Origin of the sequence: Actinomadura sp. KC06, assembly GCF_004348735.1 — a bacterium.
Taxonomy (GTDB): Bacteria; Actinomycetota; Actinomycetes; order Streptosporangiales; family Streptosporangiaceae; genus Spirillospora.
In genome coordinates this window covers 1-54,500 of sequence record NZ_SMKT01000047.1, presented here as the reverse complement: position 1 = coordinate 54,500, position 54,500 = coordinate 1, and the positions used below count along the sequence as shown (strand labels likewise).

Genomic DNA, 54,500 nt, shown 5'->3' with positions numbered 1-54,500 from the left:
CCAGAAACGCTGGGTCCAGCGCTGGAAGCCCGCCCTGAACGCCTTCCAGATCGCCTTCGAAGGCCGCCTCACCCCAACCACCCACTGACCACCCAAACCCCAAATCAGCCGTTAACTTGACACTCCCCTGCTGGCGTATCGCGCTCGGGCTAGGGCCTGTTCTGTAAAGATCGTGTGGTTTGGCGTGTTGGTGCCCGTGACGCAGTGAGGTCTCCGGTAGGTGGTTCTTCGACCAAGAAGACCAGTGTCCCGGAGACCTCGTGGCCACGTTAGCGGTGACCAGGCGGTTCGACCTGACCGATGTGCAGTGGGCGGTGCTGGAGCCGTTGCTGCCGGCCCACGGGCAGACAGGCGGGTGAGACCGAGAAGCCGGCGGCCTCGTACGAGTCGTGGCGCGGGCTGATCGAAGCCGAGACCGCCAGGGGCTGGACGTTTCGCCGGGTGCGGGCGGTGTCGGAACCGTTGTCGGACTATCAGCGGATGGCGGTGGAGTGGAGCGGCTCGGCAGTGGACGCGGGAGAAGAGCTGCGCTGGCTTCCGCGCCGGCTGGTGTCGGCGGTGGCGCTGCCGGACAACGACTGTTTCGTCATCGAGGGCCAAGGGGTGATCTTGAACGTCCTGGACGCTGAGGGCGGTGGGCATGGAGTCGGTGGGGAGGAAGCCGCTGCCCAGGAAGGGCAGCAGGATCGGGGGCATGGGTGCGTTGCTGGCGGACTCGGGGGTCTGCGCCTTCAGGTCGAGGGCGACCGGCAGCCAGGTGATGGCCACGACGAACAGGTGAGCAGTCCGGCGGCGGCGATCCATTCGGCGGCGGTGGCGTTCGGGCGGAAGCCCATGGCCAGGGCGACGCCGATGAGGACGGCCATGCCGAGGAACTGCTGGATGACGGCGCCGACGACGTGGGCGGTCAGGACCGACGGCCGCCAGATCCGCATGGTTCGGAAGCGGGCGATGATGCCTTCGGTTTGCGGTTTCGGTCGCTGTGGTGGGTTGGTCGAGCGATGGCCACGAGCAGGACGGCTGTCACGGTCAGAGCACCGGCGATCCATACGGCGGATGGCAGGGGGCCCCGGACCACTCATGATCCAGGTCTCGAGGTGTCCGCGATCAAGGGGGAGGCCCGAGGTAAAGACCAAGCTAGGTTGGGATTGACCACCAGCGGACAACGCGAAGCGGGGGACACCATGCCGGAGGCCATCGAGATACGTGCTCTGCAGCCGGACGAGATCCCTTTGGCCGTCGGGGTGCTCGCCCGGGGGATGCGGGACAACCCGCTGCATGTGGCCGTGTACGGCGCCGATCCCGACCGCCGGCTGCGCTGCCACGCGCGGCTGATTCGCGCGCTCTTTCGTACTTCCAGCGCCCAACGGCCGATCGCGGCGGTACGGGGAGGGACGCTCGTGGGCGTGACCGGCGTCGCCCCCGCCGGAACCTGCCAGCCGGGCCCCGCCCGGAAGCTGCGGATGCTTCCCGCCGTGGCGGCATTGGGCCCCCGGACGGCGCGGCGGGTGCTCGGGTGGACCTCGACCTGGGCGAAGTTCGATCCGGACGAGCCGCACGTCCACCTTGGGCCGCTGGCGGTGGACGCGCACCTGCAGGGCCAGGGCGTCGGATCGAAGATCATGCGAGAGCACTGCGCGCGGCTCGACGACGCACACGAGGTCGGCTACCTCGAGACCGACAAGGTCGAGAACGTCGGGTTCTACGAGCGCTTCGGCTACTGGGTGACCGGCGAACAGCCGGTGCTCGGCGTACCCAACTGGTTCATGCGCCGCGAGTCGGCCGCCAGGTGATCGGCCAGCGGCAGACAGCCCCGTACGCCAGCCGTGCCCACCGTGATCGCCAGATCCGTCGGGCCCGCGCGGTCGCAAGCCCCTCGGCGATCCACCCAGCGGCTGGGCAAGTCCGGCGGTCCCGCTGTCGTGCCGTTGCCGACCACCGTGCGCAGTTGGCCGCGATCCTGGATCCGGTAACCCACGAACCCCGCCGGTGGCGACCCCCCTGCGAAACGCACCCGGTACGAGCACCTGGAGCTGACCTACACAATGGCGTCACCATCGGCCACTGCCGCTATGCCCGAGCATCCCGCCCGCGCAGGAGGATTGCCCACGGTATGGCCTGGCCATCGTCTCCCAGACGATGGCGACGCTGGCCAAAGCTCTAACCCTGGGGTCCTGGCCGGCTAGAGGCGGAGGTCGAAGGCCATGGTTAGGTTCTTGTCCTGGATCACGAGGGTGCCGTCGCCGACGGCCACATCCCGGCTGTAGATGTCGCCGATCACGTTGACGAGCGACTTGTGATGCCGCCGCGGCGCAGGTCGATCACGGCAAGCGCGGGTTCCTCCTGGACATGGGCGTACAGGAATCCGCCGGAGGCCGCGGAGGCCGCGGAGGCCGCCAGGTCGGGCAGCTTAGGCGCAGGCGCGGTCCAGTCCACCGTTCCCTCGCCCATTCGGTAGGCGGTGACCCGGCTCTGATCGGCGACCAGGAGGCGGTCGTCCACCACGGTGAACGTCGCGTCTTGGTGCCAGCGGATCGGCCGGGTCCACAGCACCTTCCCGTCGGCCGTGCGGTGGCCGAGGAGACGGCGTCCATTGGTGATCACCACCCGCCGGTCGGCGAATCGCTGGACTACTGCGCCCAGGTCCTCGCCAACGCCACAACCAACCAGGGTCGGGTCATCATCGCTACGCCGCTGTGGATCTGTGAACCCGCACAACCGACCGCTGGGTTCTGACCCATTCTGGCCGCCAGCCATGAACTACACCGCAATGGTGCGACGACTATATCTCTGCAGCATCAAACCCGAACCCCCGAAACGCCCGGCGCCGATTCCTCTTGATCGAGCTGTGGACCAGCGCCGCAGCAAAGCCTAAAGATCGGCGTTTCGACCTGCCAGATTACGCCGAAGATTCCCGGCTACTTATCAGCGAAGATCCCACCAGAGCCGGATTCTCGGAAGTCACTCGGAGAGTTTACTTCCGGGAACCAATCGTTCTCGGAAGTTCGCCGGGTCCGGTCACGGAAGCGTGAACGACAGGCCCGGCTCGGTCGGGTGACCGATGGTCTGCCGTCCGTCGGCGATGCGCATGCGGAACGCTTCGGGGCCAGGCCGGTCCGCCTGATCCCACGCGTCCCACGCGGCCTCGATGGCGTCCCACAGGCGCAGCGGTCCGGCCTGGCGGACGGTACCGCCGTCGGCGGCGCGGGTGAGGGTCGCGGCCGACCCGGTGATGACGTCGATCAGGTGCACTGTGTCACCGTCGGTCGCCTGCTGGATGCCCGGGGCGGCGAGCTGGGCCAGGAACCGGGCGAAGAACCCCTCGCCGGTTGCCGCCTCCATGCGGCTGGGGCTGTGCCGGACCGGGCGCGGCGCCGTGTCGCGGGTGAGGGTGGCCCAGTGGGTGGGGTTGCCCGGCTAGGGGCGGTTCTGGGTGCGGGCGGCCATGAACGAGATGGTGCCGGGCAGCAGCGGCCCGGCGGCGGTGCCGTCACCTGACACGGTGAGCAGGACGCGGGCGGAGCCGTACAGCCAGCCGGACAGGCGCGCAGGCCAGGCGCGTCGGTGGCGTGAGGCGGAGGGCCAGATCATGAACGATGACGAGACGATCGGGCAGGCGATCGCGTGAGCCCGCAAGCTGCGCGCCTTCACCCAGCAGGCTCTGGCCGAGCGGGTGCCGTGCTCGTCGTCGATGATCCGCAAGATCGAGCAGGGCGACCGTCCTGCCACCCCGTCCCTGCTCGCCGCGGTGGCCCGCGTGGTGCACGTGGCCATCACCGACCTGACCGGGCAGCCCTACCGCAGCCAGACCGAGGGCGATGACCGGGTGCGCGATCTGATCCCGCCGCGGCGCCGCGAGGTCTCCGCCTACAACATGGCGCCCGCCGACTCCGGAGGGCCGCTGCCCGAACTCTCCCAGGTGCGCGAGCGTGTGGAGGCGGCCAACAAACTCGCCCACAACATGGTCATCTTCAAACTCGGCCAGGCTCTCCCGAGCGTGCTGTACGACCTGCGCGCCCTGGTCCACGCACTGCCCGACGGCGGCCGCCGCGAGCAGGCGATGCCCACAACCGGCATAGATCCGCGCTGGAAGCCCTGGTCCAGGCACTACAGGGCTGGAGAGAAGCCTGGGAACCCAGGGGTTGATTCTTAGGAGGCGTCGATCCGTCCGACCGAACGTGGTAGTAGCAGTGGCTGTCAACCACCGCGACCAGACGCCCGCCGTTACGGGCACGGTTACCGTTCGGCGTGTAGGCCTTCTCAGGTTTGGTTCCATGTCCGGGGTCGGCGGGCGGTGGGAGGTCGGTCCTGCCGCTGGTTGAGTTCCTGGGCCTGGTCGCGTAGCCAGGCGACCAGCGTGGTGATCCGGGGGTCGTCGGGTGTGCGGGTGAGGAGGAAGTAGGCGCTGCCGTCGGGCTGGAATCCGAAGGGAGCGGCGAGCCGTCCGGTGGTCAGGTCGTCAGAGACGAAGGCGTGTGATCCGATGGCGACGCCGAGGCCGGCGGCCGCGGCCTGGAGGCTCAGGTAGAAGTGCTCGAAGGTCTGTTCGGAGGCAGGGGGGAAGGCGGTGCTCTGGCCGGAGGCCCAGTCGTCCCACGCGCTCGGGCGGGTCCGGGTGTGCAAGCGGGACACTTCGGCGAGGTCGGCTGGCTTGGTGATGCGCCGGGCCAGTTCGGGGGTGCAGATCGGGCCGGTCAGCTCGTCGAACAGCCACAGCGCGTGTACGCCGGGCGGCAGTTCGAAGTCGTTGCGGCGGATGGCCAGATCGATCCCCTTGCGGTCGAAGGGGACCGGGCCGCCGGCGGCGGACAGGTGCAGATCCAGTCCTGGGGCGGCCTGCGAGAGCGCGGGCAGCCGCGGGATCAGCCATCGCATCAGGAGCGTGGGCTCGCAGGAGAGCACCAGGGGGGTCTGCCGGGCGGCGTGCCGTACTCGGCGGGCGGCGGAGCTGAGGAGAGTGAGGGCGTCGGTCACGGCCGCGGCGAGGGCAGTGGCCGCCGGGGTCGGTGTCATCGCGCGGTTGCGGCGTTCGAACAGGGTGGTGCCCAGGGTGCGTTCGAGCTGTTGTATCTGGCGGCTGACCGCCCCGTGGGTGAGGTGCAGTTCGGCGGCGGCCTTGCTGACGCCGCGGTGCCGGACGGTGGCCTCGAATGCCACGAGGGTGCCGAGCGGTGGTAGGTCCGTCCACGTCATGTGTGAGATTTTCGCACATGTGGGTGACTATTTATCGATTGCCCTTGCCGAATATTCCGGGCGATAGTGAGTGTTGCTCACAGCAACCCGGAGGGATCATGTCACAGCAGCAGGACTACGCCATTCACTACGCGCCGCTGTTCACCACGTTGCAGACGATGGACGTGCAGGCCCTGATCGATCGGGTCGACGATCCCTGGTACAACCAGACCCTGATCCAGGTCGGGGACGTGCTGGTGCGGCTGGGCGTCATGCAGGGCGAGTTCCACTGGCACAAGCACGATGAGCAGGACGAGTTCTTCTTCGTCCTGGACGGGCTGTTCCGTATCGAGCTCGAGGGGCGGGAGGCGGTCGAACTCGGTACCCGGCAGGCGTACTCGGTTCCGGCCGGGATGCTGCACCGGCCCGTCGTACCGGTCCGTAGCGCCGTGTTGATGATCGAGAAGGCGGGTGTCGTCGCCACCGGTGACTGACCGGCCACCGTCCCGGAACGAGAGTCCGGAAGGAGAAGTTGTGCGGCCCTCACTACGAGCGGGATTGACCGCGCGGCTGGACTACCTTGTGCCAGCCTTGCGTACGGTGCCGCATCCGATGCCCGAGTCCGGCCACTTCACCGCGCTGCCTGCCGTATCGGCCACCGGCTGCCTGGTCGGCATCGTCGAATGGGCATGCATGCGCGCCCTCGACGGGCACCTGGACGACGGCGAGCAGACCCTGGGCGTGCACGTCGACTTCAGCCACGAGGTGCCCACGCCGCTGGGCAGCCCGCTCACCGTCGGGGCCGAGTTGACCGGTGTCGAGGGCCGCCACCTCACCTTCACCGTGAAGGCCTTCGACGACGCCGCGCGGGTCCGTGCCCGGCTGGACGGGCGGGACGGCCCGTGACTCTGATCGCGATCGTCGCCGACGACCTGACCAGCGCCGGTGACGGCGCGGCACCGTTCCGGGATGCCGGTTTCCCGGCCGTCATCACGTTCGCGGACGAGCCGCGGCGGCCCGGTGTGACGGCCGTCGACATCGACACCCGTACTCGCCCCGTGGCCGAGGCGGTACGGCTGAGCGCTCGCGCGACGGCCACGTACGCGGACGCGGACGTGCTGGTCAAGACCGTTGATTCCACGTTGCGTGGTCACCTGGTGGCGGAGGTCGAGGCGGCGTTGTCCGCGAGCGGAAGGCGTACGGCCGTAGTGGCGCCCGCCTTCCCCGGCCAGGGCCGTACGACAGTGGGCGGAGTGCAGCACCTCAAGGGCCGGCCGGTGGATCGGACCTGGTTCGCTCGCGACCCCGTCCATCCGGTACACCGCGCCGACCTATGCGAACTGTTCCCGGGCGCCGTGCTGAGCGCGCAGGTGGCAAACCTGATCGGTTCGGTCCGCTACGTCGTCGCTGATGCCGTCACTGATCGGGACCTCGACGCGCTGGTCGCCGCGATACCTGGGGTCGAGGAGGTGTTGTGGGTAGGGTCCCCGGGGCTGGCGGCGGCGCTGGCCCGCCGCCACGCTCCCCAGGCACCAGCGGCGAGTCCGGAGGTGGTCCCCGCGGCCGCGTCGCGGCTGCTGGTCGTGGCGGGCAGCCTGAACCCGGCCACCGACCGGCAGCTCACCCGGCTCGGCGCGGCCACCGGTGCCGAGCCGGTGCGGGTCGCCGACACCGGAGCGGTCGAGCGTACCCAGCGGCGGCTGGCGCGCCACGGCACGGCGATCCTGTGCCGGCCGCGGCGCCGCGTCACCGGCGCGCCGGTTCCGGCGGCGCTGGCGCGGGCGACCGCCCGGCTCGCGCAGGACAACGCCTTCGACGCGCTCGTGCTCACCGGCGGTGAGACCGCTCGCACGGTCCTGCTCGCCCTCGGCGCCCGGTCCATCGCGCTGGCCGGTGAGCTCGAGCCCGGCGTCCCGCTCGGCCTCATCGAAGGCGCTCCAGGCTCTGGGCGGCTGCCCGTCGTCATCAAGGCGGGCGGCTTCGGGGACCTCGACACGCTCGTGCGCCTGCACGACCTGCTGACCGCGACACCGGAGAGGCTGCCATGGTCCCCATAGCGATCACGATGGGCGACCCGGCCGGGATCGGCCCGGAGATCGTCGTCAAGCTCATCGCCGACGAACGCTGCGACCTACCCCTGGTCGTCATCGGCGATGGCGACGTGCTCACGCGCGCCGCCGCCATCACGGGTCTGGACGTGCCCATCCGGACGCTGACCTCACCCGAGGACCTGACGCCGGGCTCCGGCGTCGCGTATGTGCTCCCGGTGACGGCGCTGCCGGAGAACCTGCCCTGGGGACGGGTCGACGCCCGCGCCGGGCGGGCCGCGTACGAATACGTCGCCAAGGGCGTCGAGCTGGCGCTGGCCGGGCGGGTGGCCGCCCTGGTCACCGCGCCTATCAACAAGGAGGCGCTGAGGCTGGCCGGGCTGGCATACCCCGGGCACACCGAGATCCTTGCCAAGCTCGGCGGAAGTGACGCCTACGCCATGATGATGATCAACAACGAGATCCGCGTCGTGCTGGTCACCATCCACGAACCGCTGCGCGCCGCGCTGGACCGCATCACCGTCGAAACCGAGCGCACCGCGATCCGGCTCGCGTACGACGCGCTGCGCCGGGCCGGCATCGCCGCACCGCGGGTCGCGGTCGCCGGGCTGAACCCGCACGCGGGCGAGAACGGCCTCATGGGCCACGAAGACCGGGACGTCATCGCGCCCGCAGTACGAGCCGCCCGCGCCGACGGCATCGACGCCAGTGGCCCGTGGCCCCCCGACACCGTTTTCATGCGCGCCCGCAACGGCGAGTTCGACGTGGTCGTCGCGCAGTACCACGACCAGGGCCTCATACCCGTCAAGTACCTCGGCCTCGAACACGGCACGAACGTCACGATCGGCCTGCCCTTCGTACGGACCAGCGTGGACCACGGCACCGCGTTCGACATCGCGGGCAAAGGCGTCGCCGACCACACCAGCCTGCTGACCGCGCTGCGCCACGCGCGTACGTTGGCGGGTGCGCGATGACGCCGCTCGCAGCACTCGACGTCCTGCGGGCCGGGCGCTGGGTCGACCTCACCCACGCCTTCCACCCTGGCATCCCGCATTGCCCGAGCTTCGAACCCGAACAGCGCACCGTCGTCTACGACCACGCGCCGCGTTCGGGCACCCGCGGGTCCGGGTTCCTGGCCCACGAGTACCGGCACGTCGGCCAGTGGGGCACCCACGTCGACCCGCCTGCGCACTTCGTCCCGGGCCTGCGGTTCCAGGACCAGATACCGGTCACCGAGATGATCCTTCCGCTGATCGTCCTCGACATCCACGAGCAGGCCGCGGCCGACCCGGACTACTGTGTCACCGCCGCCGACCTGGCCGGCTGGGAGGCGCGGCACGGCCAGGTGCCGTGCGGCTCGTTCGTCGCACTGCGCACCGACTGGTCCCACCGCTGGTCCAGCCAGGAACGCATGATCAATGCCGATGGCGACGGCACCTGGCACTACCCCGGCTGGAGCCGTGAGGTGCTCGTCACACTGGTCGAAGACCGCGACATCACCGCCTGTGGACACGAGACCACCGACACCGACCCCGGAATCGTTGTCAGCCAGCGACAGGCACCCCTCGAGCACTACGTCCTGGCCCGGGACCGCTACCAGATCGAGCTGCTCACCGCGCTCGACCAGGTCCCCGAGCACGGCGCCGTCATCGTCGCCACCTGGCCCAAGGCCCACAACGGCTCCGGCTTCCCCGCCCGCGCCTTCGCCATCTGCCCTTGAGGAACCCCTCGTGGACTTCATCTTCATGCTCACCCGCGACGACCGGACCGTACGCGACTGCCTGGCACTCCTCGACGGTCTCGGTGACCTTCGCCTCCCGCACCTGGGCTTCAAGGACGTCGGCGTCGACCCCTCGACCCTCACCCGGCTGCACCGCCGCATCAAAGACACCGGTGCGACCAGCTACCTCGAAGTGGTCAGCACCAGCCGCGAGCGCGCCCTCGACTCGGCCCGGATGGCCGTCGATCTGGGCGTCGACTGGCTCATGGGCGGCACCTGGGTCCACGAAACGCTCGAACTGCTCGACGGCACCGGCATCGGCTACCTGCCCTTCCCCGGAACCCCGACCGGCCACCCCACCCGGCTCGGCGGCACTCCACAGCACGTGGCCGAACACTGCCGCCGCTTCGAGGAGGCTGGCTGTGCCGGCGTCGACCTACTCGCCTACCGCGCCACCGACGTCCCCCCGCTCGACCTCGTACGCGCCGCCCGCCGAGCCACCTCCGGCCGCCTCGTCGTGGCCGGCAGCATCACCACCCCAGAACAGATCCACGACCTGGCCGCAGCCGGAGCCGATGCCTTCACCATCGGCTCCGCCGCGATGATCGGCGCCCTCGACCTCCGTTCGGGAACTCTCCGTGCGCAACTTACCGCCATCCTCAACGCCACCCGAACCGCCCCAAGCGTCACAGCCCCGAGCCCGTAGATGGCAACGCAGTACAGGGGGGTATCTCCCTAGGGTGAAATGATCTTGATGGGTGGAGATGGACCACGAAGATCATCCTTTGAATTCGGGGGGATTCGAAGTCATGACCGTGATCAAGGGAAATGAGCGTGTCGGCGCCGATGTGCCGATCTGTGAGCTGCTCAGCGATGAGGTGCTGGACGTGCTGCTGGAGCGGTGCTCACGCCCGGGGCTCCTGCGGCGGCCAGCGCCGCCTGGCAGTGGTCGACGGTGGCGCGCATCACGGTCCGCACGGCCTCATCGTCGTCCTCGAACCGGGGGAACACCTCCAGCATCATCGGTACGTCGATCAGGCCCGCCCGCTGCAGATCGGCCAGGAGCTCAGGGACCTCGACGGTGCCGTACTCGTGCGGCCAGCCCCAGTGGGGGTCGCTGCGCCGGTCGGTGTTTGTCCAGGCGCACTGCTTTGATCGCCGGTCCAAGCGCCGATGTCCAATCACCGAACGACGCCTGCGCCCCGTAGAGCGGCTCGTAGACGTGTCCAGGAGGATCCCGGCGCCGGCGGCGCCGCGCGCGGCCATGTCGGCGAGCAGTCGCTGGCACTCGGCGATGGTGGAGGGGACCTCCCGGTGGATCGGAGTCGGCTCGATGAGGAAGGTGCCGATGCCGGACTGGACGGCGTAGTCAGCGATCGAGGTGGTCGCGGCGACCAGGTCCTCCCACCGCTCGGCTGTGCGCTGCGGATCGGTGGCTTGTCTGGCGGTCATGCTGCCTAGCGGCCCGCCGCCCGCCCTCACGCCGAGGTCGGCCGCCACATCGACGGCGCGCCGCCACCAGGTGGCTGCGGCCCTCCGGACGTCGGGGTCGGGATCCAGCAGCCCACCGGGCACGTAGTGGGCAAGGCCCACTACGGCGTTGTGCAGGGTCAGGCCGTTGCCGTCAGCGGCGGCGCGGACCCTGTGGGCCACGCGGGTGCGCTCGGAAGACGGCGCCCACGGGTCAAGCAGATCAAAGGTGAACTGGACGTCGGTCAGTCCGAGGTCGTCAGCGACGAACGCCGCCCACTCCAGCGGGTCGTGCATCCGTTTGACGGCGAAGCACAGGTTCACGCCCAGGCGCGCGTCCCAGAACTCGCTCGCGCGGTGCGGGGGGATAGCGGCCCTCGCGCATCGCGGCCCGGTAGTAGCCATCGATGCGATCCCACTCCCACTGCGAAGGCGGCACCGGCTCGACCGGTGTCCCGGCGGTCGGCCCGGTCGCGCCAGCGGAGGATTGGGTGCGAGCTGCGGCCGGGGCTGAGCCGGGGGCGACGTCCAGCGTCAGGTGCACATCACCGACGGCGAGCCGCTGCTCGGCGGCGACCGGGGAGACGGTCGTGGGGGTGGCGGCTGGGTCGAGGACCGCCTGAACGAGCGGGACGAGCAGGCCGCCGCCGAGCGGATGTGGCAAACCTAACGGCAGCTCAACCGAGCGGGTCTCAAGGCGCCCAGGAGCAAGTCCAGGACCGCTACGAGCGCGTCAAGCCTATGCGGGTCCACTGCACGCACGTGATCCCCGGCCTGCTGCAAACCCGCGCCTACACCGACGCTGCGCTGGAGTCGATCCGGGTTGAGAAGCGGGTCGAGATCGCCGATGTCGCCGAGGCCGTCGCTGAGCGCATGGACCGCCAACGCGTGCTGCGGCGGCCGGACGCACAGTTCGTGTTCGTCCTGGAGGAGCAGTTCCTGCACCACCGCGTCGTTCCTGATGTCCAAGCCGAGCAGCTACAGCAAACTGCTGACCGTGGGACGGTGGCCATCGGTGTCGCTGGCGATCATTCCGCAGGCCGCCGCCCGTGTCGTTAACGGGCATCGGGTATGGCCCGAGCACACCTTCTTCATCAGCGATACCGAACTGGTCACCGTGGAACTGGTGTCGGGTTTCTGTCGGTGTCGCAGCCAGCAGAGATTGCGGACTATCTTGGGTCAGGGGCCGAGCGGGATGACCTCGCTGGCGCGCCCTTCGCCGTCGAGGACACGTCCGGACAGCTTGCGCTGAAGAGTCAAGTATTGGACTTCGTCCAGCCGCAGGCCGGGATCCAGGGCCTCCAGGTCGGAGGGCATGTAACTGACCTGAGACCGTTCATGCCTACTCAGTGCGAACAGCAGGCCGGACCTACCGCTGATCTCCAGGGCGAGCCGGCAGCACCGCCACGCGGCGCTTCCCCGCATCCGCCGTGGCGCCGAACGCGGCCGCGAGCGTCGACCGGCCGTCGCGGGACAGATCCACGAACAACCGGCGCCCCTTCTTGTCCACCTCCGCCACCGCATCGGGTGGCAGAGGCTTACCTCGGCTCCGCCAGCGCGGACCGCTGCGCGGCACTCAGCGCGCCCCAGCGGCCACTTGATCGATCCGTACAGGCGGCCCGCAGATCTCCGTGCGGGACGCCGCGATACCGTCCAGCGCGGCCAGTGAGCTGAGAGAGCGGGTTAGGGTCGCCCAGTCCGGGAACAGCACCAGCACGAAGAGGTCGTACTTGCCGGTCGTCTCCTGGACAGTAAGCGAATGCGGGAGGCGCACCATCGCGTCGATGACCTCCTCGCGCCCGTGCGGCGCGATTTCGGCGCGGATCACTGCCATGCCCAGTTCGGGCCACAGCGAGGGGCCCGGCCACGCCGTGACCCACGCCAGCCCGCCGGCGACGATGCGGTTCCACCGGCGACCCAGCGTCGTCGGCGAGGCGTCGAGCAGCGCGGGCCAGGTCCGTCCCGCGAACCTCGGTCGGGTGATCAACGCGTCGATGATCGCAAGGTCGAGCTCATCCATGTGTTAGCCGGTGGTGGCCTTCGCGAGTAGCGATGTAAGGATCTTTTCGGCGTGCGTCCACAGCAGCGCGCCGCCGATCCCCGGCACCACGCTGCGTTGAGCAGTGGTCATGCGGGTGGCGAGGAGCGCACCGTTGTCCGGTGAGTGGCTGGTGTCGTGCTCGCCGTACCAGATGTCGACCGGAACAGCGATCTTGTCGAGGGCGAAGGGCCAGCGTCCCATGGCTAGGACGGTGTCGCGCGCGTAGCCGGCGGCGCCTTGGGCGAAACCCTCGTCCAGCGCCCTGTGGTAGGCCGCCGCGAAGTCCGGGTCCTGATACACGGCGAGATCGCTCTCCGGGCTTTCGGCCATGATCATGTTCCACATGGCCTCGGCGGTGAAGCTGGCGAAGAACTCCTCGGCGCCGTCGGGGTCGGACGCGGTGCGTTCAACGAGGCCTCGCAGGTCCGCCGGCAGTGCGGACGCGAACTGCGGCGCGGCGACCTCGTCCACGCCGGAGACCAGGGCCATCGCCGAAGCGACGCCCGCCTCGGCGCAGGCAATGGCGAATGGCGCGCCCTGTGAGTTCGCGACCACGGCCGGGTTCCCCAACCTCCGTAGCGTGCAGAGTTGACGCATGTCACCGGCGAAGTCGGAGAAGAACCGCCCGGTTTCCGGGGTGGAAACACCGAGGCCGGGACGGTCCACAGAGACAAGACGCACACCGAGCGCCTCAACGACACCTGCGCCGAAGCCGAGCCACCGGCTGGTTGCCGCACCCGGACACAGGAGAACGGGCACCCCGCCCGGCGGTCCCCACTCCGCCCAGCCGAGCAAACGTCCATCAGACAGACGGACCTCTCCCAGTCGGACTGGATCATCAACGTACACAGCCATATCCCATCATCATGTCCACGGTCGTACGCGCCGCATTCTGTTCTTGGCCGGTTGATCAACGTGTTGCGCGGGCTGCGCCCCCCTCCAGGCACAACGAAGGCGGGCGCAGCGGTGCGGCGACGGGCGCCGGTCAGCGGCGGGCCAGCCGCCATGTGACGGGGAAGGCCAGCGCGGCTATCGCGATCTTCACTGCGTCGGCCGCGAGGAAGGGAGTGACCCCCTTGGTCAGGGCGTCGCCGGGACTGAGGCCCGAAAGCAGGGCGAGCCAGGTGGCGCCGATGCCATAGATCACCGCGACGCCGAGCGCCATCAACGCGACCATGCTCGAGACGCGCCTGTCGGCGCCGCCCTCGGCCAGGCGGCCGACGACGGCGGCGGCCAGCACGAAGCCCACGATGTAACCGAAGCTCGCGCCGACGAAGCCGTGCTCGCCCTCCGAGAACCACGGTACGCCCGCCAGGCCGGCCACCAGGTAGAGCGCCATGGCCGCCACGCCGCGGATCACGCCCAGGGCGGTGCCCACGAGCAGCACCGCGAGCGTCTGCAGCGTGAACGGTACCGGAGACAGCGGCGTGTGGATGGCCACCTGCGCGGCAAGGCCGGTGAGGGCGGCCCCGGACACCACGAGGGACATATCACCGGCCAGCGAGCGGGGCAACAGGTCGGCAAGGACCGGACGAGGGCCGGTGAGCGTGAGAGTCGACATCGAAGCTGCTCCTAGGGGAGGATCCTGTGTGATCGGGATTCAGACATAGCCGGTCGCTCCGAGGGGGCCGGGTGCATGGCGCTCATGGTTCGAGCTTCATGGTCACGGTCTTGGTCTGGACGTAGTGGTGGACGGCCTCCAGCCCCTTCTCGCGTCCGTAGCCGCTGTTCTTGAAGCCGCCAAACGGGGTCTCGACGCCGCCCGCGTAGTACTGGTTGACGAAGACCTGCCCGGCCTCCAGGCGGGCGGCCATGCGGTGGGCGCGGGCGAGGTCGCGGGTCCATACGCCCGCGGCCAGGCCGTACTCGGAGTCGTTGGCCAGGGCGATCGCCTCCTCGTCGGAGTCGAACGCCATCACGACCAGGATCGGCCCGAAGATCTCCTCTCGCGCGACCCGCATCCCGGGGTTGACGCCGGTCAGGAGCATCGGGGGACGGAACTGCTCGATGTGGCGAAGGTCCGCCGGGATCCGGCCGCGGTAGGCGATGGTGCACCCCTCCTTCTCCGCCAGCCGCTCGTACTCGACGACGCGGGCGGCCTGTTCCGGGGTGGTGAGCGGCCCGAGGTCGGACTCGGCGGAGCCGGGACCGATCACCATGGCGTCGAGCCGCTCCACCAGCATCTCGACGAAGGGGTCGTGGACCGGCCGTTCGAGTAGGAGCCGTGAGCCCGCGGAGCAGATCTGCCCGCTGTTCAGGAAAGCGGCGGTGACGGCGGAGTCGGCCGCGGCGTCCAGGTCGGCGTCCGCGAACACCAGGTGGGGCGACTTGCCGCCCAGTTCGAGGGTCGCCGGGATCAGTTTGTCGGCGGCCAGCCGGGCGACCCGGCGTCCGGTCTCGACCGATCCGGTGAAGACGGCTTTGCGTACCTGCGGGTGGAGGACCAGAGCCTCCCCGACGGTTCGTCCCGGCCCCGGCAGGACATCGAGCACGCCTGCGGGCAGGCCGGCCTCGTGGGCGATGGAAGCCAGCTCCAGGCAGGTCAGGGGAGTCTCTTGGGGAGGTTTCACGATCGCGGAGTTGCCCGCCACCAGCGCCGGCGCGACACCGCGCGCGGCCTGCTGGAGCGGAGCGTTCCAGGGCACGATGTGCACGGTCACCCCGAATGGTTCCTGCCTGGTGTAGGACAGGTACGACTCACCGAGGGGGATGGTCTCTCCCTGCAGTTTGTCGGCGTAGCCGGCGTAGTACTCGAAGTAGCGCGCGGCCGTTTCGGCGTCCGCCCGGGCCTGTGCCAGGGGCTTGCCGTTGTCTCGGGTCTCCAGCTGGGCGAGGCGTTCGGCGTTGTCCCGCACCGCGTCCGCGATCCGCATCAGCACGCGCCCGCGCTCGAGCGGGCGGGTGCCGCTCCACGTCCGGAATCCGCGCGAGCAGGATTCGACGGCGAGGTCGACGTCGTCGGGCGAGGCTTCGGCTACCTGTGCCAGTACCTCGCCGGAGGCGGGGTCGCGGGATTGGAAGCACTTGCCGGACGCGGAGTCGCGCCAGGAGCCGTTGACGAAAAGCTTGTAGTGAAGCACGATGACCCCTTTGAGGAATCGATTCCTGAGAAAGTACGCTGTGCTCGTGCGGATGCGTGAGTATCACTTCGCCGGCCCGGAACCCGTTGTGGACGGTGGTGGTCGATCAGCGTGAGCCGCCGCCGGGCCCGTCAACGAGGAGGAATCATGGGTTCCAGGGAAGCCGCGGACGGAAACGGCGGCGACCGTCCGGCACGTCCTCGCATCAAGGACGTGGCCGCACATTGCGGGGTTGCGCCGTCCTCGGTGTCCCGTGTCCTCACCGGGCATCCCTCCGTCGGCGCGGAGCTTCGAGAACGCGTGCTGCGTTCGGTCCGGGCGCTGGGCTATTCCCCCGACCTGCTCGCCCAGGCGCTCAGGAGCCAGCGGACCCGGACGGTCGGGTTCGTGGTGGGCGACATTTCCAACCCCCTGATCGCGGACATCGTGGCGGGCGCCGAGGAACGGCTCCGCAAGTCGCGCTACTCGGTGCTGCTGACCAACTCCATGCGCGAGCCCGACCGGGAGGCCGAGCACATACGCCTGCTGCAACGCCGACGCGTGGACGGGCTCCTGCTCTCGCTGTCCAGCGAGAGCCACGCCGGGACTCTCGCGGCCATCGAGGAGGAGTCCGGTCCGGTGGTCCTCATCGACCGCACGTTGCCCGGTGAGCCGACGGCCAGCGCGGTGCTGTCGGCACACGCCACGGGAATGCGGGCCGCCGTGGGCCACCTGCTGCGGCTGGGGCACACGCGGATCGGGCTGATGGTCGGTCCCGGTGTCCGGCCGGCCAAGGAACGCGTCCGGAGCCTGCTGGAGGTGTACCGGGAGCAGGGCGCCCCGCCCGACTACCTGATCAGGCAGGACGTTCCGCTGACCGTCCCCGCGGCGAAGGAGGCGGCGCTCAGCATGTTCCGTGACGCGGGAGGCTGCACGGCTCTGATAGTCGGTGGCAACCAGCTCCTGCCCGGCGTCATGACCGCGCTGCACGAGTTGGATCTGCGGCCCGGTGCCGACATCGCCTTCATCGCCTGTGACCGGACCGTGGTCACCGACGTCCTCAAACCCGAGATCGCAGTCATCCACCGAGACAACCGGCAGGTGGGCTACGAGGCGGCCGACCTGCTGCTGCGGCAGTTCGACAGCGATGGCCGTGTCGAAACGGTCACGCTTCCCACCGAGTTCCTCCCGGGACGGACATGCTGCCCGCTGTCCGCGGACCTGTACCGGCGCCATTGAGCCCAGGGCGCCGGCGGTCCGAGTCGCCGTCCGGGACCTCACCCGGCGCGTCCGGCGAACTCGGCGGAGGCTTCCTCCAGAACCGGCCGCAGGACGTTCCCGACCTCGTCGATCTCCGCGGGTCCGGCGATCAGCGGAAGCGCCACCTGCAGGACGGGCTCTCCGCGCACATCGGACCGGGCGATCATGCCGCGCTCGAAACAGAGATCGGTGATCCTGCGGGTCAACGCCAGCGCTTCGGCTGCCGGGAAACCGGTCCGGCTGTCCTGGTCCCTGACGAACTCGATCGCCTGGAAGTAGCCGACGCCCCGGGTGTCGCCGACGATGGGGATGTCGCGGAAGGACGCGAGCAGGTCCGCGAGCCTGGACTCGTTCCGCCGGACGTTATCGAGCACCCCCTCACCGTCGATCGCCTTGGAGGCCGCGAGCCCGATGGCGCAGACCACCGGATGCGCGGAGAAGGTGTATCCGTGCATGAAGGCGGCCTCTTTGTCCACGAAGGGCTCGGCGACCGAGTCGGAGACCACGAGGGCCCCGAGCGGCGCGTAGCCTCCGGACAGCCCCTTCGCCGCCGTGATCATGTCCGGCCGGTAACCGAGCCGCCCGCATCCGAACCAGTCGCCGAGCCGGCCCCAGGCGCAGATGACCTCGTCGCTGACCAGGAGGACGTCGAACTCGTCGCAGATCTCACGGACGCGGTCGAAGTACCCGTCCGGCGGCGGGATGCAGCCACCCGCGTTCTGCACCGGTTCGAGGAAGACCGCGGCGACGGTTTCGGGTCCCTCGAAGAGAATGCGACGCCGGATCTCCTCGGCGTACCAGGACGGGTCGAGCCCCTTGGGGAGCCGGTACACGTTGGTGTTCGGCACGTGCCGAACACCGGCCAGCAGAGGTTCATAGGGCGTGCGGATCGGAGTGAGCCCCGTGACCGACAGCGCGCCCATGGTGGTGCCGTGGTAGGCGACCTCCCTGGCGATCATCTTGGTCTTCGACGGCTTGCCGCGCAGCCGGAAGTACTGACGCGCCATCTTGATCGCCGACTCGACGGCCTCGCTGCCGCCGCTGGTGAAGAAGACCCGGCTCAGGCCGTCGGGGGCCCTGTCGGCGACGAAGCGGGCCATCTGCTCAGCCGGCTGGTTCCGGAAGGTCCACGCGGACGCGTAGCCCAGGTCGCGGGACTGCTTCAGACCGGCCTCGACAAGGTCGTCACGGCCGTGCCCGAGCGCCATCGAGCAGATCGAGGCGAAGGAGTCCAGGTACCTGTTCCCCTGGTCGTCGATCAGGTAACTTCCTTCGCCGCCCACCATCCGGGCGGGCAATTGCGAGGCCGCCGTGAAAGGCGGCTTGAAGGGCATCCAGAGGTGCCGCGCGGCCGACTCCGCTTCGTATGTTCCGTCGTTCATGGTGGTCTCCTCCGCCTGTCAGGGCGTGGTGGGGCCGGTCACTCGGTGGGCGTTGATGTAGTCCTCGTCCAGTTCCCACCCGAAGCCCGGCGCTTCGCTCAACGTCATCCAGCCCGCGTCGAGCTCCGGGCGGTTGGCGATCAGGTTCCACCAGATCGGGTCCCTGTCCGGATGGAAGCACTCGGCGTACGTCCCGTGCGGGATCGACGCGAGAAGGTGGGAGGAGACCTGGGGCTCCTCGTGATGGCCCATCTGCACGTCGCACAGGGCGGCGACCGCCGCCGCCCGGCGCCATTCGGTGGGTCCTCCGGACCAAGAGGCGTCGAAGTTGCACACGTCGATGGCCCCCGACCGCATGAGTTGCAGGCAGGCCGTGGCGGACATCTCGCTCTGCCCGGCGCACACGCGTGTCCCGGTCTTCAGCCTGACGTCTCGCATCGCCAACCGGTCGTTCTGCCACCGGCAGGGTTCCTCGAACCAGCGCAGGTCGTGGTCCTCGACATGCCGGGCGAACTCGACCGCCTGCTCGGGCGTCCAGCCCTGGTTGGCGTCCGCGGCCATGATGAAGTCGGGGCCGGCGGCCTTGCGGGCCCGGACGAACCGCTCGGCGTCCTCGGCGGGCGTAAGGCCCCCCACCTTGAACTTGATGCCGGCCAAGCCACGCTCGCGCAGGTCCTCGATCTCGTCCTCGATGGTAAGGCCGCCTCCGTAGTAGCCGCCGATCGAGATCATCTGGATCGTGTTGCGATAACCGCCCCAAAGCCGCCACAGTGGCTGGCCGAGGTGCTTGCCCACCGCATCCCACAGGGCGGCGTCGACGGCGGCGCAGGCGACCAGGCCCAGCCGACGGTCGCGCAGGATGTCGTAGGTGGACGGGCGGGAGGCCTCCCAGTTCCGTTCGGTCGCCATGGCGTCCATGCCAATCAGCTTCGGTTTGATCTCGCCATGAATGATGGAGTCGATCTCGAACAGCGTCTTGTCCTCGTCGCCGGCATAGGCCTCGCCGACGATGCCACCAGCGCACCGGATCCGGACGATCACCGTGGAGCGGTGCGACATCTGATACTGGCTGCCCTTGTACACGCGGGGGAGCGCGACACGGACGGTCACCGTCTCCAGGGATTCGACGGTGAGGGCGGCGGACCGCAGCTCCGACCGAGAAGCGGGCTTGGAATCGATTTTTTGAGTCACGTCACGTATCTCTCTACTAAGGCCGGGCGTCTCAGTCGCGGAAGGCGGGCATGATCTCTTGCGCGAACAGCCGGATGGAGCGCTCCAGGTCCCTGGTTGGGATGCCGGGCAGCTGCATCCGGCAGATGAGCTCGGTCGGCTGGACGGTGGCCTGGAGTTCCTTGATCTCGCGGATCGCCGTCTCGGGGTCGGCGATGACGTAGCGCGAGCTGAAGGTCCGGAAGTCGACCATCGACTCGTCGCTGATCAGCTCGCCGCTGTCGTTGCGCAGCGCCCGCTCACCTTGGGCCGATTTCTTGCCGTACAGGCTGAACAGATGGGTCACAGCCGGGCCGGCCAGGCGTTCGGCCTCCTCCGTGGTGGGGGCGATGAACACCTCGCGGATGACCGGCCGCTCCTCGGGCACGTACCCGCTGCTGGCCGCGACCTCGCCGTAGTGGGCGAAATGCTCGACCAGTTCGGCGGCGGTGTGCCGAGGCGAGGCGGTGACGGGAACCTTCCGCTCCGCCGCCCGCTGGAGTAGCTTGGGCCCCGAGACCCCGTACCAGACGGGGATGCGCTCCTGGACGGGCTTCGGCACGATCTTCGCCTGCGGAACCTGGAAGTACTTGCCCTCCCAGGTGAACTCCTCTCCTCGCCATGCCAGCGAGAGCAGGTCCAGGGCCTCCTCGAACCGGCCGAACCTCTCCTTCATGGGGACGTTGAACGCGGCCAGCTCCTCGGAGACGTACCCGGGGCTGACACCGAGCGTGACCCGTCCCTCGGACAGGTTGTCCAGGGTCGCGACGTCCTCGGCCAGCCGCAGCGGATGGTATAGCGGGAGGATCAGGATGTTCGTCGCCAGCCGCATCGTCTTCGTCAGGCCGGCGGCCTTGCCCAGCACGACCAGGGGGCTGGGCGCCCAGCCGTTGAACTGGAAGTGGTGCTCGGTGGTGTGGAAGGACGTGAACCCTAGCTCCTCGGCGAGGGGGAGCAACTCGTCCATCTCCCGGTAGGCGTCCAGGTTCGAGAAGCCCGAACCCGGCGGAACCACGAAGCTGTACATCAACCCGAATTTCATGACACCGCCTTCACGTTCTGCCGGGGCGTCGCGTTCTGCGCGCCGCCGGTCTCGTTCTCGGCGAGGAAGCTCTCCACGTCGATTTCCTCTTCCTTGAGGTCGAAGGCATAGTCACCTGAGCGCACGCGCTCGCGGATCGCCTCGTACTCCAGGGCATCGACGGAGTGGTAACGATGCCGATCTCCCGGGCGTACCAGGACGCCGTCCTCCGGGAACAGCGGGTCCCTCCCCTCTGGCCGCGCCTGATAGAGGTGGACCGCGCTCCTGCCGATGCACTGGTAGCCGCCAGGCCCGGGATAGGGGTAGATCGTCGTTGTCAGGCCCGCCAATGCGACCGTGCGTGACGGGGTCCGGTCCCGGGGGATGGCGTACTTCGGGGCGGTCAGCGCCTTGCTTTCGTCCAAGGGGTAGGCCCAGAAGCAGCCAGGGACAAAACCCACCGCGGCGATCCAGAAGTCGGTGCCGGTATGACAGGCGATCACCTCGTCCGGCGTCAGGCCGTTGGCCTGGGCCATGAACTCCAGGTTGTTCTCCACCTTGAAATGCTCGGCCAGGGCGGCCGAGAACGGATCGTCGTACCACACCGGGATCCGGAACAGGCGGGAGGTGATCCGGTCGACGGACTCGGCCGACGCCAGGGCTTCGGTGACCGCGGCCCGCAGCCGGTCGAGGGACGTCCGTGCCCGATCGAAGACGATGCCGAGGCTGCGCAGGTGGGGCACCGCCTCGATCACGCCGTCGATCTTCATCCCGTCGATGACGCGGCCGGCCGCCTGGAGCCGGAAGTTCTCCCGCAAGTCGATGACGTCGCCGAACTCGACCGTCAGGTAGTTGTCGCTGAGAACGCGGATCACGGGATCTTCGTGGATCATCGTCTTGCCCCCGGGCTCAGTGCCGGACCGCAGAGACACGGCGGCCCGATTCCCCGACGACGTCGAGCAGGGCCTGGGCCACCTCAAGCGCATTGGGGCCGTCACCATGGACGCACACGCTCTCGGCCTGAACGGACAGGCGCTTCCCCGTCACGGTGAGTACCTCGCCGTCGTTCAGGACCCGCTTGAGCTGGTCCTGTGCCTTCTCGATGTCCGTCTCGTGCTTGCGGCGCTGGACGATGACCGACCCGTCATCGGCGTACTCCAGGTCGGGATAAACCTCTTGCACCACGCGCACCCCGTGCGCTTCGGCGGCCGCCTCCAACTCCGTGTCCCGTACCGGTGCGGTGACATATACCATGGGCGACCGGCAGGTGTTCTTCACTGCGGACATCACCGCCTGCGCCGTCGCCTCCTCGTACATCACCATGGACATGAAGCTGCCGTGCGGCTTGACGTGGTGCAGTTCCATCCCCTCGGCGGCCAGGGCGGCTTGGACCGCGCCCACCTGGTAGACGGTGTAGGCGTAGGCGTCCTCGGGGGAGAGGTCGATGCGGCGCCGGCCGAAGCCGAGCAGGTCCGGCAGCCCCGGATGCGCGCCGACGGACAACCCGTGCTCCTTGGCGAGCCTCACCGTGCGCAGCAGCGTGACGGGGTCGCCAGCGTGGAACCCGCAGGCCACGTTGGCGGTGCTGACGAGGGGCATGATCTCCTCATCGCTGCCCATCCGCCAGTTACCGAAGCTCTCACCGAGATCGCAGTTGACGTCCAGTGCCGGTCCAGTGCTCACCGGGCCACCTCCAGCAGCCTGTCGAACGTGAAAAGGTCGTCGTGCCGTCGGCCGATCGAGGCGGCTTTCTCATGGGAGACCTCGGCGAACGTCGCTTTCGAGCCCGGCCGCATCTGGCCCACGATCCGGATGTCCTCCGAGATGACCGTGGCGATCTTCGCGTAGCCGCCCGCGGTCGGATGCTCGACGCCCATGACGATGGCCGCCGCCCCGTCCGGGCACTGCACACCTCCCAGCGGGATGATGTCGTCCACGATGTTGGACGCGTTCGCGCCCGCCGATCTGGCCAGGTAGCCGGGACGCGGCCTGAAGCGCAGAGGGGACCCGGTGAACCGTGAGCCCATTCGGTCCGTCAGCGTCGACAGCGTCCATTGGGAGGTGAAGAAGGCCTTGATGCTCTCTTCGTCGAAGAGGTCGGCCTGGGGGCCGCGGACCGCCCGGAGCACGCTCGGCACATCGGATCCCGGCAGGTCGAGCGGTTCGAAGCGCCGACCGAGTGGGGGTTCGGACGTGGGATCGTCCAGCGGCAGGACGTCGCCGGCTCTGAGCGCCCGGCCTTCGAACCCGCCCAGCCCAGCGGCCAGCATGGTGGAGCGACTGCCCAGGTACTCCGGGACGGCGATGCCCCCGCCTATCGCGAGGTAGACCCGCAGGCCCCGTTGGATAGGGCCGATCGCCAGCGACCTGCCCGCCTGAACCTCCACCGGCTCCCAGGTGGGGATCGGCGTGCCGTCGACCTTCGGCTTGCACGCGCCGCCGGTCACGGCCACGTGCACGTCGGCGGAGAAGTTGACTGTCGGCCCCATCAGAGTGCACTCGATCGCAGCCGCCCCCCGAGGATCCGCCGACAGGACCGATCCGCCCACCTCGTTGCCAACCAGGAGATTGGCGGCTCTGAAGGACGCGTTGTCCTGGGCCCCAGCGGGCGGGATGCCCTTGCCCAGGTGGCCGGGGCGGCCTGCGTCCTGCACTGATGTGAGGGTTCCTGGCTTCGTGACCGACATCGTCCGATGCACGCTTCACCTCCTTGGAATCGATTCCTGAGGCTAGAAAGCTGCTCAACTCGTGTCAAGAGCAAAGCATCTGCCAGATGAGCACAACCTCTGGCTTCAGCCAGTCAAGCTCAAAATGCGAGTGACCTCTTGCGTCCTCGTGCTACCAGGCTTATCTTCACGGGAATCGATTCCAAGAAGTGGAGATGCAGATGCTCGACATCGGACCGGTCCTGGTCGCAAACCGGGGGGAGATCGCTGTCCGGGTGATCCGGGCGCTCCGTGAACTGGGCATACCGTCCGTCGCGGTGCACTCCGATGCGGACGCCGGCGCGTTGCACGTCCGGTCGGCGGACCGATCCTATGGACTCGGGCCGGCGGCCCCGGCCCAGAGCTACCTCGACATCGAACGGGTCCTGCGAGCTGCCGAGGTGACCGGGGCGCGCTCGATCCACCCGGGCTACGGTTTCCTCGCCGAGAACCCGGTGTTCGCCGAGGCCTGTGAACGCGCGGGCCTGATCTTCATCGGGCCGCCGGTGGAGGCGATCCGGGGCATGGGCTCGAAGATCGAGGCGCGCAGACGGATGCGGGACGCCGGCATCCCGACGGTCCCCGGCGGAACCGACCCACTGGCGACGGCGCACGACGCGGCGGCCGCAGCGGACGCGATCGGCTATCCCGTCGCGTTCAAGGCGAGCGCCGGAGGTGGCGGGCGCGGCTTCCGGGTCGCCGCGGACCGGTCGGCCGTCGAGCAGGCCTTCACCGGGGCGCAAGGGGAAGGCCTGCGCTTCTTCGGTGACCCTTCCGTTTACGTCGAGAGGTACATCGAGGATCCCCGGCACGTCGAGGTCCAGATCTTCGCGGACGCCCATGGCAACGTCGTGCACCTCGGCGAACGTGACTGCAGCGTGCAGCGCCGTCACCAGAAGCTGATCGAGGAGAGCCCCGGGCCGACGGTCGACCCCGCGCTGCGTGAGCGGATCGGCGAGATCGCCGTGGCTGCCGCCCGCTCCATCGGGTACCGGTCGGCGGGCACGGTGGAGGGCCTGCTCGTCGGAGACGACTTCTACTTCCTTGAAATGAACACCCGGCTGCAAGTCGAGCATCCTGTCACCGAGATGGTCACCGGCGTCGACCTGGTGCGAGAGCAACTACGCGTCGCCGCTGGCCTGCCGCTCGCGTTCGCCCAAGGCGACGTGCGGATGCGCGGATGGGCGATCGAATGCCGGATCAACGCCGAGTCCGCGGCCAAGGGTTTCCTGCCCGCGCCGGGCACCATCACCACCTGGGTACCGCCGGACGGGCCCGGCGTCCGGGTGGATTCCGGCGTCCGGGCCGGTGATCAGATCACCACCCACTACGACCCGTTGCTGGCCAAGCTGATCGTCTGGGACACCGACCGCGGCGCCGCGACCCGGCGCATGCTCCGCGCGCTCGACGAGTTCGAGGTCGCCGGCACGGCCACGCTCATCCCGTTCCATCGAAACTTCCTGCGCACTCCCGAATGGGAGCGTGGCGAGACGGGCCGATCCTTGCTCGCCGACCGCACATGGCTCAAGGCCACGGCGGAAACCGCGCCGGATCGCCATGCCACCGGAACCAAGCAGGAGATTTCATGATCGAGATAAGCGCCGAACTCGCCGCGAACGTCTGGCAGGTCCGGGCGGCCGTCGGCGACGAACTCGCCGAAGGCGACGAGATCGTCGTCCTCGAAGTGATGAAGATGGAGGTCCCGGTCGTCGCGCCCCAGCCCGGCCGGCTGGTGGAGATCCGGGTCGCCCCGGACGACGTCGTCGGCGAGGGCGACGTGATCGCCGTGCTCATCTGATCCACCCCTCCCAGCACCCGTTATCCATGACCACCTCTTCGGGATGGGCGTGGAATCGATTCCAAGGACCGATCATGGCAGGAACCACATCGACCGGCCACAGAGGCCCGGCCCCGACACCTCCCGCGCTCGTCGTCTCGCACACCGATGACCCTGAGGTCGCCCTCAAGGCGGCTTCGGAGGACTACTCCAACCACGTCGTCCCGCTCACCTGGCGCAGCGGCCGCTTCTCGCTGACCATGGCGTGGTGGGCGATGGCCAGCGCCATGTTCTGGCTCGTCGCCGCCGCCACCGTCGCGGTCGCGGTCGGCACCCGAGCCGCCCTTGCCGGCATGGTCCTGGCCGTCATCACGCACAGCGCCATCACCTCCGTGCTCAGCACGTACGCCGCGCGCACCGGCCTCACGGTCGCGCTGCTGTCGCGCCGTCTATTCGGCCTGCACGGCGCGATCATCGCGCCGGTCGTCTTCGGGGCCACCGCGGTGTACTACTCGGTGTTCGAGGGATCGGTGATCGCTATCGCCCTGCACCGCCACTTCGGCGGCCTCGACATCAAGATCTACTACCTGATCGTCGTCCTCTACAGCGTGCCGATGGTCTTCGGCGGGGTCCGCACCTGGCTCGACAGGTTCAACGGGTTCCTGCTGCCCTTCTACCTGGCAGGACTGTCCGCTGCGATCGTGTGGGCGACGGTCGAGCACGACGCCCCGGCCGGCTGGCTCTCCGCCGCCGGAGCGGTCGACCTGCCCGTGCCGGGATGGATGTTCGCCTACGCAACCTACCTCGGCATGTGGATCATGATGATGTACACATTCGACTTCGCCCGGTTCGGACGGCCCCAGGACGTGAAGTTCCACAGGACCGTCACCTTCGGACCGGTGTTCTACACCTTCATCTTCCTGATCAGCGGACTGATCGGGATCTTCCTCACTAAGACGGTTCCGACCGAGGGGCCGGTCTCCGAGGTGTCGGTCGTTTACGCGCTCGTGGACCTGATGGGAATCACCGGCGTCATCCTGATCTGGGTCAGCCAGACGCGGATCAACACTGCGAACTTCTACCTGGCATCGACCAACCTCGGCATGATCATGACCCAGGTGCTCCGGGTGCGCCTCCCCAGAACAGTCTGGTCGGTCGTGACCGGAGTGCTGGTCTACCTCCTCATGTTGACGGACGTCCTGAGCTACCTTCTCACCGCCCTGGCCTGGCAGAGCGTGGTGATCGTGGCCTGGGTAGGCATAGCGGTCGTGCACATCATCACGATGGGAGACGACGGTCACGGCCTCCCTGAGTTCCGGCCCGGCCGAGTGCGCCGTGTGACACCGGGGTTGGCCGTGTGGCTGCTGGCCGCCACGGTCGGGATCCTCCTCGTGGAGACCGGCGGGGCCGCCGGCACCAGTTGGGCTCCGATCGTCACGCTCGCCATCTCGGTCATGGGCTACCTGGCCGTGCAGCGACTCCCGGCCCAGATGCCGCTCGACCGTCCTCACGATCCCCGCGCCGAAGTCGAGGACGTCTGGGATGCCCGGGTGCGGTGCGGGAACTGCGGCCACTCGTACATCGCCGTGGAGATCGACCGCGATCCCTCCGCAGGCCACGCGGCCATCTGCGCCCCCTGCGCGGGGTCCACACCAGCGTTCCACGCCGCAGCCAGGGCCGAGGCCCGGAGCGCTCCTATTCGAACTCCCGAATAGTGACGGTGGAGCACGTGCAGGAGATGTTCGCTGCGATCGTCTACGAGCACCAGCAGGACGGGCGGTTGATCCGGCGTACGACCACTACCTCGACACCCACATCCTTCCCGAGTTCGGGCAGGTGTCGGTCGATCAGATCCGCCGCAGCGCGGTCAGACAGTGGGCGACCGGCCTGCGCGCCCGCTACGCCCGGCCACCGTCCAGGGCATCGTGACGTTGATGTCGCTGCTGTTGGGGGCCGCGGTGGAGGAACGCATGATCGTCGTTAACCCGACCCAAGGCCTGCGAATGGCTGAACCCCGCACCAGCCACCCCCACAACCTGCGGGTTCAGCTTGGAACTCGCTCAGTGGAGCAGCCGGAGTCACCTCCGAAGGCCCGCGCGTCCTGACAACGACTCTGCGCCGATCGCTGACACAAAGTCCGCGTCCCTACCGACGCTTTTGTCCGCGCAACGACAACGATCTTGTGGCAGGCATCCTGAGACAACAGTCCAATGCGCTGGCTCAACTGAGACGGGACAGCCAAATCGGCCCAGCGAGCTGGGTCCACGATCTCGTGAGACCGTCAGCGATCTCCTGGACTTGTCCAACTGGTCCTGGATCCGTTCCGTCCAAGGTCTCTTGGAGCCACACACCTCGCCCGAGCCCGATATGGAGCTTGATCCTCTACAGTGTGCTTGGAGGGGTGATGAATATGGCAGCTATGTCTGGTGGCGGCAACGGCCAGTGGGGCCGGACCCGAACCGAAGCGGGTGCCCGTGCCGTCGTCCAAGAGCTGCGGGAACGAGGTGGCCGTCCGCAGCGTAGCAGGCGTCAGAACATCGTTGTCGCCTGCGTGGCCGTCGCGGTCTTGGTTGGCATCGCCATCTACCTGCTCGTTGGCTGACGCCAGACGGAGTGCAGCGCCTCGGCCGAAGACGACTTCGGCGACCCGCGCCTGATCCCCATCAGTCGTCACCCCGAGGGGGCGGTGGCGGAATGCAGTGGAGATTGCCAACGCCACTCTCGCCGCCATCCACGCCGGTCTGTGGGGCGCCGGGGTCGACCGCGGTCGTCTCGGACTCCACACGAACGCACGATCCGCTCGATCCGGCCCGGCGGCTCGATCCGCAGGTTGCGGCGCCGCGCCAGCAGCACCCCCACACCCTCGTCAGTCAGCACCATCGGGCAGATCTCCGCCGCGAGCCACTCGATCAGCTACGCGAAGGAGACATGTGTGTGACGGCCTCGGGTACCTGCCGACCGCCCACCGGCCCCGACGCTCGCCAGGTGCCGGGCCGGTCGCGTGTTCGCGCGCGACGCGGCACCGTGAGGATCTCGCCCCAGTGGCCGAAGCGGGCGCCGCCGACGTCGGCGACCAGGACCGACCCGGGCGGGGCGTGTAGTACGGCGTGGTGCAGGGCGAGGTTGTCGCCGCCGGCGCCCTGCACGGTGAACGCCGGGCCGCACAGCCGGGCACCGACCCACAGCGACCGGATCTCCGGAGACAGAGCTACGGCGAGTCCGGACGCCTGGGACAGGGTCGCGCTGGGGTGGCCGCGGGCGAGGTCGATTGTGCTCACCATGGGTCCTTCCGGGTCTGGAGCGAGTGGTAGCCGTGCTCGGCGCGCGCCTCGGCGAGCGTGGCGCCGCACCGGACGGCCTCGACGATGACCTCTTCGACGCGGTCGATACGCCAGGCGGTTTCCGCGACCTCGTCCCAGCGTGTGGCCGGGACGCCCACAGCACCGTCGTCGTCGGCCACGAGGATGTCGCCAGGGCGTATGACGACACCGTCGATGGTGATGGCTGTCTGGACCGCGGCTACCCGGACGCGGTCCTTGCCGGTGCGCATGAAGCGGGCGACCGACCAGATCGGGTATCCGGCGGCGGTCGCGGCGGCGACGTCACGGCAGGTGCCGTTGATGACGGTGCCCGCGATGCCGCGCTGGTGGGCGGTCTGGCTCATGATGCCGCCCCACACCGTGCAGTCAGTGCGGCCGGCGTTGTCGATGGATCGGCTCCGCCGGCGCGGGGCCCAGCCCGTGGATGGCGAAGTCGATCGCGGTGGCCAGCCGCTGTGGATCATGTCCGGCGCGTTCCCGGACCCGCAATCCGAGCACCGTGGTGAACAGCAGTTCCACGGCGGCGTCGAGATCGAGGTCGGTGGGCAGTTCGCCGGTGCGACGCCCCTCATGCAGCAGTGACCGCAGTGCCGACCGGGTGACCTCGAAGGCCGCCTCGGTCCGTGCGCTGACCTGGGTGTCCGTGGTGCCCAGTTCGGTGACGGTGTTCACCACCAAGCAGCCTGGTCCGGGCTCGGCGTCGGCGGTGCAGCCCACCAGCCATCCCAGCCAGTCGCGTAGCGCGTCGCGAACTGGCTGACCGGTGGTCGGCAGCCGCTCCCTGGCCTGGGCGGACTCGGTGGCGCGGTGGTGGTCGAGGGCGCGTAGGAACAGCGTGTGCTTGTCCTCGAACGTCCGGTAGAGGCTGCTGGGCGTGAGGTGGAGTTCGGCGCCCAGGTCGCGGACCGAGGTGGCGTTGTAGCCGCGACGCCAGAACAGGGCGGTCGCCCGGGCGACCGCCTCTCGCTCGTCGAATTGCCGACACCATATGGGAGCGATCGCTCCCAAATTGGCTTCCCCTGTGGAGGCAGACGTGACGACCACCGAGCGCACTGCCCGGGCCGTCCGGCAAGAGCCGGAACCAAGCCGCTGGGCGGCCGTGGCGGCCGTGGCGCTGGGCACGTTCTTGCTGGTCACCGCCGAACAACTGCCCATCGGACTGCTCACCGACGTGGGCTCGGCGCTGCGGGTGTCCGAAGGCACGGCCGGGCTGATGGTGACCGTGCCCAGCCTCGTCGCGGCGGTCGCGGCCCCGGTGGTCCCGGCACTGGTCGGCGGGCTGGACCGGCGGCTGCTGCTCCTCGGCCTGATGGGATTGATGACGCTCGCCAACCTGGCGTCCGCATTGGCGCCGAACTTTGCCGTGCTGGTGTCGTCCCGGGTGCTGGTCGGAGTGGCGATCGGCGGGTTCTGGGCGGTCGCCGGCGGGCTGGCGGTCCGGCTGGTGAACGAGGCGCATGTGCCGCGGGCCACCGCGATCGTCTTCGGCGGGGTCGGCGCGGCGAACGTGTTCGGCGTGCCGATCGGCACGGTGATCGGCGGGCTGACCGGGTGGCGGATCGCGTTCACGACGCTCAGCGCGCTGGCGCTGGTCGCGCTGGTCGCACTACTGACCGTGCTGCCGCCGCTGGCCGCGTCCCGGGTGATGAGCCCGCGCCTGCTGGTCCGGCAGTTGCGCAACCCCGGCGTTCGGGTCGGCATCCTGGCCATCTTCCTCCTGGTGACCGGTCATTTCGTGGCCTCCACCTTCGTCAGCCCGGCCCTGCAGCGGCTGTCCGGGATCGACGCGCGGCTGGTCGGGCCGCTGCTGTTCGGGTTCGGCATCGCGGGCATGGTCGGCAACTTCGCCGCTGGTGCGGCACTGGCCCGCCGGACGTACCGCACCGTGCAGGTGATCACCCTGGCCCTGGCCGTCGCGATGCCGCTGTTCGTACTGCTGGGCCGAGGCACGACCGGTGGCATCGCGCTGCTGATCGTGTGGGGCCTGGCCTACGGTGGGGTGTCGGTCGGACTGCAGACCTGGATGATCAAGGCCGCGCCGCGCGCGGTGGAGGCGGCCTCCGCGCTGTGGGTGGCGGTGTTCAACCTGTCGATCGGCCTCGGCGCGCTGGTCGGCGGCGTCATCCTCGACTCGCTCGGCCTGCCGGGCGTGCTGTGGATCGGCGGCGCTGCCGCTCTGGTCGCTGCCCTGGCGGTGGGGACCGCACGAGGCAACGCCGGCCTGCGGTACCCGGGACACCAGGTTCCTCCTCGACCGCCGGCCGGCACTCCACTCCGCCATCTTTCGGCGGATCCCCGCACGACCGCAGCGTCGCCGAGGCGGCACGTGTGCGAGTGCCCGATGCGGCCGCGCCCGTCTCCGGGACACCGGTTCGTCCGTCGGCAACAGCACCCAGCCCGGGTCGCACGTCGGCGACGGCTGTACCCCCGCCAGCACATCAACGTCACCGCCCGTCGGCCGACACTCTAATTCCCCTTGATCACCGGTCACGACTTCGAATCCCCCGAATCCGATGGATGATCTTCGTGGCTCTCCTCTACCCACCAAGATTGTTTCCACCCCTGGGGAGATACCCCGGCGCGACGGAGAAGGCAACACGACTTGCTGCAACAGGGCGAGTTTCCGGGGAAGCTGAGCGAGCGAAGGTGGCGGCGGTAATAGTCCGCGCTCAGTTCGTGGAGTTCGTTGCCGATCTGGAACGCTGTCTCGGCGAAGAGAACCGGCTCGGCGGCTTCACCTTGAGCGTCCGAACTGTCCGGGCACCGTCCGGCCTGGCGACCACGGCTCGCAAACCTCAGGCGACAGGCCGGACGGACCGCAACCGAGAAAGGCATGTCTCATGCGCCTTATCTGGTCCACCACCCAGGCTGCACTACGTCCCCTCGCTACAGGAAGACGTCGCGCCGTGATCGTGTTGACCTGCGCGCTCATCGTCCTAGTCTTCCCTAGCCAGCGGATCAGCACTGCAGCCGCCGTGATCACAGCAATGGCGGCCCTCATGCAGCTGACCAGCGGCCCCGAGCGGCGACCATCAACAGGCGAACGCCCCTCCCTGCCCGAGTAGAGCCACCCCTGACGCCCTTAGAGGGCGTTGAAGAACCCCGCCGGTCCAGGTCAGGAATCAGTTGCGATCTCTGACGACGATCAGCGCCGGACGGATGAGCCTCACCGTGACGCTGTTCCTCGCGGCTCTGCCGAGCGTCTGAAGGCGTCTCTACCACGCTCCGAGGTTCCGGGCCGCACGGATGCGTGCTGTCGTCCATAGGCGGCGCCTGGGGCGTAGTCCCTTTGCACACATCGACAGGAAGGACGCGGCATGGCGGATCGATCCGGCTTCACCGACTACGTGGAGAGGCATTCCGGCCGCCTGCTGCGCAGTGCGTATCTGCTGACCCAGGACTGGGCTCGCGCCGAGGACCTGTTGCAGATCGCGCTTGCCAAGGCGTGGGTCGCCTGGGGACGTGTCTCAGGCGACCCCACTCCCTACATCTACCGGATATTGACCAACACGCACGCCTCCTGGTGGCGGCGGCGCTGGCGCGGCGAGATCCCGACTGCGCAACTACCGGAACCGGCCGGTGCTGACCTGACGGCGGCCTTCGACGACCGCGAGGTGATGTGGACGGCACTGGCCCAGCTGTCGGCCCGTCAGCGTGCGGTCGTGGTGTTGCACTACTTCGAGTCGTTGCCGCTCACCCAGGTCGCGGCGATCCTCGGCTGCTCCAGCTCCACCGTCAAGACCCAGCACCATCGGGCACTGGCGCGGTTGCGCGTCGATCCCGCCCTCCAAACCCTCAAGGAAGTGAGATGACCATGCACAACTCGCCCGAGGAACTCACCACTCTGCTGCGCGAACGCGCCGAAGGCTCGCCCGCCGACCCCGGTCGCGCCGAGAAGGCGGAGGCCCTGGGCAGGCGCATGCTGCGCCGCCGCCGGGCCGCTCGCACGGCCATCACGGCCGGTGCCGTGGCCGCCGTCGTGGCCACCGCGCTAGCCCTGCCCGCTGATCCGGGCCAGGTCGATCCGGCCGACGCCGCACTGGTGTCGGTACGGCTTCCGGCCCAGGTGCCGCTGCCGGGCCAGGCCGGCCATCTCTTCCGGGACGAGAAGCTCCCACTCATCGCATCGCAGCAGCGCAACCGGATGGGCGTGCCGGTCCTCCTTCGGTTCACGGCACTGAGCACCGACACCATCTACAACGTGCGATGCTCAGTCCCCGGCTCCTGGATGGTGGTCAAGACCGATTCCCCCAGTCGGTCAACCAGCATCGGCCGGTGCGGCCCCCATGACCAGCTGGGCCAATTCGACGCCCAGTCAGCCGGGCCCGCGTGGAGCGGCCGGACCCACACCTGGGAGCTATGGGTACTGCCGCCAGAAGCACAGATCGACGCGATGACCGACCCGGACACCATCGACAAGGTCGCCGCCCGCACCGGTACTCGCCCGGGAGCCTGGGCCGTCGGCATCTACGACCGGAACAGGTGACCCTCCCCCGGGGGACGCTGGCGATCGTAGACGCTCGTTGACGTCGGTTCAGGGCGGTCCGGGGGCCATGCGTGCTCCCGCTACGCCCCGCTTCGGGCGGATGCAACGGGAGCACGTATGGAGGAGTGGTAGTGCGCGTCATGGCCTTTCAGACCAGGCACGGTGAGAAAGGCCCGTCTGTCAACGTCGGGCGAATCTCTGGTCTCTGATGACGGGTTATCCCAGCCCCCGAACCGTCACCTTCCCCGCACTCAATCCAAGATCAGCGGCTGTTCAACGCCCACTTACAACCGTAGGGGAGGCCGCAGTCACCCCGGCCTCCTCTCGACCACGCCCAAACATGGCTACGCAAGAACGTCCTTCAGACAGAGATAACGATGAACACACGGACTTGACAGGGAACCGGAGCATGACTCGCATGATTCCCGGATGCTGCGGGTGGCGCGCGATCCGGGCGCCGCCGACACGACCTCGCGGCGCGCGAAACCAGCGGCACGCGGGCCGGACACCGCGACTGCGACGGCCAGGCCGTCGATCGCCAGACCCCACGCCTGATAGCCGAAAGGGCGGGTGAACGGGCCGAGTAGGTGACTGAAGGCCACGAGGAGCTCGTTGGCCTGCTGCTTGGTGACCGGTGCGCTGTCCGTACTGGCCAGATCGTGGTCCGATCGGCCTCGGTCGTCCATGGAGCCTCCCCCTGTTGTAGTCGGAACGGGGGGATCTTGCATGCCAGGAACTGGCGAAGCTACGAGCGCGTCTCACGTGGAGAGTTTGGCGAGCTTCTTGTAGCAGGTGATGGCTGCGGAGAAGACGAGGAAGGCGTTGAACAGATGGCCGTGGCGTTCGTAACGGATGGTCAGCCGCCGGTAGCCGAACAGCCAGGCCAGCGTGCGTTCGATCTTCCAACGGTGGCAGCCCAGCCGCTCGCTGGACTCGACGCCGGCCCGGGCGATGCGCGGTACGATCCCGCGCCCGCGCAGCCAGGCCAGATGCTCGGCGGAGTTGTAAGCCCTGTCGGCGCGGAGCTTGACCGGCCGCCGCCGACGCGGTCCGCGCCGCGACCGGATCGGCGGTAACGCCATCAGCAGCGGCTTGAGCGCCTGGCCGTCGTGCACGTTGGCGGCCGATATCGGACCAGCGGCAGTCCGGCGGCATCGGACGGCACGTGGAGTTTGCTGCCGTTCTTGCCCGGTCGACGGGATTGGGGCCGGTCAGCGTTCCCCCTAATCACTGTCAACGGGTCCGCCGTCCGGCAGACTCGGGCCTGGTAGCCGCTGGCAGGTGAGCACTGTCCCCCTGGGACCCTTCGGGAGTCCTGCGAAAAGATCGTGCCCCTGTCAGTCGGCCGGGAGGGTTGATCGCTGCTGGGATGTCGTGCCCGCCGTGCGCGGTGTGAGCACTGCTTGATTAGGTCGCCGATGGTTCTCCCGCAGGCTGCCGAATACCGATGCCGAGGGCAGGAGAAGCGTTGCGGCTGTTTGTCGGGGACGACTGGGCAGAGACCTATCACGACGTCGAGTTGATGGACGGCTCGGGACATACGCTGGCCAAGGCCCGCCTTCCGGAGGGCATGGCCGGGATGGTCAGGCTGCACGCGATGATCGGCGAGCAGTTGGGTGATGATGCCGACGACGCTGAGGTGGTCGTCGGGATCGAGATCGACCGGGGTCCCTGGGTGCGGGCGCTGCTGTCCGCCGGCTGCCGGGTGTTCGGGGTGAACCCCCTGCAGGCGTCCCGGTATCGAGAGCGGCCGAGCGTGTCGGGCGCCAAGAGCGACGCCGCGGACGCGCACATGCTGGCCGACATGGTCCGCACCGACTCCCACCAGCTGCGTCCGGTCGTCGGCGACAGCGCCGACGCTGAGGCGATCAAGGTGGTGACGCGGGCCCACAAGACTCTGATCTGGGAACGCACCCGCCACTGTCAGCGGCTCCGACACGCCCTGCGTGACTACTTCCCTGCCGCCCTGGTCGCCTTCGAGGACCTGGACGCCGCCGACACCTTGGAATTGCTGGCCAAGGCCCCTACCCCCGCCGAGGCGGCCGAACTGACCATCACCCAGATCAGCGCCACCCTCAAACGCGGCCGCCGCCGGGGTGACCTGCGGCAGAAGGCCGCTGTTATCCAGGCCGCGCTGCGCGCCGAGCATCTGAGCCAGCCCGACGTCCTGACGGCCGCCTACGCCGCCACGGTCCGCTCGGCGGTCGCCGTCCTGACCGTGCTCAACGAGCAGATCAAAACCCTGCAAGGGCAGGTCGAGGCCCATTTTGGGGTTCACCCGGCCGCTGAGATCATCCTGTCCCAGCCCGGACTCGGCATGATCCTCGGCGCCCGGGTGCTCGCAGAGTTCGGCGACGACCCCGACCGCTACGCCACCGCCAAGGCCCGCAAGAACTACGCCGGGACCAGCCCCATCACCCGGGCCTCGGGCAAGAAGAAAGTCGTCCTGGCCCGCTACGTCCACAACGACCGCCTCATCGACGCCCTCGACATCCAGGCCTTCACCGCGCTCAAGGCCTCGCCGGGCGCCCGCGCCTACTACGACCGCCAGCGCGCCCGCGACGTCGGCCACCACGCCGCCCTGCGCCAACTCGCCAACCGCCTTGTCGGGATCCTGCACGGATGGCTCAAGACCGGCACCCTCTACAACGAGGCGACAGCCTGGCAACAGCACACCGACCACCTCGCGGCTTGACACCCATAGCTCCTGGGATGTCTTTTCGCGCGGACCGCGGCGGCGTCCATGATCGCCGACGCCCAGTCCACCTGCCCACGCGCGCCGAGCTCGTCCAGCACAGCCTGGTGCAGCCGCGGCCACAACCCCGCAGCCGTCCAAGCGGTGAACCGCCGATGCGCGGTCGGCACCTTCACCCCGAACTCGCCCGGCAGATGCCGCCACGCGCACCCACTGGTCAGCACGTACACGATCGCGGTGAACACCGCCCGATCCTCCACCGGCGCGGTCCCGCCACCCTGCCGACGCGGCGTGAACTCCGGGACCAATGGCTCGACGATCGCCCACAAATCATCCGGCACCAACCGGAGCGCAAGATCCGACGACACGATCCCCGATCATGCCGCATCATTCACCGAATCCACGTGAGACACGCTCTTAGTGTTCTGCGCCAGAAAATTGTTGTAGATATCGGGTGAGGGAGTCCAGGATCTCTTCCGCGGCCTTGGTCCACGCGAACGGCCTGCCCACTGCTGATCAGCACCTCTGAGGGCGCCACCGACTATATCCGCGCCGACATGCGCGCCCCTGACCGGATCTTGCACAGGCCCGCGCACTCATGGGACTTCGACCCGCCTGTCGCATTCTCGTCACCCACACCGCTCCCGGTCCGGGTATCATGTGCGGGGCCGATGACGAGTCCACCGCGCTGGTGCGGGGCCAACAGCTGATCAGCGCCGCGTACGGTCCGACGGACAGAACCATCCCCGCGTTGCGGGGCCAACTCACCACCCTGTCGCGGGTGCTCCGATTCATGAGAACCATCCCCGCGCGGGGATGGTTCCTGCGAAACGTAGTCGTTTCGTCACCGGAATCCGACTGCCCCGCGCCCGCAGGGATGGGGCCCTGACCACCAGTGGTCGGCGGGGTGCGGCCGTAGCCAAGGCGCGAGACCGCCAGGATCGTGTGGCCGGCGTCGGCGAACACTTCGTTGCCCAAGGCGATCCCGGCGCGCATGTGCCCGCCGTGCAGCATCAGCACCACGCGGTCTCCCCGTTCTTCCAGCCGGTACTCCACCGGCCCGGCCGTCAGATCTACCAGCTGGGTGAGGCTTTCGCCCTGGAGCGCGCTGGTCATCGAGCGGTCGGTTTCTGTACGGCGTCGCTGTGGAGGCGACAGTGTGGCCGCGACGGTGGTGATCGGGTCTCATCCTGGTCGGCCCAACCCCGAGAATCAGGGCCTGCAGGGTTCTTTGGGACTCGGCCTGGGCGGCCGGCCGGGCCCGCGGCCCCAGCCAGCGCGACAGTACGACCGGCGAACAGCGTGGTCAGCGCTATTGGCCCCAGCCCGCCCACCTGGATCAATGCCAGGATGACGACCTCGCCGAAGCTCGTCCCGTCGCCTGCGGTGTCGACGGTGTCCAGCCCGGTCACGCGGACGTCGAGGTCGCGGTGAACAGTGCGTCCAGCAGCCGGGCCGACCCGGACTCGTGGGTGGCCGCCGGCAGTCACAGCAGCAGCGTCCCGATCGCGATCCTGACCCGAACACGATGGCCACGTCTTGGGGCCGGGTGTGGAATGCGTTCCAGCAGCACCGTCCCCTTTGCCGCACGCGCCAGGCTGATTCCGCCGAAACAGCGGCACCCGCCCCAGATTAATCCCGCATTAGGGCACATCGCGCCCGCAGTGCGTCAGCGCGGGCAGGCTCGGCCCCACTCGACCGTGACCGGCGTCGCCGCGCTTTGGATGGCGCCCTGCTCCGCGAGCCGCGGGGCAGCGTGGTTAGGCGCCGGAGCCGCGGTCGCGTCCAACCCGCCAGCGCTCGATCAGGGCGGGCATCTCGCGGAACATGAAGCCGTAGAAGTCGCGCATCTCCTCCAGCCGCCGCGCGGCCGGATTGTCAGGGCCAGCGGCCTCGATGCCCCGATCGGCGGCCTCGAACATCGCCTGCACCATGCCGTTCTGGGCCGACATCAACGTGGCCCAAGCGCCCTCGCGCACCCGGTAGTGCTCGCGTCGGCTACCCGGCGCCGGGGCCCGCTCGATCAGCCCGACCGTGGACAGCATCTTGATCGCCCCCGACACGCTGCCAGAGCTGATCCCCAGCCGCTCGGCCAGGTCCGGCGCAGTGACGCTGTCCTCGTCGGCGAACATGAACGCCGCCAGCACCCGCGCGGTCGCCTTCTGCAGCCCGCCCTGGACCAGCACCAATGCCAGGTACTCGGCCGCCTCGGTGGTGTCCGCCAAAGTCATCTCCTCCTCAAAGAACTTGATGAGACCCTAACAGCTCCAAGTCTTCAAAAATCTCTGAAGGCTCTGTATTGTTCTCCCGTATGACAACCACGGCAATCAAACTCGACCACCTCACCAAGAACTACGGCACCCGCCGCGGCCTGGCCGACCTGTCCCTGCAGGTGCGGACAGGCGAGGTGTTCGGCTACCTGGGCCCCAACGGGGCGGGCAAGTCCACCACCATCCGATTGCTACTGGACCTGATCCGCCCAACCTCCGGAACCGCCCACGTGCTCGGACTGGACCCGCGCGCCGACGCGGTGCGACTGCACCGCCGCATCGGCTACCTGGCCGGCGACTTCGTCGCCGACGGCCGGCAGAAGGCCGGCGAATGCCTCAGCTTCCTGGGCAACCTGCGAGGCGGCGTCCCCGCACACCGGATCACTGCACTGGCCGAGCGCCTGGACCTGGACCTGGACGCGCGGATCAAGAGCCTGTCCAAGGGCAACCGGCAGAAGGTCGGGCTCGTCCAGGCGTTCATGCACCAGCCCGAACTGCTGATCCTGGACGAGCCCACCTCCGGCCTTGACCCCCTCATCCAGCAGACCTTCCTCGACATGGTCGCCGAAGCCCGCGCCGAAGGGCACACAGTGTTCATGTCCAGCCACATCATGAGCGAGGTCGAGGCGGTCGCCGACCGCGTCGCGATCATCCGCGAAGGCGAGTTGGTCGCTCTGGACACCGTCGCCGACCTGCGCGCCCGCTCCTTTCTCCAGCTGCGGATCACCTTCGCCGCCCCGGTACGGGCCGAGGAGTTCGCCGGCCTGCCCGGCGTCACCGACCTGACCGTCGACGGCGCCACCCTGACCTGCCGGGTGGATGGCAGCCCGGATCCCTTGATCAAGGCCGCCGCCCGGCACACCGTCACCGGCCTGCGCGCCGACACCCAGGACCTGGAAGAGCTGTTCCACACCTACTACACCAGCCAGAGCGACGAGCCCCGCAGCGGCAACGCCGCTTGAGCCCTCTCACCCCACCGGCACGATGACGAACGGCGGCACCATGACCACCACCCCACCTGCGGCCACCACCGCGATTCCCGGAGCGTCCGGGCTCGCCCGCGCCTTCAGCGGCTCGATGTTCACCAAGACCCTGTACGACAACCGACGCGTCTTCACCGTCTGGGCCGTGGCCACCGGGGTACTGGCAGTGATGTACGGCAGCTTCTATCCGCAGATCACCGCCGACTCCCTGGACGCCGTGCCCGAAGCGATGCACGGCTTCGGCTTCGACGACGCCGCCAGCGCCGCCGGCTACCTTCAAGGCGCGGTGTTCGGGCTGCTCATCCCGTTGCTGGCCACCTTCTACGGCGCCGCCACCGGCGCCCGCATGATCTCCGCCGACGAGGAGTCCGGCTACCTGGACCTACTACTGGCCCACCCGCTGGGCCGCACCCGCCTGCTGCTGCACCGCTTCGCCGCCCTGACCGTCGGCGCCCTGGCGATCGCGGTGGTCGTGCTGGCCGCCATGCTCGCCATCCGCTCCAGCGCCGACCTCAACAGCATCAGCCCCGCAAACTTCACCGCGCAGGCGGTCAACCTGGCCCTGCTGACGATCCTGTTCGGCGCGCTGGCCACCGGCCTGGGCTCCGCCACCGGCAAACCCCGCCCCACCGTCTTCGGCATCACCGCCGGCCTTGGCGTCGCCGCCTACGCCCTGCACGGCTTCGCCCCGCAGATCGGCGCGGACTGGCTCCGCAACCTGACCCCGTACCACTACTACATCGGCGGGGAACCGCTGAAGAACGGCCTCCAATTCGCCGACGCCGCCGTCCTGGCCTGCACCGCGATCATCCTGATCACCGCCGGCGCCTGGCGGCTCAACCGCCGAGACCTGGGCCGCTGAGCGGCACCGACCAGGTCACACCCTGCGGGCCCGCACGCCGACGCGTGCGGGACTATACCCGTTCCACTCGCCCAGACCTTTCACCTGGCGCACAGCCCCGCGCGTCGCCGCCGGACCCGCTCAAGAAGACACCTTCGCAAGCGGGATCCGCCCAGGCCGAATCCGGCTGCGTCCAGGCCCGCGTCCACTCGCTCCCGCAACTCGCCCTCAACCTCGGCGGACACCTGCCGCGGGCCGGGGGGAACCGGCCCGAACCACACGTCGGTCCGCTGAACAGCGAACCCGAGCTGATTGTGCTCCCGCCGCTTGCCCTCCACTAGTTCCTGGTCCGCATCGTCCAGGAAGAAGGGACCACTCCAGTTCCGCCCGCGAAGGTGCCCGTGAACGGGGCCGGTACCCTCGGTGGGGCCTCTGTACGGGTATCGGTTGGTGGAGGCTGGCCCGCACCCGAACCGGGCTCACGCCGTGTGCGGCGGCGGGCCCGCCGGTGGGAGCCCGACCCGCAGACCGGGCCGATCGTGCGGTGGATCTTCGCCCAGCGGCTCCCCGGGCACAGCATGGTGCCTATCATCCGCGCCCTCAACGATATGCAAATTCCTTGCCCGTCAGCGGCAGATCCGCGGCGCAACGCCCACTAGCAAAAGTGCGGGCCGAGGCACACCTCGACCCCGCACCATATGGGGAAAAGGTTCGTGTCCGAGGCCGGACTCGAACCATTCTCCCACCATAATTGTACCACTCGGCCACGTGCCTCTCAACACAAACGCCCTGGTCAACGGGACGGAAGGCTGAGCGGTCATGCCGAACACCGAACCTTCCCCCGCGAACACGGTAATCCGGTGGGCATCCACCCTTAGCGTCATCATCCTGGCGGGCAGCGCTGCTGTGATCAGCTACCGGCACATGTACCAGCTCGTGCTGCGGTACGAAGAGAGCTCTTGGACGGCCGCACTGCTGCCGATCAGCGTGGACGGGATGATCGCGGTGGCCTCGATGTCACTGCTGGTCGACTCCCGGCAAGGTCGCCGCAGCGGGCTCCTTCCATGGACGCTGTTGGTCCTTGGTAGTGCCGCCAGCCTGGGGCCGCCAACGTCGCAGTGGCCGAACCCTCCCTGGTGGGCCGGCTAATCGCCGCATGGCCATCGACGGCCCTGATCGGCTCGTACGAGCTGTTGATGCGGCAGGTCAGAAACGCCTCCCAGCAGAGCGCCTCTGCCGCCTTTGACGGGCCACACGGGAGCCCGCTGACCTGCGGTGACGGTTCATATGTGCCCTCATATGACCCTTCATACGAGACGGCAACAGCCACGAGAGACTCATACGACTCTCATATGAGCCCATTCACCGACAATGCCGACTCATACGAAGCTCATACGCAGCCGGGTGACGACTCAGACAACGCTCAGACGGACACCGTTGAACGTCCCATACGACGCGCAGACGGTAGCAGGGAGAAGGCAGCTGGTGGCGAGCAAGCCGACCGGAGTCGCTCACGGGTGAGGCGGCCGGCGTCTGTGCTGCAGCGACAAGCCTGGCAATGGGCATTGGCCCACCGGACGCCGGACGGTGAGCTCCCCTCTGGTAGAGCGATCGCGCAGGAGTTCGATCGCCGTGAGCGCTGGGGCCGCCTGGTCAAACAAGCCGGACTCGCTGGACATCTCGGCCCTGCCTCAGTGCAGTAGCCACGCAAGTCTCCGCCGCCAGCGACCAGCGTGTGCGTGTGGGCGGTGTCTTAAAGCTGCCTAGGAGGATGAATTGCATTTGCATGTGGTCCAGTTTTCTGGCGGCATCGGGAGTTGGTCCGCTGCGCAGCGAGTCATCGCACAGCACGGTACGAAGAATCTCGTGCTATTGATCGCTGACACCCAGGTCGAAGATTCCGACCTGTGGAGGTTCGCCAGGGAAGCAAGCAGTCAGATCGGCGTGGAGCTCACGGTTGTCGCCGACGGACGCACCCCGTTTCAGGTGTTCTGGGATCAGCGGTTCCTTGGGAACTCTCGGCTCGCGCCTTGTTCGGCAATTCTGAAGCAGCAGCCATGTCGACGCTGGCTTGAAGAGAACGCAAGGATCGAGAACACCATCCTATATGTTGGCATCGACTGGAGCGAGGCACGACGGGCACCGGCGATCGAGCGAGCGAGGCTGGGCGCCGTGGACAGTAAGATTTCCGATGTGCGAACCACCTTATGTCAGCAAAGACGACATGATGGCACACTGCCGAACTTTGGGAATTGAGCCGCCGCGGCTATACGATCTCGGTTTCGTTCATAATAATTGCGGAGGAGTTTACGTGCGTGCTGGCCAACGGCATTGGGCGCATCTCCTGCGCACGTTCCCCGAACGATTTATCGAAGCTGAGCGTCAGGAGCAGGAGTTGCGCGCGGAGTTGGGAGACGTTGCAATCCTACGGGACCGTTCTGGGGGTAGGTCACGTCCTCTCCCGCTCGCAGACTTTCGGCGGCGTCTCGACGGGACGGCGTCAGCAGCTTAGAACGCTCAGCCTCGCATGCCGTGATTTGGGCCGCGTCGCTACGATGCCAATACCCGTGGCGGGCTCGGTGCCGACGAGGAACACGCCCCGCTAATCAGCTGACCGATGTCGAGCTTTCGGATCAGGGGCAGCGACCGGCTGGCGCTGTTCGGCACCTTGCCGTGGTCTGCGGGAGTTGACCGAGAGCTCTCGCAGGGGCCAGGCGCCCACGGTCCAGGGCGTCATCCGGTGATGATCGCACTCGTCCACGCGGTCAGTCCGGCAAAGGAAGCATGGGCGTGCTGTGCGAAGTGGTCCGGCTGGTGCCCAACGCATCCACGAGCAGATCGAGCAGGCGTCCCGGGGGTGCGTACCCCTCGGCCTGGGCGATGAGGTAGTCGCGGGCACGGTGCTTGCGGGCCTGGGCGGTACGGGCGGCCCGGAAGGTGGGATCGGCGGTGATGCGCTGTACCAAATCGGGGAGGCGTTGTTCGGCGTCGGCGTAGAGACGCTGCTCCGCGACCATCGCCTGCTCGATTGCGCGGTCGGTTGCTCGCCACAGCACGCCCCGCGAATATTCACGGTCGAGCGTGCCGTCTTGCTCGGCTGCGGCGTAACGGATCTGGGCCACGCGACGGCGACCCTGTTCGCTGCTTGCGGCGCGGAACTTCGGGAGGGTTATCAGTTCTGCGGCCAGACGGTCAACCATCGCCTTCTCCTCGGCCTCCGACAGCCCCTGTCCGGGATCCTCGTCGGATGCACTGAACGCGGCCAGTTCCTCTTCGAAGGCGTCGAACCAGCCGGCCTGGACGCACCAGCGGTGAACAACGCCCTGAAGGACGAACGCGGCTACCAGGCTGATCGGTCTTCCCGCGTACTGGGCTGCCTTGGCGCGCAGCGCCAACGCTTGGCCGCAGGTGTCGCCGTCAGCCTCCGCATCCGCCGCCATCGCATCGAGTTCGGCGAACTCGTCGGCGTCGAAGCGGTCAGACGCCAGGTAGACGAGGTGTTGTTCGGCGGTCACGGCCAGGTCCAGGAACGCTTCCACAGACAGGTCATCGGGTTCCAGGTGGACGGTAGGGCCGTTGGTGGTGGGCGTAGCCGGGATCAGCGTCAGGCCGCGCTCGGTGGCCAGTCTCGCGATCCGTCCGGCCAGCGATGCCAGCTCGTCGGCTGCTGAGGTGGATGTCATCTGCCGCCTGCCTCCTACGGTGGGAGTATGGATGACTGCGGACAGTAGCGGCCGAGTCTGACAAGCAAGGGTGGCCCAGCGCGTTGGGACTGTGTCTGCCGACGTGTACCAGGAGGAGTCCTCGTGCCGCGGACGGGGAGGCCAGCCGTGCCGGTTCGTTGGCTTCGCGCCGTGGTCTTCCGAGCGGCACAATTGTCCCGCAACTGTTGCGCGACACGTTTGTGTCAGTGGGGACGACGACTTAGTGACAGTGGCTAGCGACAGGTTGTTGTCGGTGCTCCGGGGCGCTGGCGACGGTGTCGTCCGGGGTGATCTGGACGGAGCTTGGCCACGGTCCCGGTGGGGGACCGGCGGCAGGTCCTCGCCAAGTTGGCGGGCCAGGCGGGTGTTGTCTTCGTAGCGCAGGCTGAACAGCACGTCAGGGTGCACGCCGATGCGGTGCGGGCCGATGTCGCTGCAGAGGGCTACAGAGGCTGGACCGCTCCCTTGGCGACAACAGCGCCGAACGCCGTATCTTCCGTGCCTACGCCGACCGCTACGTCCGGCTCGGCCCCGACATTCCCGCGCTGATCCCGCAGGTCTACCTGCACCACCACCCCTACACCACGGTCGAGCGGCGCACGCCCGGCCCGCTCGCGCGCCAGCGCATGGACCTCCTGATGCCTTCCGCCGCACCGCGCCCGCGTCGTCATCGAGTGCGACGGCAAGCAGCACTACGCCGGCGACGGCCGCGCTGACCCCGCCGATACGCCGCGATGATGGCCGAAGACCGCGACCTTCGCCTGAAGGGGTATGAGGTGTACCGGTTCGGCGGCGCCGAACTCACCGACCGCCAGGCCGCGGACCGCATGCTCAACGCGTCCTTCGACCGACTGCACCAGCGCTATCTCAAATGGGTGTGGTTCTTCTTGAAGGACCTGGGTGAGCTGGGGTTTTGAGCGTTCGGTCGCTGTGGGTGGGTTCGTCTTCTACCGTTCGGGGTGGAGGCGACCACGATGGGCTCACTGTTTGAGGAGCTGGCGCGGCGGGAGGTCGCGGTCCGGCAGCGGATCGAGGAGATCTCCGAGCAGATCGCCGAGTTGACAGGGCTGCTGGAGGTCGAGGAGGACCGGCTGTCACGGTTGGTCATCACCCGGGAGACCGTGCATGAGGTGGTGGGTGAGGCGGCCGGAACGGTCGAGGATCTGGTGGCTGAGTCCGGATCGGTTGATCCCGGTGAGGCGGCGTCGCCGATCGGGGTTTTGACGGTGCCGCCGTGGCGGCCGGGCATGACGGCCTCGGCGTTGCCGGCCGCGTATCGGGACGCGGTGGGTGCGACGTGAAAGTCGCATGTTGTGAGTGGTCGCGTTGTTTGGAGGTTCGATTGTTGGAGACGTGACTCGGTCCAGTGTCCGTGGGGGCTGTCCCCGCCTCGGCGTGCGTCGTGGGTAACCGCGGGGTGCGAAGCCCGAGGTAGAAGCCGAAGCCGTTGCTGTTCCATCCAGTGACGGCGGGCGAGGGGAAGACCGGACGGGTGAAGATATCTGAATCTCCGCATGCTTCGTAATCCCGGCTTCCGTCGATGGAATGCAGGAGGCGGATGACAGGGCTGGCCGCTGCGAAACGGCAGGTGCCGATCATTGAACCACCGCTTGATCGGGAGGACACCGCCGCCCCGGAGTATAGGAGGCACCCACCCCGGTCGTATCTCACACATGCGGAACACGGAAAACCCGACAGGGTCCGGACCGCCTGGGGGCGGGCTGGTAGGTCGACCGTAAGGGAGGCGGAATCCCCTGGTGGGAACAAGATGCCCAAGAAGCGAATGCCGGTTATGCCGGAAACGGCATCGCTGCCGCCGGGTCACAAGACTGGTGGTGGCGGACGAAAGTCGACAGGAAACCAGAGCGACATGACGGCACCTCCATGCCGTTGCTGCTGGATAACTGGCCGGACACCGGGCCTGGTGCCCGGGCCCCGAAAGGGGTGCTGACATGGGCAGGTGGGCCTTTGAAGACATGCAGCTCGAAACGCCGGAACCGAGGGGCAAGTTAGACACCGATGGTGAACGGACCTAAGGACGTCCCTCCCGTGTGGGACGCTATTGACTGGCGTCTGCACGAGGAGAACGTACGGCGGCTACGGCAGCGGATCTTCAAGGCGGCGCAGGATGGTTGCCCGGCCAAGCTCAGGAACCTGCAGAAACTCATGCTGCGGAGCTGGAGCAACACGCTGGTCAGCGTGCGACAGGCGACGCAGTTGAATGCTGGACGCAAAACAGCCGGGGTCGATGAGGAGGTCGCGCTGACTCCCTCTGCCAGGATGGAAATGGCGATGCGGGTGCATCGTGAGACTTCAACCTGGCGTCCCCGACCAGTGAAGAGGGTTCACATACCCAAGGCGGGAAACCGTGCAAAGCTGAGGCCGCTCGGAATTCCAGTGATCGCGGATCGATGCCATCAAGGCAGGGTCTGTAACGCGCTGGAACCTGAGTGGGAGGCCCGATTCGAACCCCGATCCTACGGGTTCCGGCCGGGTCGAAGCTGCCATGATGCGATAGGAGTTTTCTTTACGGCCTGCGCACAGTCGAGGACCAAGCGGGTCTGGGTCCTGGACGCGGATCTGGCGGCGGCGTTCGACAAAATCGATCACTCCAGGCTCCTTGAGGCCATCGGATCGTTCCCCGCCAAGGAACTGATCCGGCACTGGCTGAAGGCAGGGGTGATAGAGGCAGGAAAAGGGTTCGCGCCAACCGATGCAGGTACGCCACAAGGGGGCGTTATAAGCCCGCTTCTGCTGAACGTCGCATTGCACGGGCTGGAAACGGCCGCTGGAGTCAGGTACTACCCCGCATCCCACAATCAAGCGGGACGGGTTCAACCGGGGTCGCCGATGGTCATCCGTTACGCGGACGATCTGGTCGCGCTCTGCCACAGCCAGCGGCAGGCCGAGCTGGTCAAGGCCAAAATCGCCGAGTGGCTAGCCCCGAAGGGGCTGACCTTCAACGAAGAGAAGACCAGGATAGTGCACATCGACGATGGGTACGATTTCCTGGGATTCAACATCCGGCGATACAGTGGCACGCTGCTGATCAAACCATCGAAGGCGGCCATCCAGCGGATCCGGGAACGGCTTCGCGTCGAGCTCCGCGCTTTACGCGGGGCCAACGCGGCGGCGGTTATCGCCAGGATCAACCCCATTATCCGGGGTTGGGCGGCTTACTACCGGGGCGTGGTGTCGTCCGGCATCTTCACCAGCCTGGACCACTACCTGTGGGTCCTCTGCTACAAGTGGGCGACCTACAGGCACGCCACCAAATCGAAGAATTGGGTCGTGGCCCGCTACTTCGGTAAATTCAACAAGTTCAGGAATGATCAATGGGTGTTCGGTGACGCCGCCAGCGGCGCCTACCTGGTGAAAATGTCCTGGACACCCATCGTCCGGCACACCAAGGTCAACGGCACGGCGTCCCCAGACGACCCTGCCCTGGCCGAGTACTGGGCCAAGCGGCGCCGTCGCGTCACACCCCCGTTGGACAGCTACACGCTGCGTCTGCTCACCAGGCAGGACGGCCGCTGCTCGATCTGCCGGGGCCCCCTGCTGACCGACGACCAGCCGCAGTCCACCCACGAGTGGGAACGATGGTGGTTGCACATCGTCCGCAGGGCGATCAGCGCTGACCATCTCGTTCATCACGGACGGCCCAGCTCGCCGGACGGTGATCAGACCCGCCTCGTCCATGCGGCCTGCCAGCGCGAACTCCTCACTCGCCAGCGCAGCCGCACGGCCTGCAAACCTGCGCCGCCCTCGGCGGCTTGCTTGCGCTGACCCGCGGTGAAAGCCGCACGGGCAGTGCTGAGGGGAGGCCGACGGGGCAACCCGTCGGCCTTACCCGATAGATCTTGGCCGATGCGGCCGCGCCGGTGCGGGCTGGGCAGGTCGCGGCCGCGATGGGGTTGGAGGACTCGGCGGCCAAGCGGGAGGCGCTGCGGTCCAAGCTGAAGCGGCTGGTCGAGCGCGGCTGAGCGACCGAGAACGAGCCGGGGCTGTTCACGTTGACCGGCTCGGCGGCGCGCGGGCTGGCCGCTGGTCCCAGTGGTGGGTTGGGCGGTGGGCAGGACGGCATTGCTTGGTCACCGGCCGGGTGATTGCGGCGGGCTCTTGCCCGGGTGCAGGTTCGAAGGCAACCACACCTGGTGAACCGACCGCGCCGGGAAGAAGAGCCCGCGATGGAAAACTACGTCGCCGGCGCCGATGCTGACGCCTTTGCGGCCGCGAAGACAACGTTCAACTGTCTCATCCGACAGCTCACCGATTCGGTGACTCTGTCGGTCAGCCACGATCGGCTCGAGGATCTGCTGCTGGAGCGGGGGCGGGAGCTGCAACGGCTGTTGCTGCAGGCGCAACTGGACCTGCGGGCGATGCGTGAACGCCAGGCCGCTGAGCACCTTCGCGGCACCGGCGCCGGGATCATCGGGCCCGACGGGATGCGACGGCGCCGGCTGGAGGCCGGGCATCATCGGCTGCTGGCCACGGTGTTCGGCATGGTGACCGTCACCCGCTGCGCCTGGCGCGCTGCCGGGACCGGGTATCTGCATCCGGCCGACGCGGCGTTGTCGCTGCCGGCCGGGCGGCACTCGCACGGGCTGGCCCGTCTGGCCGCGCTGGAGGCGGTGCGTGGTTCGTTCGACCAGGCGCTGGAGGCGATCGGCGTCCGCTGCGGGAAGGTGGTGGGCAAACGGCAGCTGCTGGAGCTGGTGCGGCGGGCGGCGGTCGATATCGACACCTTCAACGCCTCGCTCATGCCGATGCCGCGCACCGCCGACGAACTACTGGTCCTGTCCACCGACGCCAAGGGGATCGTGATGCGGCCCGAGGCGTTGCGGCCGGCCACCGCCAAGGCCGCCGCCCGCGCCAAACGCACCTTCCGCACCCGCCTGGCCGCCGGGGAGAAGCCCGCCCGAAAACGCATGGCCACCCTCGCAGTGGTCTACGACGCGGTCCCGGCACCCCGCCGCCCGCATGACGTGATCGCCGTTCCCGGCGGACGGCACGGGACCAGACGGCCGCGACATGGGCCGCGGGCGAGGAGGAAGTGGTTGTGCGGTTCGGTGATCGCCGAACCGGACGAGGTAATCGCCCGCGTCTTCGACCACGCCCAATCGCGCGATCCCACCCACGCCCGGGCCTGGGTCGTGCTGGTCGACGGCGCCAGGCACCAGCTTGATCTGATCCGTGCCGAGGCCGCCCGGCGGAAGGCACCGATCCACATCATTCTGGATTTCGTTCATGTGATCGAAAAGCTCTGGGCTGCGGCCTGGGACCTGCACCGCCCGGGGCGACGACGCCGCCGAGGACTGGGTCGCCACCCACGCCCTGGCACTGCTGGCCGGACACACCGACCAGGTCACCGCAGCCCTGGACGCTCAGGCCGCCACGCTCGGCCACCACCACCGGGCCGAGATCGACACGGCTATCCGCTATCTGACCAACCATGTCGCGTTCCTGCGCTATGACCGGGCACTGCAAGCGGGATGGCCGATCGCCACCGGCGTCATCGAGGGAGCGGTCCGACACATCGTGGCCGACCGCCTGGATATCGGTGGCGCCAGAAGGGACTTGGAAGGAGCCGAAGCCGTCCTGAAACTGCGGACCGTGGTCGCCAACGGCCACTTCCCCGCCTACTGGAGCCACCACCTCGACCAGGAACACCACCGCATTCACCCAGACCACCAACACGAGTACAACCTGACCGCGTGATCAACCCTGTTCTTCAGAAGGAACCACCCAAGTCAGTTGGTCGCGGTGCTGAGCAGGTCGCGATAGTCGGCGCATCGGACGGTACGGCCGGGACGGCCGTCGAAGATGTTCAGCTCGACCTTCTTGACGCCGGGGATCGCCTGTGCAGTGCACACGATCTGCGCCTGCCACAGGCGCGGCCACTTCTCGGGCCGGATCGTCGTCTGCAACGCGACGGTGACGGTCCCCGAGCCGTCTGTTTCGTGGATGGCCGCTGGTGGCGCCCCAGGTGGACGGATTCCGTCCCGTGAGGGGTCGGGTAGCCCGGCGACGAGCCCGACACCGGGCAAGGTGCTGTCCAGGCCCGCTCGGCGTTCGTTGTCGGTGACGCCGTACCCGAGTTGCCACAGCGGCATCAGCGGAGCCCCGGGCAACCCGGGCCGGACCACTGGTACCAGCCGGCCGTCCTTGATGAAGTAGATGGTGTTGTTGACGACCGGGCCCTGCCCGGTGGGCAGAGCCCCGACCCTGGTGACGCCGGTCGGCTGGACGCCGCAGCCGCCCACCAGGACCACAGTTGCGGCGAGCACCGTCACGACGTGCCTGCCGCTCATCGTGTCCCCGCCACGGGCAGCCAGAGGGTGAACACCGCTCCCGCTTGGAGGCCGGCGGATGCTTCCAGCGTCCCGCCGTGAAGTGATGCGTTCTCTCGCGCGATCGCCAGGCCCAACCCGCTGCCCGCGCTCTGCGAGCGGGCCGCCCCGGCCTTGAAGAACCGGTCGAAGATCAGTGGCAGCAGGTCGTCGGGGACGCCCGGTCCCGCGTCCGCGACCGAGAGTTCGAACCCCGGCACGCCATCGCGCTCGGCACGGCGGACCTCCAAGCGCACCGGCGGCCGCCCGTGCCGGAACGCGTTGCCGACCAGATTGGCCACGATGACGTCGAATCGGCGCGGGTCCACCCGGACAACCAGGTCGCCGGGGGCCGCAACCGCGACTTGGCCGGTCCAGCCGCGCGCGTCAAGGACGGCCGCAATAGCCTCGGCCACGACCACATCGTCCAAGACGAGCGCGGCCGCACCAGCGTCAAACCGGCTGATCTCGATCAGGTGCTCCACCAGCGCGCCGAGCCGCCGCGTCCCGGCCACCACCAGCCGCGCCGCCGTCGGATCCGGTTCGTCCTCCAGCACGTCGGTGAGGGCGGTCATCGCGGTGAGCGGAGTGCGCAGCTCATGTGAGACGTCCGCCACGAACCCCCGCGCCGCCTCCTCCAACGCGCGCAGTTCGGTCACCGTGGTCTCCAGGGCGCCCGCCGCCCGATTGAACGTGTGGGCCAAGTCGGCCAGCTCGTCCCGGCCCCGAACCTGTACTCGCGTCGTCAGTTCGCCCTCGGCGAGCGCCCGTGCCCCCGCGCCAAGGCGCCGGACCGGCCGCAGCAGCCCATGCGCGGCCGCCAACGCCAGACCTAGTCCGAACAGCAGCGCAGCGGCATCCGCCATGGCCATCGCCCGAATGAACGACCGCAGGTCAGCGGCTTCCCGATCCAGGCTGACGCTGACCAGGACAATCGGTGGGGAGGTGCGCTGCGCGCCGACCGCCGAGCCGCGATATATGGTCACGGACGTCCCGACCAGCAGGTACGGCCGTCCCAGATGCCGTACTCGCTGAACGACCATGGCCCGCACAGCCCGCGCCGCGAACACGGCGGGCACCGGCACATGCAGGCAGCCAGGGGCAGGCGAAGGCACCGGCCGGCCCGGCGGCGACGTCACCACGCAGGCCCGCTGGCGCTGGTCGGCAGTGCGCAACGCCGCCTGCAGGGTCGCCTGCAGGGTCCTGTCCGCGTTCGCCGGCATCTGGACGGGCACCAGCCGTTCGACGGTCTGCCGGACCTGGGTCGCCACGGCGTCCTGGGTGCGTTCCAGCATCGCATCGCGCACCAGCACGTACCCAACGCCGGAGGCCAGAACCGACGCCAGCAGCGCCACGGCGGTGAACGCCGCTGCCGTCCGCATCCGCAGGCTCGTCATCGAGTCACCGACCGGCATCCGGCCCCAAGCTTGCCGTGGCGCCGCGCTCCGATACCGAACGGCACCAGAGCTGCCGCCGCCCCCGCCAAAGGATCGCCCTGCCCATAGAGAACGCTCAGCACCGGAACAGTATGCAGCCGCCCGTGACCATGCAGCGGCTATGTCTCGAAATCCAGACATAGAACGAAAACGAACGGGGTGTGGGTCCTTTGCAAGGACCTCGCCACCTGCACGGGCTGCGGACTCGTGGGTCGGAGTACGAGTCGTTCGGTCCTGCCCACGGATCCGGAGGCGAGCCCGGGGCGAACGCGGCGGTAGGCCCTGTTCCGTTCTCGCGCGTCATCAGCGACCTTGCAGCGGAACGGCAGGACGGCGGGCCCAGCGTGAACCCGACCGAATTGGTGCATCCCCAGCTCAGCAGGTCCTTACAAAGGAACCGCACCCATCTCAAATGACCAACGAGCTGGGTCATGCTCCAGCCCGCACTACGGTCGCGGCGTCGAGGCGGCGGTGCACCAGCGACAGCATCGAGCACAGATCGAGCGCGTCCGGTTCGGTTAGCGCCCACCCCGCCGTCGCGCGCGGGGTGTGCGCCGGCGGGTTCCGGAAGGTCCCGAAGATGCCCCTGAGCAGGTTCGCGAACCCGCGATGCTCACTGATCTCCGACTCGGTGCCATAGGCGTTGATCCGCACGACCGGCGCCCCAGCCGCAGCGCCGAAGCACTGGTCGACCAGCCCGGCGCCGTCGCCGGACAACCCGCTCATCTGCCGCAGTCGCTCGCTGACGCCCTTGGTCGCCTCGAACACCGCGTGGAACAGCGACTTGCGCAGCAGTTCCTCCTCGCAGTAGCGCAGGACCTCGGGGTGAACGCCGCGGCGCGCCAGCTCGGTCCGCAGCCGGCCGGCCATTCGAGCCACCTCGTCCAGCGTGGTCGCCGTCGCCGCCGCTCTGGCGACCTTGCCCTGCTCGTTGACCCGAAGGCCGACCAGCGACAACGCCTCCGTCAGCCCGTCGCGAAGTGCGTCGAACCGACGCTGGTCCTGAATGAACCGGCCCGGTGCCATCGCCTCGGTGATGAACCGGATGATGCAGTTGCTCGCCTGATCGCGGTGCTGCTGGTTGAGCAGCGCAGCCCACAGGCGAGTGCGCTTGTTGGGCGCCTCCACATCGGCGACCCTGACCATCCCCAACAACCGGGTGATCTCCGCGTTGCTCAGACCCGGCCAGCCGGTGCTGGCCAGGACATCGGCGACCGCCTGGACAACGTCCGACGACCACGGCGGATGCAAACTCTTCGAAGGCACGGCTACATGATGACGGTCACATACCGTGCTATCGCACCCGGTTTTCCCATTCCACGCGCATCAGAACAACTCGATCGCACATGCGCGCCTCCACTACCGGCTGCCCTGCCTCGTGGTGCACCTTGCACGCGGGCCGGTCCCCATAGGTCATCACGAGGCTCCGCTGCCCAACCTGGCCGCCAAAGCCTGCGCAGGCGCAGTTGTTCCGCGCCCGCGTCGGCGCGGCCCGGCGACTCACCGAGCCTCGACAGGTGCCCAGCGCTTGGGAAATTCGTAGCTGTCGATCATGTTCTTTCGCCACAGTGACAGGATGAGCTCAGTGGAAAAGCCGCTCCTGCGACCGGTTGCCGAAGACGGCGACTGGCGGGACACCGCGATCATTGGATACCTCGAAGGCGACGGGGCACTGGCTGCTGGCTATCTGGATGCCGCGCAGGTCCTGGTCGATCATTGGAATGCGCACCGTCCCGCCGACCACCGGGTCCTCTCGGCCCTCAACTTGTTGCGGCACGGGATCGAACTTGCGCTCGGACCAGGTCCGCGAAGCCGCCGCGCGTATGCGTGCCGACGGCATTGACGACCCGGACCTGGCGCCAGAGGCCGTGGACCGCCGTCTGTCGACCAGCCACTCGATCAGCGCTCTTGTAACGGAGCTGAACAATTACCTAGGCCAGCTGCAGCTCGGCACCAACGACAAGCTCCCCGCGGACACCATGGAGGTTCTGCAGAGCCTGCACCTGCTGGACGAGAAAGGCCAAGCCCTGCGCTACGGCACCGTCAAGGTCGGCAAGGGCAAGAACAGCAAACTCGTGCCCGCTCGCCCCGAGCAGCAGGCGTTCGACTTCCCTGCGGTGGCCACTGCGCTCCACAACGCCGGCACGCTCAGCTCCTGTACGGGGTGTCCGGCGTCCTCGGCGAGTACGAGGAGTACCAGAGGGATATGCAGCGGATGTACGGCGAGGCGTATTAGGGATCATGATGGCAGGCAACGCTCAAGGTGCAGCTCGCGCCGAGGACGAGCTCAAGGTCGCGACCTATGCTTCGGACTATCTGCAGGTCTACACCGAGACGATCGACCGGTACTACGCCGCCGTCCTGCAGGAACTGATCACCCTGGAAGCCGCCGCAGACATGCTGCCGCTGTATGACCGGCGGCTCGGCGTGGACACCGGCGTCGTGGCTGCCCACGCTGCCACCGACTTCTACCTGTTCTTCGTAGACGCCGCGCAGGTGTCCGTGGTCCGCGTGGAGCAGCTATCCGGGCGACTCGACGCTGAGTGGACGCACACGGCCGCTTACGACCGGCGATTGGCCGACGTGCGACAGTGGCTTAATCTGCGCCTGCCCGAGCTCGCCGAGCCGGTCAACATGCCGCACACGGACTTTTCCTCCTTCGACACCGACTACTGGCAAACTCAGGCACGCGAACACGGGGCTGCTGCCGCACGACGCGACGCTGACCGGGCCGCGGCAAATCTGCCCCGCCTGCGCGAGACGGCCCAGCGCTCCTGGGAACGAAACCAGCTCGCCCAGCGCTACCGGGACCTGAGCACCTCGGGACTGACGCCTCAGAACCGCGGCACACAGTTCGAGCGGCTCTGGCGGGACCTGCTTTCCTTCCCACGGGTGGCACCCGAAGAAGGTTCGGATCAGCGGTGAGGACAACGACTTCACTGCCCTGTACAACGGCTCCACATCCTCGGCGAGACGCGCTGGTTCGCCACACCGATGACCGGTGGCAAGATGCGCGAGTTCCTCGCCAAACTCGACACTCGCCCCCAGACCATCGGACTGTTCGTATCCCACTCCGGCTATGACGACGGCGCACTGACCGTCATCCGCCGCTCCGTCGCAACCAAGACCGTCGTTCGCTTCGACCGAGCCGACATCGACAACCTGTTCCTGCACCGCACCGACTTGGGTGACCTGTTCAGTGAGAAGCTTCGCGACGTCTACGACCACCTCTTCGAACGCGACGACCAAACGTAGCGAGCTCCGCCGCCGTCAGCCCAGCAGCGGGCGGAGACCCGTACCCTATGCCGACACGCCACTGACATTAATTCGGCGTACGGCGCTGACAACATTTCGCCCTGAACAGCAACCGAGAAGCGTGCAAGAAAGGTGCCGTGTGCTTCAAGGGCGACCCATCACAGCCGTCGCCGCGGATACCACGACTTCTGGGACTGTACAAATAACGGCGGATCTAACGATCAAGGAAGAGACGCCACATGACCGAGACCGCCGAGCCGTCCGCGACCGTGGACGAGTCCGTTGAACAGGGCCAGGACCAGGCCGTGAGGCCGGAG

Annotated in this window: 58 protein-coding genes and 3 pseudogenes; 32 read left to right on the top strand and 29 right to left on the bottom strand. The window is 68.3% G+C overall.

Going from position 1 to position 54,500, the window contains the following annotated elements; translation table 11 throughout:
• Positions 1-399: 399 nt before the first annotated feature.
• Positions 400-585, top strand: a pseudogene (locus E1287_RS46620) (DUF6879 family protein); the annotation flags it as partial.
• Positions 586-731: 146 nt separating this feature from the next.
• Here E1287_RS46620 and E1287_RS46615 read toward each other — a convergent pair.
• On the bottom strand, positions 732-935 hold the full coding sequence (locus E1287_RS46615; protein WP_347813977.1) for a hypothetical protein: 204 nt from the start codon (positions 933-935) through the stop codon (positions 732-734).
• A gap of 162 nt (positions 936-1,097) precedes the next feature.
• On the opposite strand from E1287_RS46615, the gene E1287_RS17390 reads away from it, so the two are divergent.
• Positions 1,098-1,793 carry a GNAT family N-acetyltransferase gene (locus E1287_RS17390; protein ID WP_207934272.1) on the top strand — a complete coding sequence of 232 codons (696 nt, stop codon included), beginning with the start codon at positions 1,098-1,100 and terminating at the stop codon, positions 1,791-1,793.
• Positions 1,794-2,277: 484 nt separating this feature from the next.
• Here E1287_RS17390 and E1287_RS17385 read toward each other — a convergent pair whose 3' ends face one another.
• The 3 genes from E1287_RS17385 to E1287_RS17375 form a co-directional block, all read right to left on the bottom strand.
• Positions 2,278-2,757, bottom strand: a complete 480-nt coding sequence (locus E1287_RS17385) for a PQQ-binding-like beta-propeller repeat protein (RefSeq protein ID WP_131965992.1) — start codon at positions 2,755-2,757, stop codon at positions 2,278-2,280.
• 261 nt (positions 2,758-3,018) lie between these two features.
• Positions 3,019-3,342 (bottom strand): hypothetical protein, encoded by a 324-nt coding sequence (locus tag E1287_RS17380; protein WP_131965991.1) that lies wholly within the window; start codon positions 3,340-3,342, stop codon positions 3,019-3,021.
• Positions 3,343-3,417: 75 nt separating this feature from the next.
• Positions 3,418-3,702 (bottom strand): hypothetical protein, encoded by a 285-nt coding sequence (locus tag E1287_RS17375; RefSeq protein ID WP_131965990.1) that lies wholly within the window; start codon positions 3,700-3,702, stop codon positions 3,418-3,420.
• Between E1287_RS17375 and E1287_RS17370 the strand changes: the two genes are divergently transcribed.
• On the top strand, positions 3,674-4,153 hold the full coding sequence (locus tag E1287_RS17370; RefSeq protein WP_165969057.1) for a hypothetical protein: 480 nt from the start codon (positions 3,674-3,676) through the stop codon (positions 4,151-4,153). The genes E1287_RS17375 and E1287_RS17370 overlap by 29 nt on opposite strands.
• A gap of 107 nt (positions 4,154-4,260) precedes the next feature.
• On the opposite strand, the gene E1287_RS17365 is transcribed toward E1287_RS17370, so the two are convergent.
• Positions 4,261-5,193, bottom strand: a complete 933-nt coding sequence (locus tag E1287_RS17365) for a LysR family transcriptional regulator (protein ID WP_131965988.1) — start codon at positions 5,191-5,193, stop codon at positions 4,261-4,263.
• Between the two features lie 98 nt (positions 5,194-5,291).
• On the opposite strand from E1287_RS17365, the gene E1287_RS17360 reads away from it, so the two are divergent.
• The 6 genes from E1287_RS17360 (at position 5,292) to E1287_RS17335 (ending at position 9,646) form a co-directional block, all read left to right on the top strand.
• A complete protein-coding gene (locus E1287_RS17360; RefSeq protein WP_131965987.1) occupies positions 5,292-5,666 on the top strand; it encodes a cupin domain-containing protein in 375 nt (124 codons plus the stop codon).
• A gap of 118 nt (positions 5,667-5,784) precedes the next feature.
• Positions 5,785-6,078, top strand: a complete 294-nt coding sequence (locus tag E1287_RS17355) for a hypothetical protein (RefSeq protein ID WP_207934271.1) — start codon at positions 5,785-5,787, stop codon at positions 6,076-6,078.
• Positions 6,075-7,229: a four-carbon acid sugar kinase family protein gene (locus E1287_RS17350; RefSeq protein ID WP_131965985.1), complete on the top strand. Its 1,155-nt coding sequence runs from the start codon at positions 6,075-6,077 to the stop codon at positions 7,227-7,229. The genes E1287_RS17355 and E1287_RS17350 overlap by 4 nt, the downstream gene beginning before the upstream one ends.
• Entirely contained in the window at positions 7,217-8,194 is a 978-nt protein-coding gene (gene pdxA / locus E1287_RS17345; RefSeq protein WP_207934270.1) for a 4-hydroxythreonine-4-phosphate dehydrogenase PdxA, read from the top strand. Before E1287_RS17350 ends, pdxA begins: the two co-directional genes overlap by 13 nt.
• The gene (locus E1287_RS17340) at positions 8,191-8,940 is read left to right on the top strand and encodes a cyclase family protein (RefSeq protein WP_131965984.1); all 750 of its coding nucleotides are present in this window, start codon (positions 8,191-8,193) and stop codon (positions 8,938-8,940) included. Before pdxA ends, E1287_RS17340 begins: the two co-directional genes overlap by 4 nt.
• A gap of 10 nt (positions 8,941-8,950) precedes the next feature.
• A complete protein-coding gene (locus E1287_RS17335; RefSeq protein ID WP_131965983.1) occupies positions 8,951-9,646 on the top strand; it encodes a hypothetical protein in 696 nt (231 codons plus the stop codon).
• A gap of 161 nt (positions 9,647-9,807) precedes the next feature.
• Here the strand turns inward: E1287_RS17335 and E1287_RS17330 are convergent, their stop codons facing one another.
• Positions 9,808-10,815, bottom strand: a complete 1,008-nt coding sequence (locus tag E1287_RS17330; RefSeq protein ID WP_207934269.1) for a TIM barrel protein — start codon at positions 10,813-10,815, stop codon at positions 9,808-9,810.
• 133 nt (positions 10,816-10,948) lie between these two features.
• Here E1287_RS17330 and E1287_RS46350 point away from each other — a divergent pair, with 133 nt between their 5' ends.
• Together E1287_RS46350 and E1287_RS17325 are read left to right on the top strand one after the other, a co-directional pair.
• Positions 10,949-11,080: a hypothetical protein gene (locus E1287_RS46350; protein ID WP_279505327.1), complete on the top strand. Its 132-nt coding sequence runs from the start codon at positions 10,949-10,951 to the stop codon at positions 11,078-11,080.
• Positions 11,081-11,151: 71 nt separating this feature from the next.
• Positions 11,152-11,469, top strand: coding sequence for a Scr1 family TA system antitoxin-like transcriptional regulator (locus E1287_RS17325; protein ID WP_279505324.1), 318 nt, complete (start codon positions 11,152-11,154; stop codon positions 11,467-11,469).
• A 120-nt stretch (positions 11,470-11,589) separates the two neighbouring features.
• Here E1287_RS17325 and E1287_RS43785 read toward each other — a convergent pair whose 3' ends face one another.
• From E1287_RS43785 to E1287_RS17305, 6 genes are all read right to left on the bottom strand, one after another.
• Positions 11,590-11,727, bottom strand: coding sequence for a hypothetical protein (locus tag E1287_RS43785; RefSeq protein WP_165969056.1), 138 nt, complete (start codon positions 11,725-11,727; stop codon positions 11,590-11,592).
• Between the two features lie 52 nt (positions 11,728-11,779).
• Positions 11,780-11,920 carry a hypothetical protein gene (locus E1287_RS43780; RefSeq protein WP_165969055.1) on the bottom strand — a complete coding sequence of 47 codons (141 nt, stop codon included), beginning with the start codon at positions 11,918-11,920 and terminating at the stop codon, positions 11,780-11,782.
• Positions 11,921-11,986: 66 nt separating this feature from the next.
• Positions 11,987-12,430 carry an Lrp/AsnC ligand binding domain-containing protein gene (locus E1287_RS17320; protein ID WP_131965981.1) on the bottom strand — a complete coding sequence of 148 codons (444 nt, stop codon included), beginning with the start codon at positions 12,428-12,430 and terminating at the stop codon, positions 11,987-11,989.
• Between the two features lie 3 nt (positions 12,431-12,433).
• On the bottom strand, positions 12,434-13,210 hold the full coding sequence (locus E1287_RS17315; protein ID WP_243719121.1) for an alpha/beta hydrolase: 777 nt from the start codon (positions 13,208-13,210) through the stop codon (positions 12,434-12,436).
• 226 nt (positions 13,211-13,436) lie between these two features.
• On the bottom strand, positions 13,437-14,012 hold the full coding sequence (locus tag E1287_RS17310; protein WP_131965980.1) for a biotin transporter BioY: 576 nt from the start codon (positions 14,010-14,012) through the stop codon (positions 13,437-13,439).
• 82 nt (positions 14,013-14,094) lie between these two features.
• Positions 14,095-15,531 carry an aldehyde dehydrogenase family protein gene (locus E1287_RS17305; protein WP_207934267.1) on the bottom strand — a complete coding sequence of 479 codons (1,437 nt, stop codon included), beginning with the start codon at positions 15,529-15,531 and terminating at the stop codon, positions 14,095-14,097.
• Between the two features lie 147 nt (positions 15,532-15,678).
• On the opposite strand from E1287_RS17305, the gene E1287_RS17300 reads away from it, so the two are divergent.
• A complete protein-coding gene (locus E1287_RS17300; protein WP_131965978.1) occupies positions 15,679-16,749 on the top strand; it encodes a LacI family DNA-binding transcriptional regulator in 1,071 nt (356 codons plus the stop codon).
• Between the two features lie 38 nt (positions 16,750-16,787).
• On the opposite strand, the gene E1287_RS17295 is transcribed toward E1287_RS17300, so the two are convergent.
• The 6 genes from E1287_RS17295 to E1287_RS17270 are packed head-to-tail and all read right to left on the bottom strand — an operon-like array spanning position 16,788 to position 23,069.
• Entirely contained in the window at positions 16,788-18,152 is a 1,365-nt protein-coding gene (locus E1287_RS17295; RefSeq protein ID WP_131965977.1) for an aspartate aminotransferase family protein, read from the bottom strand.
• An 18-nt stretch (positions 18,153-18,170) separates the two neighbouring features.
• Positions 18,171-19,343, bottom strand: a complete 1,173-nt coding sequence (locus E1287_RS17290) for a mandelate racemase/muconate lactonizing enzyme family protein (RefSeq protein ID WP_131965976.1) — start codon at positions 19,341-19,343, stop codon at positions 18,171-18,173.
• 31 nt (positions 19,344-19,374) lie between these two features.
• A complete protein-coding gene (locus E1287_RS17285) occupies positions 19,375-20,403 on the bottom strand; it encodes an LLM class flavin-dependent oxidoreductase (RefSeq protein ID WP_131965975.1) in 1,029 nt (342 codons plus the stop codon).
• Entirely contained in the window at positions 20,400-21,275 is an 876-nt protein-coding gene (locus E1287_RS17280) for a carboxyltransferase domain-containing protein (protein WP_207934266.1), read from the bottom strand. Before E1287_RS17280 ends, E1287_RS17285 begins: the two co-directional genes overlap by 4 nt.
• Positions 21,276-21,291: 16 nt before the next feature.
• Entirely contained in the window at positions 21,292-22,065 is a 774-nt protein-coding gene (locus E1287_RS17275) for a 5-oxoprolinase subunit PxpA (protein ID WP_131965973.1), read from the bottom strand.
• Positions 22,062-23,069: a biotin-dependent carboxyltransferase family protein gene (locus tag E1287_RS17270; protein WP_243719128.1), complete on the bottom strand. Its 1,008-nt coding sequence runs from the start codon at positions 23,067-23,069 to the stop codon at positions 22,062-22,064. The genes E1287_RS17275 and E1287_RS17270 overlap by 4 nt, the downstream gene beginning before the upstream one ends.
• Before the next feature lie 194 nt (positions 23,070-23,263).
• On the opposite strand from E1287_RS17270, the gene E1287_RS17265 reads away from it, so the two are divergent.
• From E1287_RS17265 to E1287_RS17255, 3 genes are all read left to right on the top strand, one after another.
• Positions 23,264-24,676 (top strand): acetyl-CoA carboxylase biotin carboxylase subunit, encoded by a 1,413-nt coding sequence (locus E1287_RS17265; protein ID WP_131965971.1) that lies wholly within the window; start codon positions 23,264-23,266, stop codon positions 24,674-24,676.
• The gene (locus E1287_RS17260) at positions 24,673-24,885 is read left to right on the top strand and encodes a biotin/lipoyl-binding carrier protein (protein ID WP_131965970.1); all 213 of its coding nucleotides are present in this window, start codon (positions 24,673-24,675) and stop codon (positions 24,883-24,885) included. Before E1287_RS17265 ends, E1287_RS17260 begins: the two co-directional genes overlap by 4 nt.
• Positions 24,886-24,959: 74 nt before the next feature.
• A complete protein-coding gene (locus E1287_RS17255; RefSeq protein WP_131965969.1) occupies positions 24,960-26,579 on the top strand; it encodes a thiamine permease in 1,620 nt (539 codons plus the stop codon).
• 1,194 nt (positions 26,580-27,773) lie between these two features.
• Here the strand turns inward: E1287_RS17255 and E1287_RS17250 are convergent.
• From E1287_RS17250 to E1287_RS17240, 3 genes are read right to left on the bottom strand one after another with little or no spacing between them, the layout of a single operon-like run.
• Positions 27,774-28,145: a hypothetical protein gene (locus E1287_RS17250; RefSeq protein WP_243719119.1), complete on the bottom strand. Its 372-nt coding sequence runs from the start codon at positions 28,143-28,145 to the stop codon at positions 27,774-27,776.
• On the bottom strand, positions 28,139-28,528 hold the full coding sequence (locus E1287_RS17245; RefSeq protein ID WP_243719117.1) for a hypothetical protein: 390 nt from the start codon (positions 28,526-28,528) through the stop codon (positions 28,139-28,141). Before E1287_RS17245 ends, E1287_RS17250 begins: the two co-directional genes overlap by 7 nt.
• A 22-nt stretch (positions 28,529-28,550) precedes the next feature.
• Entirely contained in the window at positions 28,551-29,192 is a 642-nt protein-coding gene (locus E1287_RS17240; protein ID WP_207934265.1) for a TetR/AcrR family transcriptional regulator, read from the bottom strand.
• A 25-nt stretch (positions 29,193-29,217) separates the two neighbouring features.
• On the opposite strand from E1287_RS17240, the gene E1287_RS17235 reads away from it, so the two are divergent.
• From E1287_RS17235 to E1287_RS17225, 3 genes are all read left to right on the top strand, one after another.
• A complete protein-coding gene (locus tag E1287_RS17235) occupies positions 29,218-30,654 on the top strand; it encodes an MFS transporter (RefSeq protein ID WP_243719115.1) in 1,437 nt (478 codons plus the stop codon).
• A gap of 847 nt (positions 30,655-31,501) precedes the next feature.
• Positions 31,502-31,996 carry a SigE family RNA polymerase sigma factor gene (locus E1287_RS17230; protein ID WP_131965967.1) on the top strand — a complete coding sequence of 165 codons (495 nt, stop codon included), beginning with the start codon at positions 31,502-31,504 and terminating at the stop codon, positions 31,994-31,996.
• Positions 31,993-32,670, top strand: coding sequence for a hypothetical protein (locus tag E1287_RS17225; protein ID WP_131965966.1), 678 nt, complete (start codon positions 31,993-31,995; stop codon positions 32,668-32,670). Before E1287_RS17230 ends, E1287_RS17225 begins: the two co-directional genes overlap by 4 nt.
• Positions 32,671-33,014: 344 nt before the next feature.
• Here the strand turns inward: E1287_RS17225 and E1287_RS17220 are convergent, their stop codons facing one another.
• Complete coding sequence (locus tag E1287_RS17220) at positions 33,015-33,356, bottom strand: hypothetical protein (RefSeq protein ID WP_131965965.1); 342 nt, start codon at positions 33,354-33,356, stop codon at positions 33,015-33,017.
• Between the two features lie 153 nt (positions 33,357-33,509).
• Positions 33,510-33,894 (bottom strand): annotated as a pseudogene (locus tag E1287_RS17215) (transposase); the annotation flags it as partial.
• Between the two features lie 244 nt (positions 33,895-34,138).
• On the opposite strand from E1287_RS17215, the gene E1287_RS17210 reads away from it, so the two are divergent.
• On the top strand, positions 34,139-35,365 hold the full coding sequence (locus E1287_RS17210; protein WP_279505300.1) for an IS110 family transposase: 1,227 nt from the start codon (positions 34,139-34,141) through the stop codon (positions 35,363-35,365).
• Here the strand turns inward: E1287_RS17210 and E1287_RS17205 are convergent.
• Positions 35,314-35,733: a transposase gene (locus E1287_RS17205; RefSeq protein ID WP_207934264.1), complete on the bottom strand. Its 420-nt coding sequence runs from the start codon at positions 35,731-35,733 to the stop codon at positions 35,314-35,316. The two genes, E1287_RS17210 and E1287_RS17205, sit on opposite strands and share 52 nt — an antisense overlap.
• Positions 35,734-35,874: 141 nt before the next feature.
• Between E1287_RS17205 and E1287_RS17200 the strand changes: the two genes are divergently transcribed.
• Positions 35,875-36,075, top strand: a complete 201-nt coding sequence (locus tag E1287_RS17200) for an SAM-dependent methyltransferase (protein ID WP_131965993.1) — start codon at positions 35,875-35,877, stop codon at positions 36,073-36,075.
• Positions 36,076-37,125: 1,050 nt separating this feature from the next.
• Here E1287_RS17200 and E1287_RS17190 read toward each other — a convergent pair.
• The gene (locus tag E1287_RS17190) at positions 37,126-37,590 is read right to left on the bottom strand and encodes a MarR family transcriptional regulator (RefSeq protein WP_243719113.1); all 465 of its coding nucleotides are present in this window, start codon (positions 37,588-37,590) and stop codon (positions 37,126-37,128) included.
• An 86-nt stretch (positions 37,591-37,676) separates the two neighbouring features.
• On the opposite strand from E1287_RS17190, the gene E1287_RS17185 reads away from it, so the two are divergent.
• The 4 genes from E1287_RS17185 (at position 37,677) to E1287_RS17165 (ending at position 41,715) form a co-directional block, all read left to right on the top strand.
• On the top strand, positions 37,677-38,597 hold the full coding sequence (locus E1287_RS17185) for an ABC transporter ATP-binding protein (RefSeq protein ID WP_131965961.1): 921 nt from the start codon (positions 37,677-37,679) through the stop codon (positions 38,595-38,597).
• A 40-nt stretch (positions 38,598-38,637) separates the two neighbouring features.
• Positions 38,638-39,480: an ABC transporter permease subunit gene (locus tag E1287_RS17180; RefSeq protein WP_131965960.1), complete on the top strand. Its 843-nt coding sequence runs from the start codon at positions 38,638-38,640 to the stop codon at positions 39,478-39,480.
• 798 nt (positions 39,481-40,278) lie between these two features.
• Positions 40,279-40,608 (top strand): DUF2637 domain-containing protein, encoded by a 330-nt coding sequence (locus E1287_RS17170; RefSeq protein ID WP_243719111.1) that lies wholly within the window; start codon positions 40,279-40,281, stop codon positions 40,606-40,608.
• Positions 40,609-41,235: 627 nt separating this feature from the next.
• Positions 41,236-41,715, top strand: coding sequence for a hypothetical protein (locus tag E1287_RS17165; protein WP_243719109.1), 480 nt, complete (start codon positions 41,236-41,238; stop codon positions 41,713-41,715).
• 509 nt (positions 41,716-42,224) lie between these two features.
• Here E1287_RS17165 and E1287_RS17160 read toward each other — a convergent pair.
• A complete protein-coding gene (locus tag E1287_RS17160) occupies positions 42,225-43,142 on the bottom strand; it encodes a hypothetical protein (protein WP_131965959.1) in 918 nt (305 codons plus the stop codon).
• 755 nt (positions 43,143-43,897) lie between these two features.
• Between E1287_RS17160 and E1287_RS17155 the strand changes: the two genes are divergently transcribed.
• The 5 genes and pseudogenes from E1287_RS17155 to E1287_RS17140 all read left to right on the top strand — a co-directional run bounded on the left by E1287_RS17155 (position 43,898) and on the right by E1287_RS17140 (position 48,881).
• Positions 43,898-44,080 carry a hypothetical protein gene (locus E1287_RS17155; protein WP_131965958.1) on the top strand — a complete coding sequence of 61 codons (183 nt, stop codon included), beginning with the start codon at positions 43,898-43,900 and terminating at the stop codon, positions 44,078-44,080.
• Between the two features lie 42 nt (positions 44,081-44,122).
• On the top strand, positions 44,123-44,464 hold the full coding sequence (locus tag E1287_RS17150) for a hypothetical protein (RefSeq protein ID WP_131965957.1): 342 nt from the start codon (positions 44,123-44,125) through the stop codon (positions 44,462-44,464).
• Between the two features lie 748 nt (positions 44,465-45,212).
• Positions 45,213-46,949, top strand: coding sequence for a group II intron reverse transcriptase/maturase (gene ltrA, locus E1287_RS17145; protein WP_207934263.1), 1,737 nt, complete (start codon positions 45,213-45,215; stop codon positions 46,947-46,949).
• Positions 46,950-47,023: 74 nt separating this feature from the next.
• Positions 47,024-47,146, top strand: a complete 123-nt coding sequence (locus E1287_RS46345) for a hypothetical protein (RefSeq protein ID WP_279505289.1) — start codon at positions 47,024-47,026, stop codon at positions 47,144-47,146.
• A 204-nt stretch (positions 47,147-47,350) separates the two neighbouring features.
• Positions 47,351-48,881, top strand: a pseudogene (locus E1287_RS17140) (ISKra4 family transposase).
• A gap of 32 nt (positions 48,882-48,913) precedes the next feature.
• On the opposite strand, the gene E1287_RS17135 reads toward E1287_RS17140, so the two are convergent.
• The 3 genes from E1287_RS17135 to E1287_RS17125 form a co-directional block, all read right to left on the bottom strand.
• Positions 48,914-49,474 (bottom strand): hypothetical protein, encoded by a 561-nt coding sequence (locus tag E1287_RS17135; protein WP_131965955.1) that lies wholly within the window; start codon positions 49,472-49,474, stop codon positions 48,914-48,916.
• Positions 49,471-50,847, bottom strand: coding sequence for a HAMP domain-containing sensor histidine kinase (locus tag E1287_RS17130; protein WP_207934262.1), 1,377 nt, complete (start codon positions 50,845-50,847; stop codon positions 49,471-49,473). The genes E1287_RS17135 and E1287_RS17130 overlap by 4 nt, the downstream gene beginning before the upstream one ends.
• Before the next feature lie 510 nt (positions 50,848-51,357).
• Positions 51,358-52,194 carry a TIGR02391 family protein gene (locus E1287_RS17125; RefSeq protein WP_131965953.1) on the bottom strand — a complete coding sequence of 279 codons (837 nt, stop codon included), beginning with the start codon at positions 52,192-52,194 and terminating at the stop codon, positions 51,358-51,360.
• Between the two features lie 310 nt (positions 52,195-52,504).
• On the opposite strand from E1287_RS17125, the gene E1287_RS17120 reads away from it, so the two are divergent.
• From E1287_RS17120 to E1287_RS17110, 3 genes are all read left to right on the top strand, one after another.
• A complete protein-coding gene (locus tag E1287_RS17120; protein ID WP_131965952.1) occupies positions 52,505-52,771 on the top strand; it encodes a hypothetical protein in 267 nt (88 codons plus the stop codon).
• A gap of 398 nt (positions 52,772-53,169) precedes the next feature.
• On the top strand, positions 53,170-53,853 hold the full coding sequence (locus tag E1287_RS17115) for a hypothetical protein (RefSeq protein WP_131965951.1): 684 nt from the start codon (positions 53,170-53,172) through the stop codon (positions 53,851-53,853).
• A gap of 69 nt (positions 53,854-53,922) precedes the next feature.
• Positions 53,923-54,183: a hypothetical protein gene (locus E1287_RS17110; RefSeq protein ID WP_131965950.1), complete on the top strand. Its 261-nt coding sequence runs from the start codon at positions 53,923-53,925 to the stop codon at positions 54,181-54,183.
• Positions 54,184-54,500 lie beyond the last annotated feature (317 nt).

What these genes read in the sequence shown, in the direction of transcription:
- E1287_RS17380 (WP_131965991.1), bottom strand. Translation starts at nt 3,342, where the DNA reads ATGGAGGCGGCAACCGGCGAGGGGTTCTTCGCCCGGTTCCTGGCCCAG.
- E1287_RS17120 (WP_131965952.1), top strand. Translation starts at nt 52,505, where the DNA reads ATGAGCTCAGTGGAAAAGCCGCTCCTGCGACCGGTTGCCGAAGACGGC.
- E1287_RS43785 (WP_165969056.1), bottom strand. Translation starts at nt 11,727, where the DNA reads ATGCCCTCCGACCTGGAGGCCCTGGATCCCGGCCTGCGGCTGGACGAA.
- E1287_RS17325 (WP_279505324.1), top strand. Translation starts at nt 11,152, where the DNA reads ATGCGGGTCCACTGCACGCACGTGATCCCCGGCCTGCTGCAAACCCGC.
- E1287_RS17255 (WP_131965969.1), top strand. Translation starts at nt 24,960, where the DNA reads ATGGCAGGAACCACATCGACCGGCCACAGAGGCCCGGCCCCGACACCT.
- E1287_RS17155 (WP_131965958.1), top strand. Translation starts at nt 43,898, where the DNA reads ATGATGGCCGAAGACCGCGACCTTCGCCTGAAGGGGTATGAGGTGTAC.
- E1287_RS17245 (WP_243719117.1), bottom strand. Translation starts at nt 28,528, where the DNA reads ATGAGCCAGACCGCCCACCAGCGCGGCATCGCGGGCACCGTCATCAAC.
- E1287_RS17230 (WP_131965967.1), top strand. Translation starts at nt 31,502, where the DNA reads ATGGCGGATCGATCCGGCTTCACCGACTACGTGGAGAGGCATTCCGGC.
- E1287_RS17365 (WP_131965988.1), bottom strand. Translation starts at nt 5,193, where the DNA reads ATGACGTGGACGGACCTACCACCGCTCGGCACCCTCGTGGCATTCGAG.
- E1287_RS17220 (WP_131965965.1), bottom strand. Translation starts at nt 33,356, where the DNA reads ATGGACGACCGAGGCCGATCGGACCACGATCTGGCCAGTACGGACAGC.
- E1287_RS17340 (WP_131965984.1), top strand. Translation starts at nt 8,191, where the DNA reads ATGACGCCGCTCGCAGCACTCGACGTCCTGCGGGCCGGGCGCTGGGTC.
- E1287_RS17185 (WP_131965961.1), top strand. Translation starts at nt 37,677, where the DNA reads ATGACAACCACGGCAATCAAACTCGACCACCTCACCAAGAACTACGGC.
- E1287_RS17310 (WP_131965980.1), bottom strand. Translation starts at nt 14,012, where the DNA reads ATGTCGACTCTCACGCTCACCGGCCCTCGTCCGGTCCTTGCCGACCTG.
- pdxA (WP_207934270.1), top strand. Translation starts at nt 7,217, where the DNA reads ATGGTCCCCATAGCGATCACGATGGGCGACCCGGCCGGGATCGGCCCG.
- E1287_RS17320 (WP_131965981.1), bottom strand. Translation starts at nt 12,430, where the DNA reads ATGGATGAGCTCGACCTTGCGATCATCGACGCGTTGATCACCCGACCG.
- E1287_RS17280 (WP_207934266.1), bottom strand. Translation starts at nt 21,275, where the DNA reads ATGATCCACGAAGATCCCGTGATCCGCGTTCTCAGCGACAACTACCTG.
- E1287_RS17170 (WP_243719111.1), top strand. Translation starts at nt 40,279, where the DNA reads ATGCCGAACACCGAACCTTCCCCCGCGAACACGGTAATCCGGTGGGCA.
- E1287_RS17330 (WP_207934269.1), bottom strand. Translation starts at nt 10,815, where the DNA reads ATGGCTACTACCGGGCCGCGATGCGCGAGGGCCGCTATCCCCCCGCAC.
- E1287_RS17260 (WP_131965970.1), top strand. Translation starts at nt 24,673, where the DNA reads ATGATCGAGATAAGCGCCGAACTCGCCGCGAACGTCTGGCAGGTCCGG.
- E1287_RS17180 (WP_131965960.1), top strand. Translation starts at nt 38,638, where the DNA reads ATGACCACCACCCCACCTGCGGCCACCACCGCGATTCCCGGAGCGTCC.
- E1287_RS17360 (WP_131965987.1), top strand. Translation starts at nt 5,292, where the DNA reads ATGTCACAGCAGCAGGACTACGCCATTCACTACGCGCCGCTGTTCACC.
- E1287_RS17385 (WP_131965992.1), bottom strand. Translation starts at nt 2,757, where the DNA reads ATGGCTGGCGGCCAGAATGGGTCAGAACCCAGCGGTCGGTTGTGCGGG.
- E1287_RS17110 (WP_131965950.1), top strand. Translation starts at nt 53,923, where the DNA reads ATGACCGGTGGCAAGATGCGCGAGTTCCTCGCCAAACTCGACACTCGC.
- E1287_RS46615 (WP_347813977.1), bottom strand. Translation starts at nt 935, where the DNA reads ATGCGGATCTGGCGGCCGTCGGTCCTGACCGCCCACGTCGTCGGCGCC.
- E1287_RS17225 (WP_131965966.1), top strand. Translation starts at nt 31,993, where the DNA reads ATGACCATGCACAACTCGCCCGAGGAACTCACCACTCTGCTGCGCGAA.
- E1287_RS17270 (WP_243719128.1), bottom strand. Translation starts at nt 23,069, where the DNA reads ATGTCGGTCACGAAGCCAGGAACCCTCACATCAGTGCAGGACGCAGGC.
- E1287_RS17300 (WP_131965978.1), top strand. Translation starts at nt 15,679, where the DNA reads ATGGGTTCCAGGGAAGCCGCGGACGGAAACGGCGGCGACCGTCCGGCA.
- E1287_RS17285 (WP_131965975.1), bottom strand. Translation starts at nt 20,403, where the DNA reads ATGAAATTCGGGTTGATGTACAGCTTCGTGGTTCCGCCGGGTTCGGGC.
- E1287_RS17355 (WP_207934271.1), top strand. Translation starts at nt 5,785, where the DNA reads ATGCCCGAGTCCGGCCACTTCACCGCGCTGCCTGCCGTATCGGCCACC.
- E1287_RS17250 (WP_243719119.1), bottom strand. Translation starts at nt 28,145, where the DNA reads ATGGTGAGCACAATCGACCTCGCCCGCGGCCACCCCAGCGCGACCCTG.
- E1287_RS17160 (WP_131965959.1), bottom strand. Translation starts at nt 43,142, where the DNA reads ATGACATCCACCTCAGCAGCCGACGAGCTGGCATCGCTGGCCGGACGG.
- E1287_RS17115 (WP_131965951.1), top strand. Translation starts at nt 53,170, where the DNA reads ATGATGGCAGGCAACGCTCAAGGTGCAGCTCGCGCCGAGGACGAGCTC.
- E1287_RS17135 (WP_131965955.1), bottom strand. Translation starts at nt 49,474, where the DNA reads ATGAGCGGCAGGCACGTCGTGACGGTGCTCGCCGCAACTGTGGTCCTG.
- E1287_RS17265 (WP_131965971.1), top strand. Translation starts at nt 23,264, where the DNA reads ATGCAGATGCTCGACATCGGACCGGTCCTGGTCGCAAACCGGGGGGAG.
- E1287_RS17295 (WP_131965977.1), bottom strand. Translation starts at nt 18,152, where the DNA reads ATGAACGACGGAACATACGAAGCGGAGTCGGCCGCGCGGCACCTCTGG.